The organism is Pseudonocardia hierapolitana, assembly GCF_007994075.1.
In the GTDB taxonomy this organism is placed as follows: Bacteria; Actinomycetota; Actinomycetes; order Mycobacteriales; family Pseudonocardiaceae; genus Pseudonocardia; species Pseudonocardia hierapolitana.
This window is the reverse complement of sequence record NZ_VIWU01000001.1, coordinates 8,797,685-8,855,355: the sequence shown is the minus strand read 5'-3', so window position 1 is coordinate 8,855,355 and position 57,671 is coordinate 8,797,685. Positions and strand designations below refer to the sequence as shown.

General features: G+C 74.1%; 51 protein-coding genes (2 of these 51 running past the window's edge). 39 read left to right on the top strand and 12 right to left on the bottom strand.

Going from position 1 to position 57,671, the window contains the following annotated elements; translation table 11 throughout:
• The 3 genes in view from FHX44_RS41865 to FHX44_RS41855 are tightly spaced (at most 3 nt apart) and all read right to left on the bottom strand, a layout consistent with a single transcriptional unit that may run on beyond the window.
• Positions 1–1,108 carry the beginning of a transglutaminase TgpA family protein gene (locus FHX44_RS41865; RefSeq protein WP_147260816.1) on the bottom strand. 1,286 nt of this gene lie to the left of the window's left edge, so only the first 1,108 of its 2,394 coding nucleotides appear in the window; its start codon is at positions 1,106–1,108; its stop codon lies beyond the left edge, outside the window.
• On the bottom strand, positions 1,105–2,349 hold the full coding sequence (locus FHX44_RS41860; RefSeq protein ID WP_147260815.1) for a DUF58 domain-containing protein: 1,245 nt from the start codon (positions 2,347–2,349) through the stop codon (positions 1,105–1,107). Before FHX44_RS41860 ends, FHX44_RS41865 begins: the two co-directional genes overlap by 4 nt.
• A 3-nt stretch (positions 2,350–2,352) precedes the next feature.
• Positions 2,353–3,327 (bottom strand): AAA family ATPase, encoded by a 975-nt coding sequence (locus FHX44_RS41855; RefSeq protein WP_246171063.1) that lies wholly within the window; start codon positions 3,325–3,327, stop codon positions 2,353–2,355.
• Between the two features lie 458 nt (positions 3,328–3,785).
• Between FHX44_RS41855 and mraZ the strand changes: the two genes are divergently transcribed.
• From mraZ to FHX44_RS41745, 22 genes are all read left to right on the top strand, one after another.
• Complete coding sequence (gene mraZ / locus FHX44_RS41850; protein ID WP_147260813.1) at positions 3,786–4,217, top strand: division/cell wall cluster transcriptional repressor MraZ; 432 nt, start codon at positions 3,786–3,788, stop codon at positions 4,215–4,217.
• A 162-nt stretch (positions 4,218–4,379) separates the two neighbouring features.
• A complete protein-coding gene (rsmH, locus tag FHX44_RS41845) occupies positions 4,380–5,360 on the top strand; it encodes a 16S rRNA (cytosine(1402)-N(4))-methyltransferase RsmH (protein WP_147260812.1) in 981 nt (326 codons plus the stop codon).
• A 34-nt stretch (positions 5,361–5,394) separates the two neighbouring features.
• On the top strand, positions 5,395–6,207 hold the full coding sequence (gene ftsL / locus FHX44_RS41840; protein WP_147260811.1) for a cell division protein FtsL: 813 nt from the start codon (positions 5,395–5,397) through the stop codon (positions 6,205–6,207).
• Between the two features lie 131 nt (positions 6,208–6,338).
• Positions 6,339–8,063, top strand: a complete 1,725-nt coding sequence (locus FHX44_RS41835; protein WP_342793504.1) for a peptidoglycan D,D-transpeptidase FtsI family protein — start codon at positions 6,339–6,341, stop codon at positions 8,061–8,063.
• A 1,703-nt stretch (positions 8,064–9,766) separates the two neighbouring features.
• Positions 9,767–11,233 (top strand): UDP-N-acetylmuramoyl-L-alanyl-D-glutamate--2,6-diaminopimelate ligase, encoded by a 1,467-nt coding sequence (locus tag FHX44_RS41830; protein WP_425469216.1) that lies wholly within the window; start codon positions 9,767–9,769, stop codon positions 11,231–11,233.
• A 52-nt stretch (positions 11,234–11,285) separates the two neighbouring features.
• Positions 11,286–12,695 (top strand): UDP-N-acetylmuramoyl-tripeptide--D-alanyl-D-alanine ligase, encoded by a 1,410-nt coding sequence (locus FHX44_RS41825; protein WP_147260809.1) that lies wholly within the window; start codon positions 11,286–11,288, stop codon positions 12,693–12,695.
• The gene (gene mraY, locus FHX44_RS41820) at positions 12,692–13,762 is read left to right on the top strand and encodes a phospho-N-acetylmuramoyl-pentapeptide-transferase (RefSeq protein WP_147260808.1); all 1,071 of its coding nucleotides are present in this window, start codon (positions 12,692–12,694) and stop codon (positions 13,760–13,762) included. Before FHX44_RS41825 ends, mraY begins: the two co-directional genes overlap by 4 nt.
• A 58-nt stretch (positions 13,763–13,820) precedes the next feature.
• Positions 13,821–15,227 (top strand): UDP-N-acetylmuramoyl-L-alanine--D-glutamate ligase, encoded by a 1,407-nt coding sequence (gene murD / locus FHX44_RS41815; RefSeq protein ID WP_147260807.1) that lies wholly within the window; start codon positions 13,821–13,823, stop codon positions 15,225–15,227.
• On the top strand, positions 15,224–16,783 hold the full coding sequence (gene ftsW / locus FHX44_RS41810) for a putative lipid II flippase FtsW (RefSeq protein ID WP_246170884.1): 1,560 nt from the start codon (positions 15,224–15,226) through the stop codon (positions 16,781–16,783). Before murD ends, ftsW begins: the two co-directional genes overlap by 4 nt.
• A complete protein-coding gene (gene murG / locus FHX44_RS41805; protein ID WP_147260806.1) occupies positions 16,780–17,898 on the top strand; it encodes an undecaprenyldiphospho-muramoylpentapeptide beta-N-acetylglucosaminyltransferase in 1,119 nt (372 codons plus the stop codon). Before ftsW ends, murG begins: the two co-directional genes overlap by 4 nt.
• Positions 17,895–19,328 (top strand): UDP-N-acetylmuramate--L-alanine ligase, encoded by a 1,434-nt coding sequence (gene murC, locus FHX44_RS41800; RefSeq protein ID WP_147260805.1) that lies wholly within the window; start codon positions 17,895–17,897, stop codon positions 19,326–19,328. The genes murG and murC overlap by 4 nt, the downstream gene beginning before the upstream one ends.
• On the top strand, positions 19,328–20,107 hold the full coding sequence (locus FHX44_RS41795; RefSeq protein WP_147260804.1) for a cell division protein FtsQ/DivIB: 780 nt from the start codon (positions 19,328–19,330) through the stop codon (positions 20,105–20,107). The genes murC and FHX44_RS41795 overlap by 1 nt, the downstream gene beginning before the upstream one ends.
• Before the next feature lie 280 nt (positions 20,108–20,387).
• A complete protein-coding gene (gene ftsZ, locus FHX44_RS41790; RefSeq protein WP_147260803.1) occupies positions 20,388–21,902 on the top strand; it encodes a cell division protein FtsZ in 1,515 nt (504 codons plus the stop codon).
• A gap of 2 nt (positions 21,903–21,904) precedes the next feature.
• Positions 21,905–22,612: a peptidoglycan editing factor PgeF gene (gene pgeF / locus FHX44_RS41785; RefSeq protein WP_147261911.1), complete on the top strand. Its 708-nt coding sequence runs from the start codon at positions 21,905–21,907 to the stop codon at positions 22,610–22,612.
• Between the two features lie 41 nt (positions 22,613–22,653).
• A complete protein-coding gene (locus FHX44_RS41780; RefSeq protein WP_147260802.1) occupies positions 22,654–23,388 on the top strand; it encodes a YggS family pyridoxal phosphate-dependent enzyme in 735 nt (244 codons plus the stop codon).
• Positions 23,389–23,441: 53 nt separating this feature from the next.
• Positions 23,442–24,146 (top strand): cell division protein SepF, encoded by a 705-nt coding sequence (locus FHX44_RS41775; protein WP_147261910.1) that lies wholly within the window; start codon positions 23,442–23,444, stop codon positions 24,144–24,146.
• A 29-nt stretch (positions 24,147–24,175) separates the two neighbouring features.
• Positions 24,176–24,466 (top strand): YggT family protein, encoded by a 291-nt coding sequence (locus FHX44_RS41770; protein ID WP_147260801.1) that lies wholly within the window; start codon positions 24,176–24,178, stop codon positions 24,464–24,466.
• Positions 24,467–24,513: 47 nt separating this feature from the next.
• Entirely contained in the window at positions 24,514–25,338 is an 825-nt protein-coding gene (wag31, locus tag FHX44_RS41765) for a DivIVA-like cell division protein Wag31 (RefSeq protein ID WP_147260800.1), read from the top strand.
• Between the two features lie 62 nt (positions 25,339–25,400).
• Positions 25,401–26,525: a hypothetical protein gene (locus FHX44_RS41760; RefSeq protein ID WP_147260799.1), complete on the top strand. Its 1,125-nt coding sequence runs from the start codon at positions 25,401–25,403 to the stop codon at positions 26,523–26,525.
• 270 nt (positions 26,526–26,795) lie between these two features.
• Positions 26,796–29,936 (top strand): isoleucine--tRNA ligase, encoded by a 3,141-nt coding sequence (gene ileS / locus FHX44_RS41755; protein WP_147260798.1) that lies wholly within the window; start codon positions 26,796–26,798, stop codon positions 29,934–29,936.
• A gap of 106 nt (positions 29,937–30,042) precedes the next feature.
• Positions 30,043–30,342 carry a DUF167 domain-containing protein gene (locus tag FHX44_RS41750; RefSeq protein WP_246170883.1) on the top strand — a complete coding sequence of 100 codons (300 nt, stop codon included), beginning with the start codon at positions 30,043–30,045 and terminating at the stop codon, positions 30,340–30,342.
• Positions 30,343–30,384: 42 nt separating this feature from the next.
• Positions 30,385–31,146 carry a class I SAM-dependent methyltransferase gene (locus FHX44_RS41745; RefSeq protein ID WP_147260797.1) on the top strand — a complete coding sequence of 254 codons (762 nt, stop codon included), beginning with the start codon at positions 30,385–30,387 and terminating at the stop codon, positions 31,144–31,146.
• A gap of 16 nt (positions 31,147–31,162) precedes the next feature.
• Here FHX44_RS41745 and FHX44_RS41740 read toward each other — a convergent pair whose 3' ends face one another.
• From FHX44_RS41740 to FHX44_RS41730, 3 genes are read right to left on the bottom strand one after another with little or no spacing between them, the layout of a single operon-like run.
• A complete protein-coding gene (locus tag FHX44_RS41740; RefSeq protein ID WP_147260796.1) occupies positions 31,163–31,939 on the bottom strand; it encodes a DUF4097 family beta strand repeat-containing protein in 777 nt (258 codons plus the stop codon).
• A 3-nt stretch (positions 31,940–31,942) separates the two neighbouring features.
• On the bottom strand, positions 31,943–32,611 hold the full coding sequence (locus tag FHX44_RS41735; RefSeq protein WP_147260795.1) for a response regulator transcription factor: 669 nt from the start codon (positions 32,609–32,611) through the stop codon (positions 31,943–31,945).
• Positions 32,608–33,912, bottom strand: coding sequence for a sensor histidine kinase (locus tag FHX44_RS41730; RefSeq protein ID WP_147260794.1), 1,305 nt, complete (start codon positions 33,910–33,912; stop codon positions 32,608–32,610). Before FHX44_RS41730 ends, FHX44_RS41735 begins: the two co-directional genes overlap by 4 nt.
• A gap of 558 nt (positions 33,913–34,470) precedes the next feature.
• Between FHX44_RS41730 and FHX44_RS41725 the strand changes: the two genes are divergently transcribed.
• From FHX44_RS41725 to FHX44_RS41695, 7 genes are all read left to right on the top strand, one after another.
• Positions 34,471–35,964 carry a potassium/proton antiporter gene (locus FHX44_RS41725; protein ID WP_147260793.1) on the top strand — a complete coding sequence of 498 codons (1,494 nt, stop codon included), beginning with the start codon at positions 34,471–34,473 and terminating at the stop codon, positions 35,962–35,964.
• 8 nt (positions 35,965–35,972) lie between these two features.
• Positions 35,973–36,563: a signal peptidase II gene (gene lspA / locus FHX44_RS41720; protein ID WP_425469176.1), complete on the top strand. Its 591-nt coding sequence runs from the start codon at positions 35,973–35,975 to the stop codon at positions 36,561–36,563.
• Positions 36,564–36,600: 37 nt separating this feature from the next.
• Complete coding sequence (locus tag FHX44_RS41715; RefSeq protein WP_147261908.1) at positions 36,601–37,485, top strand: RluA family pseudouridine synthase; 885 nt, start codon at positions 36,601–36,603, stop codon at positions 37,483–37,485.
• Between the two features lie 90 nt (positions 37,486–37,575).
• Positions 37,576–38,250, top strand: coding sequence for a hypothetical protein (locus FHX44_RS41710; RefSeq protein ID WP_147260791.1), 675 nt, complete (start codon positions 37,576–37,578; stop codon positions 38,248–38,250).
• A 98-nt stretch (positions 38,251–38,348) separates the two neighbouring features.
• Positions 38,349–39,059 (top strand): DUF998 domain-containing protein, encoded by a 711-nt coding sequence (locus FHX44_RS41705; protein WP_170309259.1) that lies wholly within the window; start codon positions 38,349–38,351, stop codon positions 39,057–39,059.
• The gene (locus tag FHX44_RS41700) at positions 39,056–40,078 is read left to right on the top strand and encodes a DMT family protein (RefSeq protein WP_147260789.1); all 1,023 of its coding nucleotides are present in this window, start codon (positions 39,056–39,058) and stop codon (positions 40,076–40,078) included. The genes FHX44_RS41705 and FHX44_RS41700 overlap by 4 nt, the downstream gene beginning before the upstream one ends.
• Positions 40,079–40,115: 37 nt before the next feature.
• On the top strand, positions 40,116–41,294 hold the full coding sequence (locus FHX44_RS41695) for a glycosyltransferase (protein WP_246170882.1): 1,179 nt from the start codon (positions 40,116–40,118) through the stop codon (positions 41,292–41,294).
• Between the two features lie 22 nt (positions 41,295–41,316).
• Here the strand turns inward: FHX44_RS41695 and FHX44_RS41690 are convergent, their stop codons facing one another.
• On the bottom strand, positions 41,317–42,381 hold the full coding sequence (locus FHX44_RS41690) for a glycosyltransferase family 4 protein (RefSeq protein ID WP_147260788.1): 1,065 nt from the start codon (positions 42,379–42,381) through the stop codon (positions 41,317–41,319).
• A complete protein-coding gene (locus FHX44_RS41685; RefSeq protein WP_147260787.1) occupies positions 42,378–43,283 on the bottom strand; it encodes an alpha/beta fold hydrolase in 906 nt (301 codons plus the stop codon). The genes FHX44_RS41690 and FHX44_RS41685 overlap by 4 nt, the downstream gene beginning before the upstream one ends.
• Before the next feature lie 540 nt (positions 43,284–43,823).
• On the opposite strand from FHX44_RS41685, the gene dnaE reads away from it, so the two are divergent.
• Positions 43,824–47,378 carry a DNA polymerase III subunit alpha gene (gene dnaE, locus FHX44_RS41680; protein ID WP_147260786.1) on the top strand — a complete coding sequence of 1,185 codons (3,555 nt, stop codon included), beginning with the start codon at positions 43,824–43,826 and terminating at the stop codon, positions 47,376–47,378.
• Positions 47,379–47,382: 4 nt separating this feature from the next.
• Here dnaE and FHX44_RS41675 read toward each other — a convergent pair whose 3' ends face one another.
• Positions 47,383–47,685, bottom strand: coding sequence for a type II toxin-antitoxin system VapC family toxin (locus FHX44_RS41675; RefSeq protein ID WP_212612901.1), 303 nt, complete (start codon positions 47,683–47,685; stop codon positions 47,383–47,385).
• A gap of 85 nt (positions 47,686–47,770) precedes the next feature.
• Positions 47,771–48,628 carry a PaaX family transcriptional regulator gene (locus FHX44_RS41670; protein WP_147260785.1) on the bottom strand — a complete coding sequence of 286 codons (858 nt, stop codon included), beginning with the start codon at positions 48,626–48,628 and terminating at the stop codon, positions 47,771–47,773.
• A gap of 309 nt (positions 48,629–48,937) precedes the next feature.
• Here FHX44_RS41670 and FHX44_RS41665 point away from each other — a divergent pair, with 309 nt between their 5' ends.
• Both FHX44_RS41665 and FHX44_RS41660 read left to right on the top strand, forming a co-directional pair.
• Positions 48,938–51,094 (top strand): SulP family inorganic anion transporter, encoded by a 2,157-nt coding sequence (locus FHX44_RS41665; protein WP_147260784.1) that lies wholly within the window; start codon positions 48,938–48,940, stop codon positions 51,092–51,094.
• Between the two features lie 22 nt (positions 51,095–51,116).
• Positions 51,117–52,142, top strand: a complete 1,026-nt coding sequence (locus FHX44_RS41660) for a GNAT family N-acetyltransferase (protein WP_147260783.1) — start codon at positions 51,117–51,119, stop codon at positions 52,140–52,142.
• Here the strand turns inward: FHX44_RS41660 and FHX44_RS41655 are convergent.
• Both FHX44_RS41655 and FHX44_RS41650 read right to left on the bottom strand, forming a co-directional pair.
• Complete coding sequence (locus FHX44_RS41655; protein WP_147260782.1) at positions 52,085–52,999, bottom strand: Dyp-type peroxidase; 915 nt, start codon at positions 52,997–52,999, stop codon at positions 52,085–52,087. The genes FHX44_RS41660 and FHX44_RS41655 overlap by 58 nt on opposite strands.
• A complete protein-coding gene (locus tag FHX44_RS41650; RefSeq protein WP_147260781.1) occupies positions 52,996–53,673 on the bottom strand; it encodes an HAD family hydrolase in 678 nt (225 codons plus the stop codon). Before FHX44_RS41650 ends, FHX44_RS41655 begins: the two co-directional genes overlap by 4 nt.
• Before the next feature lie 36 nt (positions 53,674–53,709).
• On the opposite strand from FHX44_RS41650, the gene FHX44_RS41645 reads away from it, so the two are divergent.
• The 7 genes in view from FHX44_RS41645 to FHX44_RS41615 are tightly spaced (at most 41 nt apart) and all read left to right on the top strand, a layout consistent with a single transcriptional unit that may run on beyond the window.
• Positions 53,710–54,858 (top strand): 8-amino-7-oxononanoate synthase, encoded by a 1,149-nt coding sequence (locus tag FHX44_RS41645; protein ID WP_246170881.1) that lies wholly within the window; start codon positions 53,710–53,712, stop codon positions 54,856–54,858.
• Positions 54,855–55,547 carry a dethiobiotin synthase gene (bioD, locus tag FHX44_RS41640; protein WP_212612900.1) on the top strand — a complete coding sequence of 231 codons (693 nt, stop codon included), beginning with the start codon at positions 54,855–54,857 and terminating at the stop codon, positions 55,545–55,547. Before FHX44_RS41645 ends, bioD begins: the two co-directional genes overlap by 4 nt.
• Entirely contained in the window at positions 55,544–56,551 is a 1,008-nt protein-coding gene (gene bioB, locus FHX44_RS41635) for a biotin synthase BioB (RefSeq protein ID WP_246170880.1), read from the top strand. The genes bioD and bioB overlap by 4 nt, the downstream gene beginning before the upstream one ends.
• Entirely contained in the window at positions 56,551–56,730 is a 180-nt protein-coding gene (bsaP, locus tag FHX44_RS43715; RefSeq protein ID WP_147260779.1) for a biotin synthase auxiliary protein BsaP, read from the top strand. The genes bioB and bsaP overlap by 1 nt, the downstream gene beginning before the upstream one ends.
• Positions 56,708–57,274 carry a GNAT family N-acetyltransferase gene (locus tag FHX44_RS41625; protein WP_147260778.1) on the top strand — a complete coding sequence of 189 codons (567 nt, stop codon included), beginning with the start codon at positions 56,708–56,710 and terminating at the stop codon, positions 57,272–57,274. The genes bsaP and FHX44_RS41625 overlap by 23 nt, the downstream gene beginning before the upstream one ends.
• 41 nt (positions 57,275–57,315) lie before the next feature.
• On the top strand, positions 57,316–57,585 hold the full coding sequence (locus tag FHX44_RS41620; protein WP_147260777.1) for a type II toxin-antitoxin system Phd/YefM family antitoxin: 270 nt from the start codon (positions 57,316–57,318) through the stop codon (positions 57,583–57,585).
• A 1-nt stretch (position 57,586) separates the two neighbouring features.
• A protein-coding gene (locus tag FHX44_RS41615; RefSeq protein WP_147260776.1) for a PIN domain-containing protein crosses the window boundary here: on the top strand, positions 57,587–57,671 show its start. It continues 311 nt past the right edge of the window; only the first 85 of its 396 coding nucleotides appear in the window; the start codon lies at positions 57,587–57,589; its stop codon lies off the right edge, out of view.

The following is a 57,671-nucleotide window of genomic DNA, read 5'->3' as shown; positions in this document are numbered from 1 at the left end:
TGTTGGAGATGTCGACGTCGACGAAATCGCCCGGTACGTCCGGCTGCTGCTGCACCGGCCCCGGGAGCGGGATGCCGGGCGCGGGCCGGGTGGCCTCCCACCCCCGGTCCGCGACGTACTGGCGCAGCGTGAGCGCGCGCAGGTACGTGGGGCGCGCGAGGCCACGCACCTCGAACAGCTCGGCGGGAGTGCTCTGTTCGAGCTGTCCGCGCAGCGCCGTGAACGGTGTGAGGCCGATCGAGCCCGCGGCGCCGCCACCACCGCCGCCCGCGAACCGGCCTGCCGTGCCGATGAACGGCGTGATGACGCCGACGCCGAGCGCCACGACGACGGCTCCCGCCACGAGCGCGGTGCCGGCGGTGAGCTGGCTGTGCAGCCCGCCCGCTGCCACCAGCAGCAACCCGAACCCGGCTGCGGCGCCTGCCATCGCCCACCACGGCAGGAGCTGGTCGGCCAGCGCTGCCGGCACCGCGAAGACGGCGAGCAGCGGCACCCCTGCCGCCGCGGGGGCACGCGCGATCACCGCCGCGGCATACACGCCGACGGTGAGCAGCCCGAACGCCGCCGTTGTGAGGAAGAGGATCTCCGGGGTGGCCGCGACCGGCGCCGTGCTGGTGTCGATCTGCTGGCCTGCACCGGCGACGAGCGCGCCGAAGTGGCCGAACGCCGCGGGGCCCGGTAGGAACCCGAGCAGCGCGCCGTCGGCGAAGAAGATCGTGAGGACGACGAGCACGGCCACGCACTGGCCGATCGCGGTGACGACCGGGCCGAAGCGGGCCAGGAGCAGACCCGCGCCGACCACGACCGCGACGGCCACGAGGGCGTAGCCGACCCAGGACCAACCCTGGATGACGGCGGTGACCGGACCGCCGGCGAGCAGCACCGCCGCCCCGGCGGCGAGCGTGGCGACCCACGGCACGCGCCGGGCGGGGGCGGCAGGTGGCGCCGGTGTCGGCGCGGGAGGTGCTGCGGGTTCCGGAGTGGATCTCGCGGGAGCCGCCGCCTCCGGGACGGGCGGGCGTTGGCGGGGCACCTGCGTGGCCGTGGCGCGGGCGCGCGGCGGCGGCCCCGGGTCCCGGGGCGGCGGTGGGGTGGCCGACCGCGTCATCGCTGCCCCGTGAACGCGGGCGCGGCGCCCGCGACCAGCTGGTCCCAGACCTGCGCGGGGGTCGTGTTCGCGGTGGCCACCGCGACGCGCCAGCCCGCGCGCCGCAGTGCGGAGGCGCTCTCGGCCGCGATGCTGCGACCACCTGCCGGATCCCAGGTGGCGGTGTCGCAGAGCACCACGTGGCCCCCGGCGGGGTGACGGGAGCACAGCGCCTCGACCTGGCCGGGGCCGATCGCGCCCAGCACGGCGAGCACCTCGGTGCCCGCGGTGAGCTCCGGCCCGGTGAGGTCGCTGCGGGCGGACGGCCTGAGGCCGGCGAGCGCGTCGAGGAGCTGTTCACGGCCGGACGCCGAACCCTGCGGGGTGAGCTCGACGCCGTCCTCGGTGACGAGGGTGACGGGCTCACCGCGGGCGAACAGGTGCATGCACACGCTGGCCGCCAGGCTGACGGCGAACTCCAGGCTCGAGTCGGCGCCCCGGCCGCGGTGGGCGGCGTCGCGCCGGTCCAGCAGGAGGGTCATCCCGCCGCGCCACGGCCGTTCCTCGAGCCGCACCATCAGCTCGCCGTGCCGGGCGCTGCTGCGCCAATGCACCCGGCGCAGCTCGTCGCCCTGCCGGTAGGCGCGGATCAGTACGTCGGTGGCGCCCTGGCCCTGGTGGTTGAGCGCGGCGCCGGCCGTGCCCTCACCCGCACCCAGCGCGGGCGGCACGCCGCGCAGTGCGACGACGCGGGGGAGTACGACCAGCCGCTGCGGGCCCGCGAGCTCCTGGTCGAACTCGGCGAGGCCGAGCGGGTCGGTGGCGGTGCCGGTGAGCGGGCCGACCCGGTGCACGCCGCGCAGCACCGGCTGCAGCGGATAGGTCAGGGTGGCGGTGCCGCGGCTGGAGAGGCGGTGCACAGTGAACCGCGGCGGGGCGTCGGCCTGCGCGCCCGCGGCGTCGGGCGCCGCGTCGCTCAGCCGCAGCGCCCCGAGCAACGGACCGCCTTCGAGCTGCAACTCGACGTCGACCGGCGAGCCGACCGGCACCCGCGGCGGTTCGAGGACGCGCTCGACCCGGACGGTGCGGCGGGTGCGGGACGCGAGCAGCAGCGCGAGCAGCGGCAGCAGCGCCACGAACACGCCGACGCGCAGCAGGTCGCGCTCGTCCAGGATGACGGCGCACACGGAGGTGGCGCCGCCGCCCGCGAGCAGGCAGCGCCCGCGAGTGGTGAGGCCGGAGAAGCGGCCGCCGGGGCCCACGCCTCACCCGCCCCGCGGGGGCGCCGGTACCGGGTGGCGGCCGAGCAGGCTGCGGACGATGTCGACGGCGGAGCGGCGGGAGGCCAGCGCGTCGGGCGTGAGCAGCAGGCGGTGGGCGATCACCGGCACCGCAACGGCCTGCACGTCGTCGGGCACGACGAAGCCGCGTCCGGCGAGTGCGGCCTGCGCGCGGGCCGCCCGCACGAGCTGCAGGGTGGCCCGGGGGGACGCCCCGAGCCGCACGTCCGGGATGCGGCGGGTGGTGCCGACCAGCTCCACGCAGTACTGGCGCACCTCGGGCCCGACCCGCACCCGGCGGACGGCCTCGACCACCATGCGCACGCGACGTGCGTCGGTGACCGGCCGCAGCATGTCGAGCGGATCGGCCGCGCTGTGCTCGTCGACCATGGCGAGCTCGGCCGCGAGGTCGGGGTAGCCGACGCTGACGCGGGCGGTGAATCGGTCGCGCTGGGCCTCGGGCAGCGGGTAGGTGCCGTCCATCTCCACCGGGTTCTGCGTGGCGACGACCATGAAGGGGCTGGCGAGCGCGTAGGTGGCGCCGTCGACGGTGACCTGGTGCTCGGCCATGCACTCCAGCAGTGCCGACTGCGTCTTGGGTGAGGCGCGGTTGATCTCGTCGGCGATCACGATGTTGGCGAAGACGGGGCCCGGGCGGAACTCGAACTCCGTGGTCTGCCGGTTGAAGACCGATAGTCCGGTGATGTCGCCCGGCAGCAGGTCCGGGGTGAACTGCACGCGGCTGACCGAGCAGTCGATGGAGCGGGCGAGCGCCTTGGCCAGTGATGTCTTGCCGACGCCGGGCACGTCCTCCACGAGCAGGTGGCCCTCGGCGAGCAGCGTGACCAGCGCGATGCGCACCACGTCGGGCTTGCCGACGATGACCCGCTGCACGTTGCCCGCGATGCGGCCGCACAGTTCCGCGACGTCACCGAGCCCGGCACCGGTGTCGCCGTCCAGCCCGGGGCGGCTGCTCGTGGCGGTCACGACTGCTCCTCCGGTGACCTCGCAAGCTCGGCCACGAGACCTCCTCCGTGGTCGTATGCGCGTCCCGTGGGGGCGGGACGCGCGTCCAGTCTGTCAAACAGCTGCTCGTACCTCCCTCGGATGGGGTGCGGCGGAGCGTCCCCACTCTGCCCCACCACGTCCGCCCAGGGGCTCTCCATGCGCCGTACGGGTGGCGCAATGCGGGCAGTAGCAGGGTGGATCCGGTCCCTCGAGCGGCCCGATGCTCACCGTCCGTGTCTGTCAGCCGTCGCGCGAGCGGGTGGTCCCCCACTCCGCCCCACTGCCTCTGACCAGGGATTTTCCGTGCTCTTTCCCAATCGCCGAGCGGTTGTCCGAGTTGACGGTGGGGCGAAGTGGGGTAATGTGGTGATCGCTGGGGCACAACGGGGCCGCAGGTGGAGGTGGGGCCGGTGTTCCTCGGCACCTACACCCCGAAGCTGGACGACAAGGGGCGGCTCACGTTGCCCGCGAAATTCCGCGACGAGCTGCGAGGCGGGCTGATGATCACGAAGGGGCAGGACCACTGCCTGTACGTGTTCACGCGCGACGCCTTCACCGAGCTCGCGCAGAAGGTGGCGTCGGCTCCGCTGACGAGCGAGTCCGCCCGCGTCTTCCAGCGCAACCTCTTCTCCGGCACCGACGAGCAGAACCCCGACGGCCAGGGCCGCATCGCCATCACTCCCGAGCTGCGCCGCTACGCGGGGCTGACGAAGGACTGTGTGGTCATCGGCGCGTTCACCCGCGCCGAGATCTGGGACGCCGAGGCCTGGCAGCGGTACCAGGAACAGCACGAGGACACCTACGCCAAGGCGCAGGAGGAGGTGCTTCCCGGACTGATCTGAGCACGAGGGCGAACGCCGGTGTCACCGGCGGTGCCTCCGCCCGGTAGCCCTGGCGCACCTTCCCCGGTGCCAGGTCTGCCGGGTGGAGGCATCGCCGCAGGATCGCAGGCGGCCGGCGCGGGGGCAACGCGGGGGCGGCGACACGGGGCAGGGAGGTGTGCGGTGGGGCAGCACGACCACGAGGACGGGCCAGCTGGGGCCAGGCACGTCCCCGTGGCCCTGCCCCGGGTCGCCGAACTCCTGCGGCCCGCGCTCGCCGACCGGCCCGCGGTCCTCGTCGACGCCACCCTCGGTCTCGGTGGGCACGCCGCGGCGCTGCTCGCCGATCACCCCCGGCTCACGCTGGTGGGGCTCGATCGCGACCCGGAGGCGCTCGCGATGGCCCGGCGCAGGCTCGCCGCCCACGCCGACCGGATCCACCTCGTGCACGCCGTGTACGACCGCATCGCCGACGTGCTCGGGGAACTGGGGCTTCCCCGGGCCGACGGCGTGCTGTTCGACCTCGGCGTCTCGTCACTGCAGCTCGATGCCGACGAGCGTGGCTTCTCCTACTCCCGCGACGCCGACCTCGACATGCGGATGGACCCCACGACGGGCCCCACCGCGGCCGATGTCCTCAACTCCTACCCGGTGCCGGAACTGGCCAGGGTGCTGCGCGAGTACGGCGAGGAGCGCTTCGCGAGCCGGATCGCCGCCGCCGTCGCGCGGAGGCGGGCGAAGGCGCCGCTGCGGCGCAGCGGCGAGCTCGTCGAGCTGCTCTACGAGGCGGTACCCGCGGCGTCCCGGCGCACGGGGGGCCATCCGGCGAAGCGCACGTTCCAGGCGCTGCGCATCGAGGTCAACGGCGAGCTGGACGCGCTGCGGGCCGCGCTGCCGGCCGCGATCGACGCGCTCGCCGTCGGGGGCCGGATCGTCGTGCTCGCCTACCACTCGCTGGAGGACCGCATGGTGAAGCGGGAGCTCGCGGCACGCGCGTCGTCCCGCTCGCCGGTGGACCTGCCGGTCGAGCTGCCCGGGCACGGGCCCGAACTGCGCCTGCTCACCCGCGGGGCCGAGCAGGCGAGCGCGGACGAGATCAGCGAGAACCCGCGGGCGGCGCCGGTCCGCCTGCGTGCCGCCGAACGCATCCGGGAGGCGGCGTGACGGTCCATCAGGAACAGCCGAAGCGGGTGGTGTCATGAGTGCTCCAGTCACCGAGCGCGGGCGCACCGCCGTCCGTGGTCGCACCGGAGCCGTCCCCGCCCAGCGGGGCTACGCCGGCGGTGCCGTCGGGGGTGCCGTCGCCAGTCCCGCGGCGGTGCCCACCGCCGATCCGGTGGTCGGGCGACGGACGGCCCAGCAGAAGGCGTACGCCCGCCGCGAGGAGCGCGCGGGCGCGCGTGTTGCGCGGACGGCGGCCCCCGTGGGGCGGCCGCAGTTCGTGCTGCTGATCATGGTGCTGCTGGCTGTCGGGCTCGTGGCCACCCTGTGGTTGTCGACGGCAGCGGCCGCCGACTCGTACCGCCTCCAGGACGCCAGCGCCGAGGCGCGCGTGCTCAGCGAGCAGGTCGAGCGGCTCACCCAGGAGGTCGCCGTGCTCGCGTCGGCACCCGAGCTGGCCCGCCGCGCGGGCGAGCTGGGCATGGTGCCGGTGCGCGACCCGGCGCGGCTCGTGGTGGCGGCGAACGGGAGTGTCGACGTCATCGGGCAGCCGCGGGCCGCGGTGCCTCCGCCGCCACCGGCCCCACCCGCGCCACCGGCCCCGAGCGGCCCGGAAGGGGCCGCTCCGGGCAACACGCCGCCGGAGAGCACGCCAACCGGCGAGGCCGCCCAGGACGGCACCGCGCAACTCGCCGCGCCGGACTCGGAGGAGGCCGGGGCGCCTGAGGTGGACGGTGGCGAGTCCGGTCGGGACCCGGCCGGGAACGCGGCGGCGCAGGGCGCGACCGGCGAGGATGCCGCGGCGGGCACCGGGACCCGTGCAGGTGGCGACAGGACGGACGCCGGCTGATGCCGTCGGCCCCGCCCCGGCCCCGGGCCGCCGGAGCGGCGGCCCGTCATGCGCCGTCGCCGAGGTCGGTCGTACCTCGTCGCCCGCCGGACCAGGCGGCGCTGAGCACCCGCAGGCTCCGGATCGGTCGCGTGCTGCTCGTGGCGGTGCTGGCGATCGCGACGCTCAAGCTCGTGGTCGTCCAGACCGTCGAGGCTGGTGAGCTGCGGGCCGCTTCGCAGCGCCAGTCCACCACGAACATCCGGCTGCCGGCCGAGCGCGGCGCGATCCTGGACCGCACCGGCGAACCGATCGCGTTCAGCGTGGACGCCCGCGCCCTCGTCACCAACCCGCGGATGATCGCCCAGACCCGCGGCGCCGACGCCCCCCGCTACGCGGCGGAGATGGCCGCCGCGATCGCGCAGGCCACCGGGCAGGACCAGAACGAGCTCGCGAACCTGCTCACGAGCGACCGCGGCTACGTCGTACTCGCCAAGCTCGTCACCCCCGACGTCGCGCGCACCCTCCGGGAGCGGTTCCCCGAGCTCGCGGAGGAGCGGCGCGAGGACCGCCAGTACCCCGGCGGCACCCTCGCCGCGAACGTCATCGGCGCCGCCACCTGGAACTCCGACGAGCGCAAGCTCACCGGCCGCGTGGGCCTCGAGAGCTCGCAGGACAACCTGCTCGCAGGCTTCGAAGGGCTGCGCGTCGTCGACACCGCCGAGGACTCGAACGCCGTCATCCCGGGCAGCACCCGGTTCGAGCGGGCGGCCGTTCAGGGCTCCGACCTGCAGCTCACCATCGACTCCGACCTGCAGTACACCGTGCAGCAGGCGCTCACGGACTACGTGCAGCGCACGGGGGCGGACGCGACGTCATCGGCCGTGGTGCTCGACGCGCACACCGCCGAGGTACTGGCCATGGCGAACGGCCAGACGTTCGACCCGCGGGACCTCTCCCAGGCGGCGCCGGGCCAGCTGGGCAACACCGCCGTGCAGTACACCTTCGAGCCGGGGTCGGTGAACAAGGTCATCACGATGGCCGCGGCGCTGGAGGACGGCCTCGCCACGCCGAACGACGTGCTGACGGTGCCGGGCAGCATCCGCGTCGCCGACCGCACGATCCGCGACTCGTGGGACCACGGCACGGAGCGGTACACGCTCACCGGCGTGCTGGCCAAGTCGTCGAACGTCGGCACGATCATGACGGCGCAGAAGGTGGGGGAGGCGCGCTTCGCCGACATGCTGGCCCGCTTCGGTCTCGGCCAGCGCACCGGCGTGGGCCTGCCCGGTGAGGAGCCGGGGCAGGTGCCGCCGCGGGAGTCGTGGTCCGGCTCGACGTTCGGGAACCTGCCGATCGGGCAAGGCCTCACGGTCACCACGTTGCAGATGGCCGGGATCCTGCAGACCGTCGCGAACGACGGGGTGCGGGTGCCGCCGCGGATCGTCGCGAGCACGACGGGGCCGGACGGCGTGAAGGTCACCCCGCCTGCGCCAGAGCCCGTGCGGGTCATCTCGCCCCAGACGGCCGCCACCCTGCGGACGATGCTCACCGCGGTCACCCAGGACGCGCGCGGCCAGCGCGGCACCGGCCACCAGGCCGCCGTCCCCGGGTACGTCGTGGCCGGGAAGACCGGCACCGCGCAGCAGGTGGACCCGGCGTGCGGCTGCTACTCCTCGCAGCTGCACTGGATCAACTTCGCGGGGATGCTGCCGGCCGAGAACCCGCGCTACATCATCGCGATCATGCTCGACGCCCCCGACCCGGGTACGAGCGCGGCACCGCTGTTCCACGACATCGCCACCTACCTCGCACAGCGCGAGCGGCTGCCGGTGAGCGACCAGCCGCCGCCGGTGCAGACCTTGCAGGTGCCCTAACAGGAGCGCTCCGGCTCGTTGATCCTGTGCGGCGGGCTTCCCGCCAGCCGGCGTCGTCGTGATCGGCGGGTCGGGTGCGCGGTCGGGCGATCTGACCGCGGTTGCGCGCCGAGCCGCTGATCACGGGCGGGGTGCCTTCCGCGGAACGCCCCCGGTGCCCCTGTGGGGCGCCCGTCTCGTGGGCGCGCCATTCCCGACTCGGGCCGCACCGCCTCAGGCATCCGCCCGGGGCTGCTGTCGTGTCGATCCGGTTCGGCCTCGCTCCCTCGCCTGTGCGGGGTGGCGGGGTTGGGTTCACCACCCGACCTCCCGGGTTGCGCTGGGTGCCGTCCCTGACCTGGCGGCACGCCCGTCGGGGACGAGCCCGTCACTGCCGGGTGCCCACGCGACTGGCTGTGGTCCCGTTCCTCCCGCCGATTTCCAGAAAGATTCGGCTGGATCGGGACGTGAGCTGTACCCGGAGGATGTTGGCCGATGGAGCGGCGCTCGACCTGGGCATCTGTCGCGATGGTCCGCCTCATCGGTTTCTCGTGGCTGCAGTGACGGCCATGGGCGCCTGGACGAGGGGTCGGCCGCTCCGGCAGTGGCGATCAAGGGCAAATGGTCGCTCCCGAAGATCAACTAGCCGCCATCTCGCCTTGATCGCTGAAGGCCCTTCGCTCCGACCAGACAACAGCCTCCCGTGCAGCTGGTGTCCCGTTTCCGCTGATCATGAGGGGTGGCACCGGCCGGGTCCGGGGTGGTCTCCCCGTGACGACCCGGGGGAAGGGTTGGAGGGGAGGGGTCGGGACCACCGCCAGTTGTGTGGGCACCCGGCAGTGACGGACTCGTCGGGAACGGGCGTGCCCCCAGGTCGGGAACGGCCGCCCACGCAACCCGGGAGGTCGGTGGTGAACCCAACCCCGCCACCCCGCACAGGTGAGGGTGTGACGCGGACGGCGGGACCAGGCGAGAGGCCTGGAAGGTGGGCGAGCGCCGGGTGGCCCGGGCCGGGAACGGCGAGCCCACCGGAACCCGGCCCGACCAGACCGACGCGATGGGACCCGATCGAGGGGATGACCGCCCTCACGTCCGGCGGGTGACCGGCCTCACCGGCCCGAGGGCCGTGATCCGAACTGTCGGTTGTCCATGGCTGCTCCCACGACCATGAGCACTCGCTACTGGGGATCATGAGCGCGAAGATCGCGCGTGTCGGTTGGTCATGGCTGTCGCCGCAGCCATGGCCAACCGATACAGCGGATCTTGGGCGCTGCCACTCGAACGGGCCTCGGCGGCAACGCCGAACGTTCCTGATCACGCGATCCGGCCTGTGATGCCAACGTCCCGTCGTCGCGTCCAGCCGGGAGCGGGCGGTGCGGCGTTCCGCGGAACGAACTCGATGGTCATGTCGACGTATGGGGTCGATCCGATCATGGGCGGCGGGCTGGGGCCATACCTGGTTGGGAAACGCTCGTCCAGTGCTCCCAGCCGGGTGACCAACGCGGGCCGAGCGGTCCGCACAAGGCCCCTGGACCTCGGGAGGGTCACGCTCCGTGCGCGGTCGTGCCGACGGCCGCGGGGGGCAGGCCGTCCGGCGCGCGGAGGGGTGACGCGCGGGCGGTGCGCGCAGGGCGCCGTGGGGCGCGCCGGTAGCCTTCCGCGACGTGTCGCCCGCGCACGAAGCTCCCCCCGCTCCGGCCGGCGCACCACCGCGTCCGCGGGTGGTGCGCCCGGTGACGCTCGACGTCCTCGGGGCGGCCATCGGGGTGCCGGCGGGCGGCGCGGCGACCGTCACCGGGGTCACGCTCCGGGCGTCCGACGTGCGCCACGGTGACCTGTTCGCCGCCCTTCCCGGCTCCCGTGCGCACGGGGCCGACTACGCCGCCGTCGCCGTCGCCGGGGGAGCGGTGGCGGTGCTGACCGATCCGGACGGCACCCGGCGGCCCGCGCTCGCCGGCGTCCCGCTGCTCGTGCACCCGCGCCCGCGCGAGGTGCTCGGCGCCGTGGCCGCGCTCGTCCACGGCGACCCGACGGCGCACCTGCGCGTGCTCGGCGTCACCGGCACCAGCGGCAAGACCACCACGGCGCACCTGCTGGAGGCCGGGCTCGCGGCCGCGCGCCGGACGGCCGGGCTGATCGGCACCGTCGGCACGCGGATCGACGGCCGCCGCCTGCCCACCGCGCTCACCACGCCGGAGGCGCCGGACCTGCAGGCGCTGTTCGCGGTGATGGCCGAGGACGGCGTCACCGACGTGGCGATGGAGGTGTCCAGCCACGCGCTCACCATGGGCCGGGTGGCAGGCACCCGCTTCGCGGTCGCGGCCTTCACGAACCTGTCGCAGGACCACCTGGACTTCCACCGCGACATGGAGGACTACTTCGAGGCCAAGGCCACGCTCTTCGACGGGCGGGCCGAGCACGCGGTCGTGTGCGTCGACGACGAATGGGGGCGGCGGCTCGCCGCGAGGACGCCGGGGGCGGTCACCGTGTCCACCACGGGTCCCGCGGCCTGGCGGGCGGTCGACGCGCGCACGGGCCCCGACGGCACGCAGTCGTTCACCGCACTCGCTCCCGACGGCGCGCAGGTGCCGGTGCGGCTGCAGCTGCCCGGCGCGTTCAACGTCGCCAACGCCGCGGTGGCGCTCGCGTGCCTCGACGCGGTGGGCGTGCCCGCCGCGGTGGCGGCCGACGGCTTCGCCGGGGTGGAGGTACCCGGGCGGATGCAACGGATCGAGGAGGGCCAGCAGTTCCTCGCGATCGTCGACTACGCCCACAAGCCGGGCGCCGTGGCCGCGCTGCTCGACGCGCTGCGCCCGCAGGTGACGGGCAGGCTGATCGTCGTGCTCGGCTGCGGCGGCGACCGGGACCGCGGCAAGCGGCCGTTGATGGGTGCCGCTGCCGCGGCGCGCGCGGAGCTGCTGATCGTCACCGACGACAACCCGCGCTCCGAGGACCCGGCCGCGATCCGCGCCGAGATGATGGCCGGCGCGGAGGCCGAGCCGCGGGCGGGTGACCTGATGGAGATCGGCGACCGGAGGGCGGCGATCGCCGCCGCCGTGGCGTACGCGAAGCCGGGGGACGCCGTGGTCGTCGCAGGTAAGGGGCACGAGACGGGCCAGGAGGTCATGGGCGTCAAGCACCCCTTCGACGACGCCGCGGAGCTGGCCGTGGCGCTGCAGGGCACGCGGTGACGGGCCGCATGGACCGGGATGATCGGATACTTCCGATGAGCAGGACGAGAGCATGATCGAGATGCGGCTCGCGGATGTCGCCGCCGCCACCGGTGGACGCCTCCACCGGGCTTCGGGAGACGAGCGGGTGACCGCCGTCGAGTTCGACTCGCGCGCCATCGGGCCGGGTGGCCTGTTCGTCGCCCTGCCGGGCGAGCGGGTCGACGGGCACGCCTACGCGGCGGCGGCGATGGCCGCAGGCGCAGCGGGCGTGCTCGCAGGGCGTGAGGTCGACGCGCCCGCCGTCATCGCCGCGCCGGCGGCGCGGCAGGCAGGCACCTACCTCGACGAGAGCGACCGCGACGGTTCCGGGGCGGCGGTCCTCGGGGCCCTCGCGGCGCTCGCCGGGCACGTGGTCCGCGCGCTGCCGGCCACGACGGTCGTCGGGGTCACCGGCAGCTCCGGGAAGACCTCCACGAAGGACCTGCTCGCGGCGGTGCTCGCCCCGCTCGGGCCCACGGTCGCGCCGCCCGGGTCGTTCAACAACGAGCTCGGCCTGCCCTGGACGGCGCTGCGCGCCGGCACCGGCACCCGCCACCTCGTGCTCGAGTTCTCGGCCCGCGGCGTCGGCCACATCGCGCGGCTCGCTGCGGTGGTCCCGCCCCGGATCGGGGTGGTGCTCAACGTGGGGCGTGCGCACGTCGGCGAGTTCGGCTCGGTGGAGGCGATCGCGCGGGCCAAGGGCGAGCTGGTCGAGGCGCTGCCCGCGGACGGTGCGGCCGTCCTGAACGCCGACGACCCGCTCGTCGCCGCCATGGCGGGACGCGCGGCGGCGCGCCTGGTGACCTTCGGGCGGGCGGATGCCCGGGTCCGCGCGGAGGACGTGCGGCTCGACGGCGGACGGGCCCGCTTCACGCTCGTCACCCCCGCCGGTCCCGCCCCCGTCGCGCTGCGCCTCGTGGGCGAGCACCACGTGGGCAACGCGCTCGCCGCGGCGGCGGTCGCGCTGGAGCTCGGGGGCACGCCCGAGGGCATTGCCGCGGCCCTGAGCGCCGCCGAGCCCGCCTCGAAGTGGCGGATGGAGGTCACCGACCGCGCGGACGGGCTCACGGTCGTCAACGACGCCTACAACTCCAACCCGGAGTCGATGCGCGCCGCGCTGAACGCCCTCGCAGCGCTCGGGGAGGGCACCCGGCGGACGTGGGCCGTGCTCGGCACGATGGCCGAGCAGGGCGACGACACCGCCGCCGCCCACGCCGAGATCGCCGCGCTGGCCCGCCGCCTCGGCATCGACCGGCTCGTCGCCGTCGGCACCGCCGACTACCCGGGCGCCCGCCGGACCACCGACGTGGACGAGGCCGTCGAGCTGCTGCGGACCGAGGCCGGACCCGGGGACGTCGTGCTGGTGAAGGCGTCCCGGGCGGCCGGGCTGGAACGCGTGGCCGAAGGGCTGCTGCGCGCACCGGGACCGGTGCCCCGGTGAGAGGAGTCTTCATCGCCGCGGGCGTCGCGCTCGCGGTCTCGATCCTGCTGACCCCCTACCTCATCCGGTTCTTCGCCCGGCAGGGGTTCGGGCAGGAGATCCGGGCCGAGGGCCCGCAGAGCCACCAGGCCAAGCGGGGCACGCCCACCATGGGCGGGGTCGCGATCCTGCTCGCGATCTGGCTGGGCTACATCGTCTCGCACCTGCTCACCGGCGAGCCGATCACGGCGTCGGCGCTGCTGGTGCTGTTCCTGACCACCGCGCTGGGGATCGTCGGCTTCCTCGACGACTTCATCAAGCTGCGCCGGGCCCGCAACCTGGGCCTGAACAAGACCTCCAAGACCGTGGGCCAGGTGCTCACCGCCACGATCTTCGGCATCCTCGCGCTGCGGTTCGCCAACGCCGACGGGCTCGCCCCGGCCTCGGACAGCCTCTCGTTCGTCCGGGACATCACGGTGCTGTCGTTCGGTGCGATCGGCTTCGTGCTGCTCGCCAACCTCATCATCGCCGGCTGGTCGAACGCGGTGAACTTCACCGACGGGCTCGACGGGCTGGCCGCCGGCACCGGCGCGATCGTGCTGGCCACCTACACGATCATCGGGTTCTGGCAGTTCCGCAACAACTGCGCGATCGCCAGCGCCGCAGGCTGCTACCAGGTGCGGGACCCGCTCGACGTCGCGCTCGTCGCCGCCGCCGCGATGGGCGGCTGCATCGGCTTCCTCTGGTGGAACGCCGCACCCGCCCGGATCTTCATGGGCGACACCGGCTCCCTCGCCATCGGCGGGCTCATCGCCGGCCTGTCGATCGTCACGCGCACGGAGCTCCTGCTCGTGGTGATCGGGGGCGTGTTCGTGGTGGAGGTGCTGTCGGTGGCCGTGCAGATCGCGGTGTTCCGCACCACCCGCCGCCGGGTGTTCCGGATGGCGCCCTTCCACCACCACTTCGAGCTCGCCGGGTGGGCCGAGACCACGGTGATCGTCCGGTTCTGGCTGCTCGCGGCCATGTGCGCGGCCCTGGGGCTCGGCCTCTTCTACCAGGAGTGGCTCACGGCAGCGGGTGGTGGCTGAGCCGGGGGGCGGGAGTGGTTACATCGTCGGCAACCACCAACGGGAGCGTGACCGCAGAATGAGGCTCGACGACCTGTCCGGTGCCCGGGTGCTCGTGGCCGGGGCCGGGGTGTCGGGACTCGCGGCCGCGGCAGCGCTCGTCGAGGTGGGCGCGCGGGTCACCGTCACCGACGCCCGGCCCGCCGCGCTGGCCGACCTCCCGCCCGGCGCGGAGGCCGGCGACGACCCGGACGGCGTTCCCCCGGGCACCGCGCTCGTCGTCACGTCCCCGGGGCGCCGCCCGGACCACCCGCTCGTCGCCGCGGCCGCCGCGGCGGGCGTGCCGCTGGTGGGGGAGCCGGAGCTGGCGTGGTGGCTGGGGCAGGCCCGGGACCGCCCTCCCGGGTGGCTCGCGGTCACCGGCACCAACGGCAAGACCACCACCACCGGCATGCTGGCCGCGATCCTGCGCGCCGCCGGCCGGGATGCCGTGGCCTGCGGCAACATCGGCTATCCGGTGGTCGAGGCGCTGCGCGCGGGTCACGAGGTGCTCGCCGTGGAGCTCTCGAGCTTCCAGCTGCACTGGTCGCCGTCGATCCGCCCGTTCGCCGGGTGTGTGCTCAACGTGGCCCACGACCACCTCGACTGGCACGGCTCGTTCGCCGCATACGCCGCCGCGAAGGCGCGGGCGCTGCGGGCGGAGGTCGCCGTCGCAGGCGTGGACGACCCCGCGGCGGCCGCACTGCTCGCCGTGGCGCCCGCGCCCCGCCGGGTCGGCGTCACGCTCGGCGAGCCGGGGCCCGGCCAGCTCGGGCTCGTCGACGGGATGCTCGTGGACCGCGCCTTCTGCGACGACCCGGCCGGCGGCCCGCTCGTGGAGGCGGCTTCCGTGCACCCGGCGGGCGCACCCGGTGTCGCCGACGCGCTCGCCGCCGCCGCGCTCGCCCGCGCCGCCGGCGTCGGACCGGACGCCGTCCGCGCCGGTCTGGACGACTTCCGCCCGGGCCCGCACCGCGGCGGCGTGATCGCCACCGTCGACGGCGTCCGCTACGTCGACGACTCCAAGGCCACCAATCCGCACGCCGCCGCCGCGTCCCTCGCCGCGCAGGCACCCACCCCGGTCGTCTGGATCGTCGGCGGCCTGCTCAAGGGGGCGTCCGTGGACGACCTCGTCGCGCGGCACGCCCGCGGGCTGCGCGCCGCCGTCGTGATCGGCAGCGACCGCGCCGAGATACTGGCCGCCCTCGCGCGACACGCGCCCGACCTCCCCGTCGCCGAGGTCGTGCCGGGCGACGATTCCCCGATGTCGACCGACGTCATGACGACCGCCGTTCGGCGTGCCGCCGCCCTCGCCCGGCCGGGCGACGTCGTCCTGCTCGCCCCGGCCGCGGCCTCGATGGACCAGTTCGCCGACTACGCGGAACGCGGCCTGCGGTTCGCGGATGCGGCGGCGGGGCTGGACCACGCAGGGTCGGGCACGCCGTGACCGTGCCGTGGCCGCGCGCCGGGGACCGGGCCGCCGGCAGGGAGCGGAGCCGGTCGGTGCGCACGGCGTCGAAGGGGACGGCGGCGAAGAGCGCAGCGGCGAAGGGCACGGGGGCGAAGGGCACGGGGGCGAAGGGCACGGCGACGAAGGGCACGGGGGCGAAGGGCACGGCGACGAAGGGCACGGCGACGAAGGGCACGGGGGCGAAGGGCACGGCGGGGAGAAGTGCCGCGGCGCGGGGTACGGCACGGCCTGCGTCGAAGGGCGTCACGGATGCGTTCCGGGGACGCTTCGGGGTCCGCCCGAACGGGGTGCGCCTCGCGGTCGCCCGCACGGCCGCCGCGCTCGGCCAGTGGCTGCGCCGCCCGCTCACCTCGCTGCACCTCGTGCTCGGGGTGTTCGGCCTGCTCACGCTGTTCGGGCTGGTCATGGTGCTGTCGGCGTCGTCGGTGGAGGCGCTCACGGCGGACGGCTCGTCGTACTCGGTGTTCACCCGGCAGCTGATGTTCTGCGTGCCCGGCCTGCTGATGTTCTGGCTCGGGCTGCGCATCTCGCCGCGCCGGTTGCGCTCGCTCGCCCCCGCCGCGCTCGTCGTCGGTGCGCTTGCGCTGGTGGCGGTGCTGTTCGTCGGTGAGACCCGCAACGGGTCGCGGGCCTGGTTCGCGATCGGGACGTTCTCCGTGCAGCCGTCGGAGGCGGTGAAGGTGGCGCTCACCCTGTGGGGCGCCCACGTGCTCGTCGCCCGCCGGGCCGTCATGCACCGGTGGAAGTACGCGCTCTCGCCGGTCGTGCCGGTCACCGTCGTGCTGCTGACGCTGCTGGTGCTGCAGCCCGACCTGGGCATGACGATCTCGCTGGGCATCGTGCTCGTCGCGCTGCTCTACTTCGGGGGTGCCCCGATGCGGCTGATCCTCGCCCTGAGCAGCGGCGCCGTGGGCGGCGCCATCGTGCTCGCGCTCACGGCCGAGTACCGGATGAGCCGCATCACCGCGTTCCTCTCCCCGGAGAGCGCGGACCTGCAGCAGGCCGGCTTCCAGGCCCGGCAGGCGCTCTACTCCCTCGCCGACGGCGGGCTCTTCGGGCAGGGCCTCGGGCAGGGCCGGGCCAAGTGGAGCTACCTGCCCAACGCCCACAACGACTTCATCTTCGCGATCGTGGCAGAGGAGCTGGGCTTCATCGGGGCGTTCGCGGTGCTGGCCCTGTTCGCCACGCTCGCCTACACCGGCTTCCGGATCGCCGCGCGCAGCGTCGACCCGTGGCTGCGGCTCGTCGTGGCGACGTCCACGACGTGGCTCGTCACCCAGGCCGCCATCAACATCGGGTACGTCGTGGGGCTGCTGCCGGTCACGGGCCTGCAGCTCCCGCTGATCTCCTCGGGAGGCACCTCCCTCGTGGTCACCATGTTCGTCTTCGGGGTGCTCGCCAACGCGGCGCGGCACGAACCCGAGGCCATCGCGGCGCTCAAGCAGCACGGCGATGGCCACATCGCCCGGCTGCTGCAGCTGCCGCCGCCCCAGCCGTACCGGGCGCCGGTCCAGCGGGGGCGGGTGCGATGACCGGGCCGTCGATAGTCGTCGCGGGCGGGGGGAGCGGCGGGCACATCGAGCCCGCGCTCGCCTTCGCCGACGCCGTGCGCGTGCTGCGGCCGGACGCGCGCATCACCGCACTGGGCACGGAGAAGGGCCTCGACACCACGCTCATCCCGGCCCGCGGCTACCCCCTCGAGCTGATCCCGCCGGTGCCGCTGCCGCGCAAGCCGACCGCCGACCTGCTGCGCCTGCCGGGCAAGGTCCGCGGCGCCGTCACGCGGGTCCGTGAGGTGCTCGCCGCGGTCGGTGCCCAGGTGGTGGTGGGGTTCGGCGGTTACGTCGCGCTGCCCGCGTACCTGGGCGCCCGCGGCCGGGTGCCGATCGTCGTGCACGAGGCGAACGCCCGCGCCGGGCTGGCCAACAAGGTGGGCGCCCGGTTCGCCGACATCGTCGCGGTGGCGGTGCCGGGCAGCGGGCTGCCCGGCGAGCGGGTGGTGGGGATGCCGCTGCGGCGGTCCATCACCGCGCTGGACCGCCAGGGTCTGCGTGCGCAGGCCCGGCAGTTTTTCGGCCTCCCGCCGCAGGGGCCGGTGCTGCTCGTGTTCGGCGGCTCGCTCGGCGCCCGCACGCTCAACACCGCCGTGGCGGCCGCGCTGCCCGAGCTGCTGCGGGCCGGTATCGCGGTGCTGCACGCGCACGGCAAGGGCGGCGAGCCGGCCCCGCCCGCGCCGGGCTACCTCGGCGTGCCCTACATCGAGCGGATGGACCTCGCCTACGCCGCGGCCGACGCCGTGCTCTGCCGGGCGGGCGCCACCACCGTCGCGGAGGTCTCGGCCGTGGGACTGCCCGCCGTCTACGTGCCGCTGCCGCACGGCAACGGTGAGCAGTCGCTCAACGCCCGGCCGGTGGTCGCCGCGGGCGGTGGGGTGCTGGTCGACGACGCCGACCTCACGGGGGAGCGGGTGGCCGCCGAGCTCGTGCCGCTCCTGCACGACGCGCGGCGGCTGGCCGAGGCCGGGGCCGCCGCCCGCTCGTCGGGGCACGCCGACGCCGCCGACACGCTCGCCCGCATGGTGCTGGAGCTGGTGGGCGCCACCCCGGAGCCGGCGACGCAGGTGCTGCCGCCGTGGAGGGACCGATGAGCGAACCTGTGAGCGAACCACCTGCGCGGACCGAGCTCGAGAAGCGCGTGCACCTGATCGGGATCGGCGGTGCCGGGATGAGCGGCATCGCGCGGATCCTGCTGGCCAGGGGCGCGGCCGTGTCCGGTTCGGACGCGAAGGACTCCCGCACCGTTCTGGCGCTGCGCGCGCTGGGCGCCGACGTCTCCGTCGGGCACGACGCCGCGCACCTGCCGGAGCCGCCCGCCACCGTGGTGGTGTCGTCCGCGATCCGGGAGGGCAACCCGGAGCTCGCCGCCGCCCGCGAGCGGGGCCTTCCGGTCGTGCACCGCGCCCGGGCGCTCGCCGCGCTCACCGAGGGGCGCCGGCTCGCCGCCGTCACCGGCACGGCCGGCAAGACCTCGACCACGTCGATGCTCACCGTCGCGCTGCAGCACTGCGGGCTCGACCCGTCGTTCGCCATCGGTGGCGACCTCGCCGCGTCCGGGTCGGGCGCCCACGAGGGCAGCGGCGACGTGTTCGTCGTGGAGGCCGACGAGAGCGACGCGTCGTTCCTCGCCTTCTCGCCCACCGTGGCGGTCGTGACGAACGTGGAGGCCGACCACCTCGACCACTACGGCAGCGCGGAGGCCTACGTCGCCGCGTTCGACGAGTTCCTGGGGCGGATCGTGCCCGGCGGGACGCTCGTGACCTGCCTGGACGACCCGGGCGCCGCCGCACTCGCCTCCCGCGCGCAGGAGCGGGGCATCCGGGTGCGCCGCTACGGCCGCGCCGCCGGTGCCGACGCGCGGCTCGTCGACTTCCGCCCCGACGGGACGGGCGCGCGCGTCGTGCTGGCCCACGATGGCCGCGAGCACCTCCTGCGCCTCGCCGTGCCCGGCGAGCACATGGCGCTCAACGCGCTCGCCGCGCTGCTCGCGGGCGTCGAGCTCGGGGCCGAGGCCGATGCGCTGCTCGCCGGGCTCGCCGTGTTCGACGGCGTGCGGCGGCGGTTCGAGTTCCGCGGCCGGGCCGCGGGCGTGGCGGTGTACGACGACTACGCACACCACCCGAGCAAGGTCGCGGCGCAGCTGCGGGCCGCGCGCCAGGTGGTGGACGGCCAGGCCGAGGGCCGGGGCCGCGTGGTGGTGGCGTTCCAGCCGCACCTCTACTCCCGAACCCGCGACTTCGCCGCCGAGTTCGCCGAGGCGCTCGGGCTCGCCGACGAGGTGGTCGTGCTCGACGTGTACGGCGCGCGGGAGGACCCGCAGCCGGGGGTGAGCGGGGCGCTGATCGCCGACGCCGTGCCGCTGCCGGCCGAGCGCGTGCGGTTCGTGCCCCGCTGGGAGGACGTGCCGGCCGTCGTCGCCGGGATCGCCGCGGCGGGCGACCTCGTCATCACGATGGGCGCCGGCGACGTCACCGTGCTGGCACCGGAGATCCTCCTGGAACTGGAGAAGCGGGAGTCGTGATGAACCGCCCGGGCCGTGGGCGGCGCGCGGTGGCGGACCGGCCCCCGCCCCGTGAACCGGAGCGGGCCCATCCCCGCCTGGCGTCGAAGGCGCGCTACCGGCGCCGCCGCCTGGCCGCCCTGCTGATCGGGCTGCTGCTCCTCGTCGGCCTCGGCCTCGGCGGCCGCGTGCTGCTGTACGACGCAGGCCTGTTCGACGTCGAGGCGGTGGAGGTCATCGGCCTCGTCACGGTGCCGGAGGCGGACGTCCTCGACGCGGCCGCCGTGCCGGCCGGAGCCCCGCTCGCGGCCGTCGACACGTGGGGCGTGGCCACGCGGGTGGCCGCGCTGCCCCCGGTGGAGTCGGTGCACGTCGGGAGGTCGTGGCCGCACACGATCACCGTCACGGTCACGGAACGGGTGCCGGTGGCGACCGTCTCCACCGCGCAGGGGCCCGCCCTCGTCGACCGCTCCGGTGTCGTCTACCGGGGCGCGCCCGCACCCGGCCTGCCCCGGCTGACGACCACGCCGCGCTCCGGCGACCCGGCGACCCTCGCCGCGGTGGCCGTGCTCACGTCCCTGCCCGACACCCTGCGCGCGCAGGTCGAGACCGCGGGTGCGAGCGTCGTGGCCCCGGGCGCGCCGGGCCAGGTCACGCTGCGCCTCGTGGAGGGCAGGGAGGTCCGCTGGGGCACCCCGGAGCGGGCCGAGGAGAAGACGATCGCCCTCACCGCGCTGCTCACGCAGCCCGGCACGGTCTACGACGTGACGAGCCCTGACCTCCCCACGATCCGCCGCTGACCACCGCGAGTCGCGGTCTCGGTGCGCGCGATTCGGGGTGTGGACGGGGGCGCGTCGAGCTGATCGGGTGTCGTCGGGTCGCCCGCTATGGTGACGTGCGGCCCCCGCTCGCCCGTTCTCCCGGGCCGGAGGGAAAGATCAGCATTGAAGATCGACCCCTTTGGGGGCTGGCGCGCCAGCGGCGCGCCTGCTGGACCGAGACCGGGACGAGACCTAGCGTTCTCCCCGATGGCCCGGACCCCCGGGGACGGACCCGAGCTTGACTGGAAGGTGCGCTCTTATGACGCCCCCGCACAACTACCTGGCCGTGATAAAGGTCGTCGGCATCGGTGGCGGCGGCGTCAACGCCGTCAACCGCATGATCGAGGTCGGCCTGAAGGGCGTCGAGTTCATCGCGGTGAACACGGACGCACAGGCCCTGCTGATGTCCGACGCCGACGTCAAGCTGGACATCGGCCGGGAGCTCACGCGCGGCCTCGGTGCCGGCGCCAACCCCGAGGTCGGCCGCAAGGCCGCCGAGGACCACCGCGAGGAGATCGAGGAGGTCCTCAAGGGGGCCGACATGGTCTTCGTCACCGCCGGCGAGGGCGGTGGCACCGGCACCGGCGGTGCGCCCGTCGTCGCGTCGATCGCGCGCAAGCTCGGCGCGCTGACGATCGGTGTGGTCACGCGGCCGTTCACGTTCGAGGGCCGCCGTCGCGCCGGGCAGGCCGAGGACGGCATCCAGTCGCTGCGCAACGAGTGCGACACGCTCATCGTCATCCCCAACGACCGGCTGCTGCAGCTCGGCGACGTGGGCGTCTCGCTGATGGACGCGTTCCGCTCGGCCGACGAGGTGCTGCTCTCCGGTGTGCAGGGCATCACGAACCTGATCACCACCCCCGGTCTGATCAACCTCGACTTCGCCGACGTCAAGTCGGTCATGTCCGGCGCGGGCAGCGCGCTGATGGGCATCGGCTCCTCCCGCGGGGAGGGCCGCGCCGTGCAGGCGGCGGGCAAGGCGATCAACTCGCCGCTGCTCGAGGCGTCGATGGACGGCGCTCAGGGCGTGCTGCTCTCGATCGCGGGCGGCTCCGACCTGGGCCTGTTCGAGATCAACGAGGCCGCCTCGCTGGTCCAGGAGGCGGCGCACCCCGAGGCCAACATCATCTTCGGCACCGTGATCGACGACTCGCTCGGCGACGAGGTCCGCGTCACCGTCATCGCAGCCGGCTTCGAGGCGGGCGGGCCCACGCACAAGAAGCTCGAACCCGCCGCGTTCAAGTCCCAGGAGAAGCCCTCGTCCGGCGTGATCGCCGCAGGCGTGAGCGGCACCACGTCGCCCGGGAACGGGAACGGCGGCGCACCCGCCGGAGGGAACGGCTCGGCGCCCACCTCCACACCCGGCGGTGCCCCCACGGCGCCGTCCACCCCGGCGGCACCGGCAGCGAGCGCCGCTCCGAGCGTGGCCCCGAACGGCAACGGTGCGGGCAACGGCAGCGGCAACGGTTCCGCCGCCGCGCAGTCCGCCCCCTACGCCGGGGCACGCGTGCCCGCCGCGCAGCCGGCACCGAGCCAGCCGTCCACGCCGAACCAGGCCGGCACCCTCCCGCCGGCGGCCCCGCCCGCCACCGGCACCTACGCGGCCGTGCAGCGCCAGACCGAGGCGCCGCGCCGGGAGCCCGGGTACGACGCGGTGCCCGAGCCCCAGCGTCCGCACGTGAGCGAGCGCTCCCCGGCGCCCCTCTACACACAGCCGGTGGACGTCACGGACCTCGACGACGACGTGGACGTCCCGCCGTTCATGAAGAGGTGAGCATCCGCGTCCGGCGGGTGGTGAGCACCCGGGCGGGCGGGCGCTCACGCGGCGGCCACGCCTCGTTCAACCTCTCCGCGCTCGTCGGGGACGACCCGGCGGCCGTCGCCGCCAACCGCGCCCGGCTGCGGCGCGAGCTCGGGGTGCCGGTTGTGTTCCTCGAGCAGGTGCACGGCACCCGGGTGGCCACGATCGACACGGTGCCCGCCGCCGACGCTGCCGACGTGCCCGCCACCGATGCCGTCGTCACCGCGCTGCCCGGCGTGGGGATCGCCGTGCTGGCCGCCGATTGCGTGCCGGTGCTGCTCGCCGATCCCGCCGCCGGGGTCGTCGGGGCCGCGCACGCGGGGCGCGCGGGAGCCGCCGCCGGGGTGCTGCCCGCCACCGTGGCCGCCATGGAGGCGCTCGGCGCGCGCCGGGACGCCCTCGAGGTGCTGCTCGGCCCGGCGATCTGCGGCGGGTGCTACGAGGTGCCCGCCGCGATGCGCGCCGAGGTGGACGCGCTCCTCCCCGGCAGCGCCGTACGCACCCGGCGGGGCACGCCGGGACTGGACCTGCGCGCCGGGCTCTACCACCAGCTCACCGAGCTCGGGGTGGCCCGCATCGGTGGTGACCCGCGCTGCACGCGGGAGACCCCTGAGCTGTACAGCCATCGCCGCGACCCGCGCAGCGGCCGCCATGCCGCGATCACCTGGCTGGACCCCCGATGACGCATCCCCCGTAGGGGGCGCGCGTTCCGAGGGAGGGTTCGATGGTGGACGTGGATCGACGTGAGGAGCTCGGGCGGCGGCTCGCCGCGGTGCAGGAGCGGATCGAGGCGGCATGCGCCGCCGCAGGTCGGGATCCGGCCTCGGTGGAGCTGCTCGCGGTGACCAAGACGGTGCCGGCCGAGGACGTCGCGACACTGCTGGACCTCGGGCTCACCGCGTTCGCGGAGAACCGCGTGCAGGAGGCCGAGGCGAAGGTCACCGCCGTGGCCGCGCTGCGCCCGCAGGCGCGTCCGCGCTGGCATCTGGTCGGGAGCCTGCAGCGGAACAAGGCCCGGTCCGTGGTGCGCTGGGCCGATCGGGTGGAGTCGGTGGATTCCATCCGCCTTGCGGACGCTCTGGATGCGGCCGTACAGCGCGAACAGGAGACCGGTGGGCGCACCGATCGGTTACCGATTCTGCTGCAGTACAGCGTCGACGGTGACCCACTGCGAGGAGGGGTGCCCCGAGAGGGCCTCCTCCCTCTCGCCGAACACGTCGCCACGTGCGCCGGGCTGCAGCTCGCCGGGTTGATGGCGGTGGCCCCGCTCGGTGCCGACCCGGATGCCGCGTTCGCGGACGTCGCCGCGGCGGCTTCCGGGCTCCGTGACCGGTTTCCGCAGGCCACGGTCCTCTCGGCCGGGATGAGCGGCGATCTCGAGGCCGCGATCCGGCATGGTTCCGGCGTCGTGCGTGTCGGAACGGCCCTTGTGGGGGAACGACCGTTAACCTCGCGGTGATCGTCGGTCGCGGGGGCGACCGGCCGTCGGGGCAGTCGATGATGGGAGCGCGGATGGGCGCGATGTACCGGCTCAAGGCCTACTTCGGCATGGTGCCCGCCGAGGAGCTCGGCGAGTACGCCGACGAGTCGCTTGCCGATCGCTACCAGGAGGCGCGCCGCGACCGCTCGCTGCGCGACTACACCAACGACCGGTGGGACGACCGCTTCACGTACGAGGACGAGTCCGACCCCGGCCGCCGCGATCGCTACGACGACGAGTGGGACCGCCGTCCCGCGCGTCCCGCCGCCGCCGACCGGGTGCCGTCCCGTGGCCCGGCGAGCATGGGAACCGCGGTTCGCGGCGCGCTCGCCATGGAGCCTGACCTGCAGGAACCGCTCCGGGCCGTGCCGCAGGCGCCGGCATCGGTGCCAGAGCAGCGGGAGCGTCCCGCCACGGGCGCCGCCGCGCTGAGCCGCATCACCACGCTGCAGCCCCGCAGCTACCGGGACGCGCGCACGATCGGCGAGCGGTACCGCAGCGGGGTGCCGGTGATCATGAACCTCACCGAGCTCGAGGCGGCGGAGGCCAAGCGCCTCGTCGACTTCGCGGCGGGCCTCGTGTTCGCGCTGCACGGCGGGTTCGACAAGGTCACCAACCGGGTGTTCCTGCTGACTCCCGCCGACGTCGAGGTGTCGGCGGACGATGCGCGGATGCTCGCCCAGCGGAGCGTCTCGGGAGGGGCCTCCGACGCCGACCGTGGCTTCCGGGGCGAGTGACGGCAGGGCTCGCGGCTAGGATCGGCGACGTGCTCGCCATCCAGTTCGTCCTCTACTACCTGCTGTTCTTCTTCTGGCTCTTGCTCGTGGGCCGGATCGTGGTGGAGCTCGTGCGTAGCTTCGCGCGCCAGTGGGTGCCGGCGGGTCCGAGCGCCGTCGCTCTCGAGCTGATCTTCACAGCAACCGACCCGCCCGTGAAGTTGTTGCGGAGAGTGATCCCCGTCCTCCGGATCGGCGGCGTTGGACTGGACCTGTCGATTATGGTTCTACTGCTGGTGGTGTTCATACTGATGAACGTTGCCCAGCCGACGCCGTTGTGAGCCCCAGTCACACGGTGCCGCCGCCGAGGACTGCATGAGGTGATCCGATGCCGCTGACGCCCGCCGACGTCCACAACGTCGCGTTCAGCAAGCCCCCGATCGGGAAGCGGGGGTACAACGAGGACGAGGTCGACGCGTTCCTGGACCTGGTCGAGGCCGAGCTGGCTCGCCTGATCGAGGAGAACGAGGACCTGCGCGAGCAGGTCTCCCAGCTCGAGCAGCGCCTCGGGAACGCACAGGCCGATCTTGAGGAGGCCCGCTCGCGGCCTGCCGCGATGGGTGCGGTGTCGCCGCCAACGCAGCAGATCCAGCGGCAGGAGCCACCGCAGCGCCCGTCGTTCAACGACGCCGCCGAGGGTGGCGACAGCCACGTGCAGGTCGCGAAGGTCCTGAGCATGGCCCAGGAGATGGCCGAGCGGCTCACCGCCGAGGCCAAGTCCGAGGCCGACGCGATGCTCAGCGACGCCCGCACCAAGTCGGAGCAGCTGCTCTCGGAGGCGCGTAGCAAGTCCGACGCGCTCGTCAACGACGCCCGTGCGCGGGCCGAGACGATGCTCAACGACGCCCGCACGCGGGCCGAGACCCTCGAGCGGCAGTCGCGTGACAAGGCAGCCACGCTGGTCGGTGACGCCGAGCGCAAGCAGGCCGAGATCATCGGCACCATCACGCGAGACAAGTCCGTGCTCGAGAAGAAGATCGACGAGCTGCGTACGTTCGAGCGTGAGTACCGCACCCGGCTCAAGACGTACCTGGAGTCGCAGCTGCGCGACCTCGGGGAACGCGGCTCTGCGGCGCCGTCCGACAGCCGGTCCAGCTCGAACGGCGGATACGCCGCCACCGGCTACGGCCAGCGCGCCGACGCCGGGAGCTGACCTCGACCGACCCGGGTGGTGCGGCCGAAGAGGCGCCGCGCCTCCGCAAGACGGAGTGAGACGTGCTGCTGCTGGTCCTGATCCTCGTTCTGATCGCCTTCGGCCTGCTGGTCGTGGCGCTGCTGTCAGGCAGCGTCCTGTGGGCCTGGGTGTCCGTCGGTGTGAGCGTCGCTGCTGCGGCGGTGTTGCTCATCGACTGGCTGCAGCGGCGGAGCGCGGTACGGGCCGGTGCCGAAGCGGCCGCCGTCCCCGCCGCGGAACCTCCACGCCCGCGCACGCATGACCCGGAGCCGGTCACCGAGGTGCTTCCGGTCATCCCGCGGTCGGCCGACGCCCCGGCTCGCACCGGTGACAAGCCGACCGGTGACCGGTACGACGACACGTCGGACACCACGAAGACCGTCGTGATGCCCGTCGTGCAACCGTCCGCCTCTGCTGAGCGACCGCCCGGCGCTTCCCGCGAGAACACCCCGTCGAGCGGTGATTCGTCACTGAGCGTGACCAAAACGGGTGTCCCGGCTGCCGCCTCCACCCCATCGACGGGCACGGGGGAGGGGCCCGCGGCAGACGACGCGGCGCCCACCACGGCCGCGCCCAGCGCCGTCGGGCATAACGCGTCCGCGCCGCCCACCGAGGTGGTCTCCGACGGCCGCGCCGACGATGACGCCGACCAGAGCCCCACCACGATGGCGCCCACGGCGCGCGGCACGGACGCCGCACCCGAGGGCGGCGGCACCGACGCCGCGCCGCCCGCAGGCGAGGCACCTGCCGCGGAGGAGGGCGCCGCCCCGGCGGCCGAGACCGCCGGCACGGGTCGCGAGGCGGCAGCAGCCACGGACGGGACGGTCGAGCCCGCGGTCGCCGCCGCGGAGCAGAAGGGCACCGACACCGCGGGGTCCGAGGCGAACGGCACGGCCGCCGAGGCCGACGCCGCACCCGCGTCCGACGCGGAGGAGCCGCCGGAGGAGGAGGGCGATGCCGCGGACGCGGCGATCGTCGCCGGGCTGGAGGCCGAGGTGCTCGTCGTGGACGAGCAGCCGCGCTACCACCTGAGCAGCTGTCGCGCCCTGGCCGGCAAGGCCACGATCCCGCTGCCCGTGCGCGAGGCCGTCGAGCTGGGCTTCACCCCGTGCGCCTGGTGCGCCCCCGTCCGCACGCTTGCGGCCCAGGAGCCCGCCACCAGGTAGGAGGAGCGCGCTCCTACCCGGCGGAATACCGGGTGGCGCCCTGGCGCTACCCTTGCTCGTACAGGCATCGATCCGGCCATCACCGGGGAGCCTCCGGAAGAAACGCCCCATCCGGGGCGGAGTAGAACCGGACGGGAGCGGCCCGTCACAGCCGTCGAACGAGAGGCCGTTCCGTCATGGGGCGGCAAGCGGGGTGGTACCGCGGCGCTCGCGCGAGCGTCGTCCCCGTGCCGGCAGCACCACCAGCCACGCACGAGGAGCACCACCGTCATGAGTGACCGTTACCCGTCGGTCCCCGCGCACCCGTCGTTCCCCGCGCTCGAGCGTGAGGTCCTGGACGTCTGGGAGCGCGACGACACGTTCCGCGCCTCGGTCGACGCCCGGCCCGTCGGCGAGAACGGCAGCAACGAGTTCGTCTTCTACGACGGCCCGCCGTTCGCCAACGGCCTGCCCCACTACGGCCACCTGCTCACCGGCTACGTCAAGGACGTCGTGCCGCGCTACCAGACCATGCGCGGCAAGCACGTCGAACGCCGGTTCGGCTGGGACACCCACGGTCTGCCCGCCGAGGTCGAGGCCGAGCGCCAGCTCGGGCTCAAGAGCAAGGCCGAGATCGACGAGATGGGCGTGGCCGCGTTCAACGAGGCGTGCCGCGCGTCGGTGCTGCGCTACACCGGGGAGTGGCGCGAGTACGTCACCCGCCAGGCCCGCTGGGTCGACTTCGACAACGACTACAAGACGCTCGACCTGGACTACATGGAGAGCGTCATGTGGGCCTTCAAGACCCTGTGGGACAAGGGTCTGATCTACCAGGGCTTCCGCGTCCTCTGGTACTGCTGGCACGACGGCACGCCGCTGTCGGCCACCGAGACCAAGATGGACGACGTCTACCTCGACCGGCAGGACCCGGCCGTCACGGTGGGGCTGCGCCTGCACGCGCCCGGGTCGGACCTCGACCGCGCGCTCGCGCTGATCTGGACCACCACGCCGTGGACGCTCCCGTCGAACCTGGCGATGGCGGTGCACCCCGATGTCGAGTACGCGCTCGTGGCCGTCGACGGGGAGCGCTACGTGCTCGCCTCCGCCCGGCTGGCCGCGTACGCGCGCGAGCTCGGCGAGGAGCCGGACGTCATGCGGACGTTCCGCGGTTCCGAGCTGCTCGGGCTGTCGTACACCCCGCCGTTCGACTTCTTCACCGGGTGGGAGAACGCCCACCGCGTGCTGGCCGCCGACTACGTCACCACCGACGACGGCACGGGGCTCGTGCACATCGCGCCCGCCTTCGGTGAGGAGGACAAGGCCGTCACCGACGCGGCGGGCATCGCGGTCGTCGTGCCGGTGGACAGCAAGGGCGAGTTCGACGAGCGCGTGCCCCCGTACGCGGGGATGCAGGTGTTCGACGCGAACCCGCACATCATCGCCGACCTCAAGCACGGCGCCCCGCACGCGAAGGGCGTGCTGCTGCGCCACGAGACCTACGACCACCCGTACCCGCACTGCTGGCGCTGCGGCAACCCGCTGATCCAGCGTGCCGTCGACTCGTGGTTCGTGAAGGTCACCGCGTTCCGGGACCGGATGGTCGAGCTGAACCAGCAGATCACCTGGGTGCCCGGCCACATCAAGGACGGCCAGTTCGGCAAGTGGCTCGAGAACGCCATCGACTGGTCGATCTCGCGCAACCGGTACTGGGGCTCGCCCATCCCGGTGTGGATGAGTGACGACCCCACCTACCCGCGCATCGACGTCTACGGCTCGCTCGACGAGCTGGAGCGCGACTTCGGCGTACGGCCGACGGACCTGCACCGCCCGCACGTCGACGATCTGACCCGGCCCAACCCGGACGACCCGACGGGGAAGTCGACGATGCGGCGGGTGCCCGAGGTGCTCGACTGCTGGTTCGAGTCGGGCTCGATGCCGTTCGCGCAGGTGCACTACCCGTTCGAGAACGCGGAGTGGTTCGAGCACCACTACCCGGGCGACTTCATCGTCGAGTACAACGGGCAGACCCGCGGCTGGTTCTACACGCTGCACGTGCTGGCCACGGCGCTGTTCGACCGCCCGTCGTTCCGCTCGTGCGTGGCGCACGGGATCGTGCTGGGCGACGATGGGCAGAAGATGTCCAAGTCGCGCAAGAACTACCCGGACGTCAACGAGGTGTTCTCCCGGGACGGCTCCGACGCCATGCGCTGGTTCCTCATGGCGAGCCCGATCCTGCGCGGCGGCAACCTGATCGTCACCGAGCAGGGCATCCGCGAGGGCGTCCGCCAGGCGATCCTGCCGCTGTGGAACACCTGGTACTTCCTGTCGCTCTACGCGGGGCGGCGGGGGGTGCGGCGCACCGACTCGCAGCACGTCCTCGACCGGTACATCCTCGCCCGCACCGCGGCGCTCGTCGACGAGCTGACCGCCGCGCTCGACGTGTACGACATCGCCGGCGCGTGCGAGCGGGTGCGGGACCACGCCGAGACGCTGACCAACTGGTACGTCCGGCGCTCTCGCGACCGGTTCTGGGCGGGCGACGACGACGCGATCGACACCCTGCACACCGTGCTGGAGGTGACCTGCCGGGTGGCCGCCCCGCTGCTGCCGCTCACCACGGAGCGGATCTGGCAGGGGCTCACCGGGGAGCGGTCGGTGCACCTGGCGGACTGGCCGTCCTCGGCAGATCTCCCGCACGACGACGCACTGGTCGCCGCGATGGAGCGGGTGCGGCAGGCGGCCTCGGCCGCGCTGTCGCTGCGCAAGGCGCGCGGGCTGCGGGTTCGGCTGCCGCTGGCCCGGCTCACGGTGGCCGCCACCGACGCCGAGTCGCTCGCCCCGTTCGCCGACATCCTGCGCGACGAGGTGAACGTCAAGGACGTGGCGCTGACCACCGACGTCGCCGCCCACGGGCGGTTCGAGGTGGCCGTCAACGCCCGCGCGTGCGGGCCGCGGCTGGGTGGCGACACGCAGAAGGTGATCCGCGCCGTGAAGTCGGGGGAGTGGTCCCGAGGTGACGGCGGCACCGTCACCGCGGCCGGGATCGAGCTGCTCGAGGGCGAGTTCACCGAGAAGCTCGTGGCGGCGGACCCGGACTCGAGCACGGCGCTCCCGGGCTCCACCGGCCTCGTCGTGCTCGACACGGCGATCACCCCGGAGCTCGCCGCCGAGGGCACCGCGCGCGACGTCGTGCGGGTGGTGCAGCAGGCCCGCCGCGACGCCGGTCTCGACGTCGCCGACCGGATCGCCCTCACCCTCGACGGCCCGGCCGCGGTGCTCGACGCCGCGCGCGCGCACGAGGCGTTCGTCGCGGGGGAGGTGCTCGCGACGTCCGTGACCTACGGCGCGGCGCCGGAGCCGACCCTGCGCGGCACGGTGGCCGCCCCGGACGGCACGAGCGCCGACCTGGCCGCCCTGGTCGTCCGCGCCTGAGCGGATCGCGACGGCCGAACGCCCAACTCATGCGTCGAGACGCCGGACTCGCCCTCCCCGGGCCGAGTCCGGCGTTCTGGCCGGGCGAGTCCGGCGGGTGGTCGCGGTGAGTCGGGCGCCCACCGACGGCGTGCGGATCTCCGTCCGCGTCCGTCCCGGCGCGCGCCGCGACGAGGTCGGCGGCAGCTGGGCCGCCGCGCGCGGCCCGGCGCTCGTCGTGGCCGTGCGCGCGCGGGCGGTCGAGGGTGCGGCGAACGCCGCCGTCGTGGCGGCGCTCGCGGCCGCGTTCGGGGTGCGCCGGGGGAACGTGGAGATCGTCGCCGGTGCGCGCGGGCGGGACAAGGTCGTCGCGGTACGTGGCGATCACGCGGAGCTGACCGCCCGGTTGGCCCAACTCATGGCCTGATCGTTCTCCGGGGACGGGCGCGCGGAGGCATACTCGTCACCCATGGGGGGACCGGCGGCCATGCGGTGGGCCGAGCTCCAGGAGGGCCGCGGCATCCCGCCGGAGATCCTCGCGAGGGCGCCCGCCGACCCGTGGCACCACGAGGTCACCTTCTTCACACCCCCGGCCGAGCCCCTCGACACACCGTCCCGCCGGGCGGCGCAGGCGCTGCTGCCCGACGGCGGCACCGTGCTCGACGTCGGCTGCGGGGGCGGTGCCGCGTCGTTCGCGCTCGCCGGCAGGGCAGGCCACCTCACCGGCGCCGACCAGCAGCAGGACATGCTCGACGCGTTCGCCGCCGAGGCCCGCGCCCGTGGCATCCCGCACCGCACGGTTCACGGCCGGTGGCCGGGCGCGGCTCCCGCCGCGGGCACCGCCGACGTGGTGGTGTGCCACCACGTGCTGCACAACGTCGTCGACCTCGTGCCCTTCCTCGAGGCGCTCACGGCGGCGGCCCACCGCGGCGTCGTGGTCGAGATGATGGCGCAGCACCCGATGGCATGGCTCGACCCGCTCTGGGTGCGGTTCCACGACCTGCGCCGGCCGCGGCCCGCCACCGTCGACGACGCGGTCGAGGTGCTGCGCGAGATCGGCGTCGACCCGGTCGTGCAGCGGTGGGAGCGGGAGGTGCCGCCTCGGCAGGACCCGGCGTGGGTCACCAGGAGGCTCTGCCTGCCGGAGGGCGCGGTGCCCGAGGTGGCCGACGCGCTGGAGCGGCTGGACCGGCCCCGGACCGCCGCCACGCTCTCCTGGACGGCGGCCTGACCCTGCGGCTCGTCGGTCAGCGGGTCGGCCGGACCGTCACGTCGCCGCTGTCGCCGTCGACGCGCAGGGTGCGGGTGGAGTCCGGGTCGAGGGGCACGAGCACGCGCTGCCGACCGGTGTCGGTCCTGGCGTCGACGCGGTAGGTCGTGTCGGCCGGCACTGCGAGGTCCACGTCGCCGCTCTCCGTGGTGATCTCGACCGACCGCGGGGGCACCACCAGCTCCAGCCGAACGTCGCCGACGTCGGAGTCGGCCCGCAGCACCTCGGTGCGCAGGGCGTCGCCGGTGATCTCGCCCGCGTGGGAGCTCAGGTCGAGCGGGCCGGTGAGGTCGTCGGCGGTGATGTCGCCCGTGAGCCGGTCGACCGTCAGCGGCCCGGACAGGCGGCTCGCGGTGACATCGCCCTCGGAGCCGTCGATCAGCACCCTGAAGGTGGGTGGCACCTGGACCTCGTGCCGGACGTCGCACCGGACGGCGAGGAACTCACTGCAGCGGGCACCCAGCCGAACGCCCCCGAGCGTGGACTCCTGCACGATCTCGGGCTCGCCCAGCCCGTGCCGGACGACCGTGTGCACGTGGACCCGCCCGTCGGAGCTCGGGCCGATCGTCACGTCGCCGTCGGCGTCGACCACGAGCCTGCCGGTGGCGGAGGCGAACGCGTTCGTGCGCTCGACCGTGCCGGTCACGACCGCGGACAGCAGTGAGAACGCCCCGATGCCGCAGGCCAGCACGACGACGAGCACCGCGGCGGCCACCACGACGGGATGCGCCTTCGGCGGAGCTGTGGCGGTCACCGGTCAGTCCTCCAGGTACTTGAGCACGGCGAGCACGCGCCGGTGGTCGGTGGGCGCAGCGGGGAGCGCGAGCTTGCCGAAGATCCCGCTGATGTGCTTCTCGACCGCACCCTCGCTGACCACGAGCTCCGCGGCGATCCCGGCGTTGGAGCGGCCCTCGGCCATCAGGGCGAGGACGTCCCGCTCCCGGCGGGTGAGCGCGGCGAGCGGCGCGGCCCGCCGGGAGCGCGCGAAGATCTGCGAGACGACCTCGGGGTCGAGGGCGGTGCCCCCGGCCCGCACGCGGTGCAGCGCCTCGACGAACGTCTCGACGTCGGCCACGCGGTCCTTCAGCAGGTAGCCGACCCCGCGCGTGTCGCCGGCGAGCAGCTCGGTGGCGTAGCGCTCCTCGACGTACTGCGACAGCACGAGCACCGCCACCGCAGGCCACCGGGACCGGATCACCAGCGCGGCCCGCAGACCCTCGTCGGAGTGGGTAGGTGGCATCCGCACGTCGGCGACGACGACGTCGGGCTGCTCAGCGGCGACCGACCGCAGGAGCGTCTCGCCGTCGCCGACGGCGTCCACCACCTCGAACCCGGCCTCGGTGAGCAGCCGTGAGAGCCCTTCCCGCAGGAGCACCGAGTCCTCGGCGACGGTGACCCGCGCCGTTGTCGTCGAGCCGGCGGTCAACGGGTGAGCCCGGCCGGTGCGGTCGGGAGCTCGACCGTGAGCACGGTGGGCCCGCCGACGGGGGAGTCGACCCGCAGTTGACCGTCGACCCCGGACACGCGGTCGGCGAGGCCGCGCAGGCCGGTGCCGCGCTCGGGGTCGGCGCCACCCACGCCGTCGTCGGTGATGCTGATCCACAGCGGGCCGCCGCGCTCCCGGTGCACCGTGACCGAGGCCTGCGCGGCACGGGAGTGGCGGGCGACGTTGGTGAGCGCCTCGGCCACCACGAAGTAGCCGATCGCCTCCACGGTGGAGCTGGGCCGCTCGTCGATCTCGACGGTGAGCTGCACCGGCACCGGGCAGCGCACGGCGATCGCGGAGAGCGCCGCGTCGAGGCCACGGTCGGTGAGCACCGGCGGGTGCAGGCCGCGGATGAGGCCGCGCAGCTCGGTGACGGCGTCCTTCGCCTGCTGGTGGGCGTCGTCGAGCAGCTCGCCGACGGCCGCCGGGTCCTGCTTGTACCGCGCCTTGGCCCGGCCCAGCGTCATCCCGAGCGCGACGAGGCGCTGCTGGGTGCCGTCGTGCAGGTCGCGCTCCAGCCTGCGCCGCTCCGCCTCACCGGCGTCGACGACCCGGGCGCGGCTGCGCTCCAGCTCGTCCACCCGGCGGGCGAGCAGCTCGGGCACGGGCCCGAGCAGGATGCGGGCGAGGGCGATGTCCGCGGCCGCGAGCGCGCGCAGCACCGCCGGCGCGGCGAGCAGCAGGACGAGGCCGATCCCGGCGAGCAGAGCCCGCCCACCCCCGGTGTCGACCAAGGGGAACGAGTACGTGGTGGTGCCGTCGGCCGGGACCGCGATGCCGAGCAGCGGCATCGCCAGCAACGCCAGCGCACCGGAGAGAAGCACGTAGGTGATCCCGCTGGTGAGCACCCCGACCGGCGCGGCGAGCAGCTGGTGGAGCGCGCGGCGGCGCACGCCGGGGTCGCGCCACAGGACGCCGCCGTAGCGCAGCGGGTTGCGCTGGAACGCGGGCAGCGGCTGCGTGTCGATCGCCACGCCGAGCAGGACGCGGTAGCGCGTGCGTTCGAGGCGGGCCAGTCCGGCGCTCACCCACGTGGTGACGATCCACACCGGTACCCCGAGCAGCGCGAGCGGGAGCAGCACGACGCTGAGGAACAGCCCCATTCCCACCACGAAGGCGGACGCCATGCCCACCAGGGCGTCGAGCAGCAGGTGGGCGGCCGCGAGCCAGGTGGGCGGCGCCACCAGCGCCCGCAGCGGGTCGCGGTGCGGGAGGCCCTGCACGGGCGACGCGATGACCATACGAGCAGGCTAGGGAGCCGCGGCGGGACGTCACCATCCCGCCAGTCCCCCGCGGCGGGGTGGGGCTAGCCCCATGCCCGGTGGGATGCCCGACTCGCCCCCTCGGACGCCCGACTCGCCGTGCTGGAGCGCTGGACTCGCCGTGCTGGAGCGCTGGACTCGCCGTGTTGGAGCGCTGGACTCGCCGTGTTGGAGCGCTGGACTCGCCGTGTTGGAGCGCTGGACTCGCCGTGTTGAGATGCCGGACTCGCCCGGGCAAGGGGAGCCGTGCGTTCGAGCGCCGCGAGTCTTGCGTTCGAGCGCCGCGAGTCTTGCGTTCGAGCGCCGCGAGTCTTGCGTCCGGGCGCCGCGAGTCTTGCGTTCGGGCGCGGCGAGTCGTGCGTTCGGCGCGGCGAGTCCATCGTTCGAGCACGGTGAGTCTTGCGTTCGGGGCGGCGAGTCGCGCGATCGTGCCGGCTCCCGGCTCGCTCGCACGTCCGGCCCGCCGTCGCCCGGTAGGGCGGGTTGCGGCAGCCCCCGTCACCTGCGCCGATACCGTGTAGCGGGGCGGAGGTGGGCATGGCGAGCCTGGAGATGGTGCTCGGCGTCGCGGCCGCCGTGGTGCTGCTCGGGGTGTTCGCCGTGCGGGTCTCGGTCCGCCTCGGGCTGCCCTCGCTGCTGCTCTACCTCGGGATGGGGATCCTCCTCGGCGAGTCCGTGGTCGGCATCCAGTTCTCCGACGCCCCGCTCACCGAGTCGATGGGGTGGGCCGCGCTGGTGCTGATCCTCGCCGAGGGCGGGCTGACCACGCGCTGGAGGGCCGTGCGGCCGTCGCTCGGCGTGGGCATCGCGCTCTCGACCGTCGGGGTGATCGTGAGCATCGGCGTGGTCGGGGTGGCGCTGCACCTGCTGCTGGGCCTGGACTGGCGCGCCGCGTTCCTGTGGGGCGCGGTGCTGGCCTCCACCGACGCCGCCGCCGTGTTCAGCGTGCTGCGCGGGGTGGGTGTCTCACCGCGGCTGGCCGGGATACTGGAGCTGGAGTCCGGCTCGAACGATGCGCCCGTCGTGATCGCCGTCGTCCTGCTGGCCTCCGACGATCCCATCACCTGGCTCACCCCGCTGCTGGTGGTCTACGAGCTGGGAGCGGGCGGCGTCCTCGGGGGGCTCTTCGGGCTCGGCGGGGCGTGGGCGCTGCGCCGCGCCGCGCTGCCCGCCACCGGCCTGTACCCGCTCGCGACCCTCGCCGTCTGCGTCCTCGCCTACTCGGCGGGGCAGCTCGCGCACGCGTCGGGCCTGCTCGCGGTGTACGTCGCGGCGTTGGTGCTGGGCAACGCCGATCTCCCGCACCGCGGCGACGTCCGCTCGTTCGCCGAGGGGATGGGCTGGCTGGCGCAGATCGGCCTCTTCGTGCTGCTCGGTCTCTTCGCCTCGCCGCCGCGGCTGGTCGACGCGATCGTCCCGGCGCTCGTGGCGGGGGTCGTGCTCATCATCGCCGCCCGCCCGCTGTCGGTGCTGGCGTCCGCGGCGCCGTTCCGGGTGCCGTGGCGGGAGCAGGCGTTCATGTCCTGGGCCGGCCTGCGCGGGGCGGTGCCCATCGTCTTCGCGTTGGTCGCGTTCATCGAGGGGGCGCCGAGCGGGCAGGCGTTGGTGGACGTCGTGTTCGTGCTGGTCGTCGTGCTCACCCTGCTGCAAGGCACGACGCTCCCGTGGGTCGCGCGGCGCCTGGGGGTTTCGCGGGAGGCGGAGCCGCGGGAGCTCTCCGTGGACGCCGCCCCGCTCGACGAGCTCTCCGCCGATCTGCTGCAGGTGCACGTGCCCGTCGGGTCGCAGCTGCGCGGGGTGTACCTGCGCGAGCTGCGGCTGCCGCGGGGCGCCATGGTCAGCCTCGTCGTGCGCGACGGCCAGGGCTTCACGCCCACGGAGGACACCAGGCTGCGCGAGCTCGACCAGCTGCTCGTCGTCACCACGGCCAAGGCGAGGCAGGCCGCGGAGGCCCGGATCCGGGCCGTCGACCAGCGCGGGCGCCTCGCGCGCTGGCACGCCGGACGGGAGGCGACGGACGGTAGGGGATGATGGAGGATGTGAGCGAGCACGCGAGTCAGCGATCAGAGCCGGGTGAAGCGCCGGCGAACCCGACCGGGCCCAAGGTCCGCCTGCTGGCCCTGATCGCCGTGGTGGTGCTCGCCCTCGACGTCGTCACGAAGGTGGCCGCGGTCGCGCAGCTCGAGGACCGCGCGCCGGTGGAGATCCTCGGCGGCCTGGTCTACCTGCAGCTCGTGCGCAACCCCGGCGCCGCCTTCTCCCTCGCCACCGGCTACACGTGGGTGCTCACGATCGTGGCGATCGCCGTGGTCGTGGTGATCGTGCGGGTGGCGCGGCGGTTGAGGTCCACGGGGTGGGCCGTCGCGCTCGGGCTCGTGCTCGGTGGCGCGCTGGGCAACCTCACCGACCGCCTGTTCCGCTCGCCCGGCCCGCTGCACGGGCACGTCGTCGACATCGTGTCGCTCCTCGCTCCGGACGGTCGGGTGTGGCCGGTGTTCAACCTCGCCGACTCCTCGATCGTGTCCGGGGGCGTGCTGCTCGTGCTGCTCGCCCTGCTCGGGAGGGAGCTCGACGGCACGCAGACCGGCCGGAAGCAGACCGCGAAGGGGGTCGAGCCCGCCGGTGAGTGACACCCGCCAGCTCCCGGTGCCCGACGGCCTCGACGGAATGCGCGTCGATGCCGGCCTGTCCAGGCTGCTCGGCCTCTCCCGCACGGCGGTGGCCGCGCTCACCGAGGACGGTCGGGTGGCCGTCGACGGGCGGGCGGCCGGGAAGTCCGACCGGCTGACCGCAGGCTCGTGGCTCGAGGTGCACCTGCCGGACCCCGAGCCCGTCACGGCCATCACCGGGCCCGAAGAGGTGGTGGCCGGGCTCACCGTGCTGCACGCCGACGACGAGATCATCGTCGTCGACAAGCCGGTCGGCGTGGCGGCCCACCCGAGCCCGGGCTGGACCGGCCCCACCGTGCTGGGCGGACTCGCCGCGCTCGGCTACCGCGTCTCCACATCGGGTGCCGCCGAGCGGCAGGGCATCGTGCACCGCCTGGACGTCGGCACCACCGGAGTGATGGTCGTCGCGGCCGCCGAGCACGCGTACACGGTGCTGAAGCGTGCGTTCAAGGAGCGCACGGTCGACAAGCGCTACCACGCGGTGGCCCAGGGCCACCCCGACCCGTCCAGCGGCACGATCGACGCTCCCATCGACCGGCACCCGCGCCACGACTACAAATTCGCCGTGGTGGCGGGCGGCAAGCCCAGCGTCACGCACTACGACACGATCGAGGCGTTCCGCGCGGCGTCCCTGCTGGACGTGCGGCTGGAGACCGGCCGCACCCACCAGATCCGCGTGCACCTCGCGGCCCTGCGCCACCCCTGCGTCGGTGACATCACCTACGGAGCCGACCCGGTGCTCGCGAAGCGCCTCGGGCTGCAGCGGCAGTGGCTGCACGCCCGCTCGCTGGGCTTCGAGCACCCTGGCGACGGGCGTTGGGTCGAGTTCACCAGCCCCTACCCGTCCGACCTGGAGCGGGCCCTCGATCTGCTGCGTGACTAGTGCTGCCCGCACCGGCGGCCCCCGGACGTCCGGTGTCCCCGCGATGTGGACACTGGACGATCGGACGGAACCGGGGGCAGGGGGTCGGGCGTGACCGGGCGGGCCAGGACGGGGGTGCTGCTTGCGTGCGCCGCCGTCGTGCTGTTCTCGGCCTGGTACGCAGGCTCCCGGTTCCCCTCCTCCGCCCCGGCCCCCGCGGCGGGGTCGGTGCGCCTCGGCCCGGAGCCGGGGGAGGAGGTGGCCGCTTACCAGCAGCGGCTGCCCGCCGAGCTGCCCGCGCCGGGGACGACGGTGCTCGCGCTCGTGCAGTTCACCACCGAGCTGCCGGCATCGGCGGCGGCCCAGGCGGTCCCGGGCACGACGCCGGTCACGGCGGTGCTGCGGGTGCCGATGCCCCGCGTGCAGACCGCGCTGCGGTTCGAACCCCTCGGGGAGGGCATGCCGGTGCCGGCCGCCCTCGACGTGGCGCGGCAGCGCGCGCAGCAGCAGGCGGTCGCCGATGCGCAGCGGCAGTCCGGCCGACCGGCGGCCGTGGCGGCGGCGGAGGCCGGGGCGCTGGGCGATCCGTCCGCCCCGTGCGTGCTCGCGCTACTGGTCCGGGCGGAGCGGGCGGCCCTCGACGCCGTGGCCGCTCGACCCGACGTGCGGGCCGTGCACGCGGCGCCTCCCGGGGTCACCGCGCGCGAGCTCGCCATCTCGCCGCTCCTGCCCGCGCAGGTCGAGCGCGCCGACCCGCTGCCCGACGACGCCCCGGTGCCGTCGTGAGGCGTGGTATCCCGGGCCAGGGGGTGGGGGTTTTCCCCCGGATGGACTCGGTGGAGATCCTGATGTCCGTCTCAGAGCTGGGCTGGCACGGTAAGCGCATGACGTCGACCGGGGGGAGCGGGCGCGAGTCCGCGGGAGTGGCGTGGGCGGGGGAGTCGATCGTGACGGCGTCCGTGATCGTCGCGCTGCTCCCACTCGGCTTCCTGCACATGAGCAGCATCGGGTCGATCGATCCGCTCACGGCGGTGATCAGCGACTACGTGTTCCAGCCGGGCGGCTACGCGCTGCTCGGCTCGGCCGCGATCAGCCTGGCGGTGGCCTGCGTCGTGATCGCCACCGGCCTGCGCCGCGCCGAACTGCCCGCCCCGCGCGTTCCCACGCTGCTCTTCGTCAGCGCCGCGGTGGCGCTCGTGCTCGTGGCGCTCTTCCCGACCCACACCCCGGGCACAACTCCCGGGCTGATCTCCACGGTGCACCGGGCCGCGGGTGGGTGGGTGTTCGCGGTGTTGCCGGTCGCTGCGTGGCTGGTGGCGGTGCGGGCCCGCTCGACGCCCGCGTGGCGACCCGCCGCCGTGCCGCTGACGTGGGCGACCGGCATCGCGGGTGCGGTCAGCGCGTTCTTCATGCTGAATCATGTTCCGATCGTTATCGCCGGTTCACCGTTATTTCCCTTCCTCGGCGGGGTGCAGCGTGTTCTCTGTGCAGCGGTGATAGTGGTACTGGTGATGACGGCCCGGGCGACCCGGCTCGCAGCAGAGCACGTCCTCGAGCCGGTGCCGCTGTCCCCGAGGTTGCGGGGTGCCGCATGATCAGGATGATCGGTGAACTCGCCGGACCCGGGATCGCCATCGCGCTCGCCCTGCTCGGGGCGGCGTGTTTCGCCGGGGCCGCCGTGCTGCAGCACAGCGCGGTCAGCGCGGGCTCGCGCCGCGAGGACGACGACCGGCCCGGCAAGGTGCTGTCGCTGCGCGGCCTGCGTGAGATCACCCGCCGCCCCGGCTGGCTCGCCGGTCTCGCCCTCGCCGGCGGGGGATCGGTGCTGCACGCCACGGCGCTCGTGCTGGCTCCGCTGTCGGTGGTGCAGCCCCTCGGCGTGCTGGCCGTCCCGATCGCGGTGCTGCTCACCGCGATGCGCACCGACCGCAGGCCGGCGCCGGGCGTGCTCGTCGGGGTGCTGCTGTCCATCGCGGGCGTCGCCGTGTTCGTCGGCGCCGCGGCCGGCACCGCCGTCAGCTCGCCCCCGCCCGACCAGGCCACCCTGATCGCCAGCCTCGTCGTCGCCGGTGCCGTGCTCGCGCTCGCCGGTCTGGGCCTCGCCCGCTCGGGCTGGGTCCGCTGCATCGCCTGCGCGACGGCGGGGGCGGCGGCGTTCGGCCTGGTGTCGGCGCTCGTGCGGGCCGTGTCGCAGTCGGTCGTCGCGGGCGACGTCGGGCCGCTCGAGCTGCCTGTGCTCGCCGCGGTGGCCGGCGCGGGCGCCGCAGTGCTCGTCGGCGGGTGGCTCGTGCAGCAGGCGTTCGCGTCCGGGCCTCCGGAGGTGGTCATCGCCTGTCTCACCGTCGTCGACCCGATCGTCGCCGTGCTGCTCGGCGCCGTGCTGCTCGGTGAGGGCGTCGCCACGCCTGCCGACACCTGGTTCCTGCTGGCCGGCGCCGCGATCACGGCCACAGCGGGCGTGATCGCGCTCGCCCGCCACCACCCCGACGCTGCGGCCGCCCGCGCCGCCCGCCTCGGTCCGGGGGCCGCGGCATCGCCGCTGCCGGTCCCACCGTCCCAGCCGTCCCCGCCGGACGCGCAGGCGCGCCCGGCCGATTCCGTGCACCGCCGGTGATCCCCAGCACCGGTACCCACCCGAGAGGACACATGCCGTGAAGCCGCTTCGGATCATGATCGGCGCGGAAACCTACCCGCCCGACGTGAACGGCGCCGCACGCTTCGCCGAACGCCTGGCCACCGGGCTCGCCGGACGCGGGCACGAGATCCACGTCGTGGCCCCCTCACCAACCGGGCCCCCGTCGCGCGAGGTCCGCGACGGCGTCACGGTGCACGGGGTGCGCTCGCACCGCTACTACCAGCACGACGGCTTCCAGGTCTGCATGCCGTGGGAGGCCTTCCCCGCCACGTCCGCGCTCATGGACGAGCTCGACCCGGACGTCGTGCACACCAACGCGCACATGGTCGTCGGGCGCGGCATCGTCAGGGCGGCGCACCGCACCGGGCGCCCGCTCGTCGCCACCAACCACCTCATGCCGGAGAACCTCATCGGCTACAGCCCGATCCCGCGGCCGCTGCGGCGCGCGTTCCACGCGTGGGCGTGGCGCGACCTCGGCCGGGTCTTCGGCAAGGCGCAGGTCGTGACGGCCCCGACCCCACGTGCGGTCGAGCTGCTCGTGCGCCACGCGGGTCTCGTCGACGCGATGCCGGTCTCGTGCGGGATCGACGCCGACCGGTACCGGGCCATCCCGCACAACCCGGGCCCCGTCCCCACCGTGCTGTTCGTCGGCCGGCTCGACCAGGAGAAGAGGGTCGACGAGCTGATCAGGGCGTTCGCCGCGCTGCCTGCCGGGATCGCCGGCAGGCTGGAGATCGTCGGTGACGGTGCGCGTCGCGAGGAATGGACCGCGCTCGCCGCCGGGCTCGGCGTGGGCGAGCGGGTGCGCTTCCGCGGCTTCGTCTCCGAGCAGGAGCTGCTCGAGGCGTACGCGGGCGCCGACGTGTTCTGCATGCCCGGCGTCGCCGAGCTCCAGAGCCTCGTCACCCTCGAGGCGATGGCCGCGGGCCTGCCCGTGGTGGCCGCCAACGCGATGGCGCTGCCCCACCTCGTGCGCCCCGGCCGCAACGGCTGGCTCTACACCCCTGGCGACGTGCAGGAGCTCACCACGCGGCTCGCCGCGCTGCTGGGCGACGCCGCCACCCGGCGCCGGATGGGCACCGCGAGCCGCGAGATCGTGGCCGCCCACGGGTCCGAGGCCACCCTCGACCGGTTCGAGGGCATCTACGCCCAGGTGCTCGGCCGCGAGGCCGTGGCGGCGCGCCGGGCGGCCTGAGTCCCTGCCTCGAATCTCTGAGTCAGCGGGCGGCGGCCACCCGTTCCAGGAGGGCCAGCAGGACGCGGGCCGATGCCTCCCAGCTGTAGCGGGCGGCCTGCGCCCGGGCGGCCGCGGAGCGCCGCTCCCACACCTCCGGGTCGTCGAGCTCCTTCACCGCCTCGACGAAGCCGTGCACGTCGTCCGGGTCGACGTAGGTCGCGGCGTCCCCGCCGACCTCGCGGAACACCGGGATGTCGCTGACCACCAGCGGGGTGCCGAGTGCCATCGCCTCCACCAGCGGGATGCCGAAGCCCTCGTCGCGGGAGGCGCAGACGAGCGCCGTGGCGCCGCGCAGCACGTCCCGGTAGGTCTCGTCGCTCGCGCCGTCGTGGAACACGAGCTTCCCGCCCGGCGCGAGCGCGGTGAGCCGGGCGCGCTCGTCCGGGCTGATCCGGCTCATGAGGTGCAGCTCGTGGTGGGGGAGTGCCGGCATCGCACCGGCCAGGGTGCCCACGTTCTTGTAGGGCATGAACGAGCCCATGTAGACCAGCGCGCCCGTGCGCGGGGCGCGCGGCAGGTCGGGGACGGGGTCGGGCGCGTTCGGCACCACCGTCACGGGGCGGCGGGTCAGGTGGTGCTGCGCGATCAGCGCCGCCGTCGTCTCCGAGACGGTGACGACGGCGTCGGCCCGGTTCAGCAGCACCCGCTGCGGCCACCACGCGAGGTGGAAGAGCCGCCACAGCAGGCGGATCGGCAGCGCGAACTCCGGCGGCGGGGTGCGGTTGCGGTAGTAGATGAGGTCGTGCAGCGTCAGGACCAGCGCGTGGTCGCGGCCCCAGCTGCCCATCGTCTGCATCGGGGAGAACACCACGTCCGCCCCGATCCGGCGCACCTGCCGCGCGACGAGCGGCTCCCGGATGCTCGTCGGCGCGCTCACCCGGTGCCACGGCAGATCCGGCAGCGCGGCGAGCTGGTCCTCGTGGCTCACGAGCAGCTCGACGCCGGGGTGCAGCGTCGCGAGCTCGGTGGCGAGGCCCACGGTGTAGCGGCTGATCCCGTCGTGGTGGCCGGTGCGGACGTACCGGCAGTCGATCAGGATCCTCACGGCGCGGGGTGCAGGGCCGTGACGAACGAGGTGATCTCGCGGGCCACCGCGGCGGGCGCCTCGTAGTGGGCGAGGTGCCCGGTGCCGGGCACCACGGCGAGGCGGGCGTCGGGGAACCGCCCGGCCAGCGCGCGCTGCGCGGGGAGCGGGGCGATGTCGTCGCGCTCGGCCGCCACGAGCAGCGTCGGCACACCCACCGCGGGCGCCGACTCCGCGACGTCGTGCCGCACCGACGCGTGGAACGCCTCCAGGAGGGTGCGCCGGTCGGCGAACGTGGAGAAGTACCGGTCGTGCTCCGCGTGGATCCAGCGGCGCAACACCGGGTCGGGGGTGGTGGCCATGGCGACGCTCGCGATGCGGGTCATCAGCCGGTGACGCAGCAGCGCGGTGCCGGCCCGCTCCGGCAGCGCGGCGGCGAACCGGTGGTAGAGCACGGTGAGACCGGTCATCAGCCGCCGCGGCCCGGCGAGCGCCGACGCCGCGATCGGGTTGACGAGCACCAGCCCGCGCACCGGGGCACCCTGCGCGACGGCGGCAGCGGTCACGATCGAGCCGAACGAGTGCCCGGCCAGCACCGCGTCGCCACCCGGCGCGACGGCGGCGAGCAGGTCCCGCGTCCACGCGGCGTAGCCGCCGATGTCGTGCCGGTCGGACGGGAGCGGCACGGACGTCCCGAACCCGGGCACGTCGGGCACGACGACCTGGGCGCCGTCGAGGTGGGCGACGATCGGCTCGAGGCCGTGGTGGTCCCCCCGCAGGCCGTGGACGAACACGATCCGGTGCGGGGCGTCGTCCGGCCCGTAGACCCACAGCCGCGTGCGCCCGCCCCGCAGCTCGAGCGACTCGGCGCGGACGGGAACCCGCGCGACGAGGTCGGTGTAGGGGGAGGTGTCGAGGGCCATCGCAGGGGAGTCTAGTGAGCCTCGCGCACCCGCTTCGCGCTCCCGCGCCCGGTCGACGGCCGGCGTCGGCCGACGACGGGTGCGTGGGCGGAGTCCGGGTGCGGGACGGTCACGACCGCGCATACCCCGGTGCGCCGCGGAGGCTTGATCAGCAGTTCGGCGCACTCCCGGTCGAATCCGGCCGTTTTCGCGCCGAAGCGCTGATCATGGCCGTGGAGCCACCGGAGGCCTTCGAGGCCCGGCCGTCTGCTCGGGGCCGATTGATGCACACCCCTTCGCTCCCGCACCTCGTTCCGGTCCACGCCACCCGCCCATGGGCACGTCGGCCGACTCCGGGCGCACGGGCCGACACGCCGGTCGGTGGGATGAGCAGGGGGTTCGGTCGGGCCGGTACCGGGTTCGCGGAACTGTCGGGGGCCAGAGCTAGATTGAGCCGTCCCAGCACCCTCGTCGCCCGGCGGCTACGCCGTCGGCGGCGGAGGTCAGGTTCTGCGTGTTCGCGCGCCGCCCCGGCGGCGCCAGGAGGGAGCTCCCCACCCCATGGCGGCCAGCAGCACCGACAGCTTCGTCCACCTGCACACCCACACCGAGTTCTCCATGCTCGACGGGGCGGCGCGGCTGGACGACCTGTTCAAAGAGGCCGCGCGGATGGAGATGCCGGCGCTGGCGATGACGGACCACGGCAACGTCTACGGGGCCTACGAGTTCTGGCGCAAGGCCAAGGCCCACGGCGTCAAGCCGATCATCGGGATGGAGGGCTACCTCTCGCCGGGGTCCCGCCACGAGCGCAAGCGCGCCACGCTGGGCGGCCAGCAGATCAGCGACGACAACCCGGGTGAGATGTACACCCACATGACGTTGCTGGCCGAGAACACCGAGGGGATGCACAACCTCTTCCGGCTCTCGTCGCTGGCGTCGCTCGAGGGCTACTACTACAAGCCCCGCATGGACCGCGAGCTCCTCGAAACCTACGGCAAGGGGATCATCGCCACCACCGGCTGCCCGTCCGGTGAGGTGCAGCGCCTCCTGCAGCAGGACCGCTTCGACGACGCCTGCCAGGCCGCGAGCGACTACCGCGACATCTTCGGCAAGGACAACTTCTTCTGCGAGCTGATGGACCACGGCATCGCGATCGAGAAGCAGGTCCAGGAGGCCCTGTTCGATCTCAAGAAGAAGCTCGGCCTTCCCGGCCTGGCCACCAACGACCTGCACTACACCTACGCAGAGGACGCCAGGCCGCACGAGGTGCTTCTGTGCGTGCAGACCGGCAAGACCCTCGCCGACCCCGGCCGCTTCAAGTTCGACGCGCAGGACTTCTACCTCAAGTCGGCCGCCGAGATGCGCGCCCAGTGGGACCCGCAGTTCCCCGAGGCGTGCGACAACACGCTGTGGGTCGCCGAGCGGGTGGACGTCGGGTTCACCGAAGGCCAGGACCTCATGCCGCGCGCCCCCGTCCCCGAGGGGGAGACGGAGGAGAGCTGGCTGGTCAAGGAGGTCGAGCGCGGCCTGCACATGCGGTTCCCCAACGGGATCACCGAGCGGTACCGCAAGCAGGCCGAGTACGAGGTCGGCGTCATCATCCAGATGGGCTTCCCCGGCTACTTCCTCGTGGTGGCCGACCTCATCCAGCACGCCAAGTCCGTCGGCATCCGGTGCGGCCCCGGCCGCGGCTCGGCGGCCGGCTCGCTGGTGGCGTACGTCCTCGGGATCACCGACCTCGACCCGATCGAGCACAAGCTGATCTTCGAGCGGTTCCTCAACCCCGAGCGCATCTCGATGCCCGACATCGACATGGACTTCGACGAACGTCGGCGCGGCGAGATGATCCGCTACACCACGGAGAAGTACGGCGAGGACCGCATCGCGCAGATCATCACGTACTCCACGATCAAGGCGAAGGCCGCGATCAAGGACTCGGCGCGGGTGCTCTACGGCCAGCCCGGCTACGCGGTGGCCGACCGCATCTCCAAGGCGATGCCGCCCGCCGTCATGGGCAAGGACATCCCGCTCTCGGGCATCTTCGACCCGTCCCACAAGCGGTACGCCGAGGCCACCGAGGTCAGGGCGCTCTACGAGGCCGACCCGCAGGTCAAGGAGATCATCGACACCGCGCGCGGGCTGGAGGGCCTCAAGCGGCAGTGGGGCGTGCACGCCGCCGGCGTGATCATGTCGAGCAAGCCGCTGATCGACGTCATCCCGATCCAGCGCCGCGAGGCCGACGGCGCCATCATCACGCAGTTCGACATGGGCGCCTGCGAGACGCTCGGGCTGCTGAAGATGGACTTCCTCGGCCTGCGCAACCTCACGATCATCGACGACGCGCTGGCCAACATCGAGCTCAACGGCAAGCCAAAGCTCGAGATCGAGAGCGTCCCGCTCGACGACCCCAAGACCTACGAGCTGCTCGGCCGGGGCGACACGCTGGGCGTGTTCCAGCTGGACGGCGGGCCGATGCGTGACCTGCTGCGCCGCATGGCCCCCACCGAGTTCGACGACATCTCCGCCGTCGGCGCGCTGTACCGCCCCGGCCCGATGGGCGCCAACGCCCACAACGACTACGCCGACCGCAAGAACGGCCGGCAGGAGGTCACTCCGATCCACCCGGAGCTGGCCGAACCGCTCAAGGACATCCTCGGCGAGACCTACGGCCTGATCGTCTACCAGGAACAGGTCATGGCGATCGCCCAGAAGCTCGCGGGCTACACGCTCGGCAAGGCCGACCTGCTGCGCCGCGCGATGGGCAAGAAGAAGAAGGAGATCCTCGACAAGGAGTACGCCGGCTTCGCCCAGGGCATGAAGGACCACGGCTACTCCGAGGCCGCGGTCAAGACGCTGTGGGACATCCTGCTGCCGTTCTCCGACTACGCGTTCAACCGCGCCCACTCCGCGGCCTACGGCGTGGTCTCGTACTGGACGGCCTACCTCAAGGCCAACTACCCGGCCGAGTACATGGCCGCGGTGCTCACGTCCGTCCGCGACGACAAGGACAAGGCCGCGGTCTACCTGGCCGAGTGCCGCCGCATGGGCATCACCGTGCTGCCGCCGGACGTCAACGACTCGGTGCGCAACTTCGCGCCGGTCGGTGCCGACATCCGGTTCGGCCTGGGCGGCATCCGCAACGTCGGCGAGAACGTCGTCGACGCGATCGTGGCGGCCCGCAAGGAGAAGGGGGCGTTCACCGACTTCTCCGACTTCCTGCGCAAGGTCGACGCGGTGGTCTGCAACAAGAAGGTCATCGAATCCCTGATCAAGGCCGGCGCCTTCGACTCGCTCGGCCACCCGCGCAAGGGCCTGCTGCTCGTGCACGCCGACGCCATCGACGCGGTGATGACCACCAAGAAGGCCGCCTCGATGGGGCAGTTCGACCTGTTCGGGTCGATGGACGGCTCGGGCCCGTCGGAGCTCGACGCCGTGTTCGACGTGAAGGTGCCCGACGACGAGTGGGACAAGAAGCACCGGCTGGCCGTCGAGCGGGAGATGCTGGGTCTCTACGTGTCCGGCCACCCGCTGCAGGGCCTGGAGCAGGTGCTGCTGTCCAAGTCGGACATGTCGATCTCCGCGATCCTCGAGGGCGCCACCGACGGCCGGATCGCCGACGGACACCAGGTCACCATCGGCGGCATCCTCACCGGCGTGAACCGGCGGGTGAACAAGAACGGCGAGCCGTGGGCGTCCGCGCAGCTGGAGGACCTCGCCGGTGGCATCGAGGTGCTGTTCTTCCCGCGCACGTACCAGGTGGTCGGCGTCGACGTGGCCGAGGACGCGATCGTGCTGGTCAAGGCCCGGGTCAACAAGCGCGACGACCGCGTCTCGCTGATCGTGGCCGACCTCGCGGTGCCCGACCTCTCGGCGGGCGCAGGCGGTGCGGGTGCCCCGGTGAAGGTGAGCATCCGCACCGAGCTCGTCACCCCGCAGCGGGTGTCGAAGCTCAAGGAGGTCCTGTCGCACCACCCGGGCACGTCGGAGGTTCACCTCAACCTCGTCTACGGCAGCAAGACCACCACGTGGAAGCTCGACGACGGGCTCAAGGTCACCCACTCGTCGGCGCTGATGGGCGACCTCAAGGCGCTGCTGGGGCCGGGCTGCCTGGGCTGATCGGTCAGGTGTCTCCGGGAGCCACGAGCCGGACACCGGGAAAGTACGTCCGGTAGCGGGTGGCGTCGCGGGTGAGCAGCGTCAGGCCGAGCACTGCGGCATGTGCGCCGATGAAGAAGTCCGGGAGTGCGGACGTCCGCGTGCCGCCGCGCTTGCGGTAGGTCTGGAAGCACCTCGCCGCGAGGAACGCGGCGGGCCACGGCATGTTCGCCCGGATGAAGCGGTCGGGACCGAGCGCAGCGTCCAGGGCCTCGATGGTGGAGAACCGCAGGGAGACCTCGCCGTAGACGATCTGGTTGATCAGCACTGGCCCTTGTTCGAGGGCTTCCCCAAGCCGGTCCGACGACCACTGCGCCCACTTCGGGTCGCGGGTGAAGACGTCGAGTAGCTCGTCAGCCGAGCGTGCCGACCGTCTCCTGCCAGTGCCGCTGGGCCTCCCCGCCCCACCGGGCGTGGAGGGTGTCGAAGAGCGCGGCGGCGCGGGCGCCCGCCCACTCGTCGGGCAGCAGCTCGGCGGGGAGCTTGGGGTCCAGGAACGGGAACCGGCGCCAGGCGTGGACGAGCAGGATCTGGTGGACGAGCACGTCGCTCGACTCCACCGGGGTGGCGTCGGCGAAGGACTCCAGGAACTCCTCGTAGGCCGTCTCCACCTCGGCGAGATCCCATGCCTGCTCCACCACCTGGCGCTCGCTGCCGATGGCGCCGAACGGGCCGACGAACGAGCTGGTGACGGTCGTGAGCCCGAGGTCGGTGATCACGTCGGCCACCTCGTCCTGCTTGCCCGGATCGGGGGTGAGCCAGACGCCGGGGGCGGGTGAGCCGAGCCCGGCCCACGCGAGCCGGGTGCGCAGCCGGTGCCGCAGCTGGCGCCGGGCCTCCGGCACGCTGACGAGCAGCACGAGCCAGCGCCCGTCCCACGGCGGCACGGCGGTGCCGAAGCCGTAGATCCGGGCGGCGCCGTCGGAGAGCAGCCTGCGGCCCTGCTCGGTGAGCGACCAGCGGACGCGCCGGCCCGCGCGGTCGGATCCGAGCAGGCCCTCGGCGGCGGTGCGGGCGAGCGCCTGGCGGGCGGACTTGGGTTCCACGCCGAGGCCGCCGAGGACGTCGATGAGCACCTGCGTCCATACGGGCTGGTCGCGGGGGAGTACGAACTCGCCGAGCACGGTGAGGAGCAGCGAGCGGGCGCTCGTGGCGCCGAGCTCGCGGCGCCGGGAGAGCGCCGGGTGATCGGTGTCGGCGGCGGTGCTCATGGCGGCTGAGGGTAATGGGGCCGATCTGTCCGGGCCCACCTGCGCGTACCTCGGCGAAGGATCACCGGATCGGATGGACCGCAGATACCCACGAAAGGGGCAAAACGGGCGGCTGATGGTCCAAACGGACGAGCCTCCGACCAGTATGGATCACGCGGTTGCAGATGAACATGAATACCGGGTTAAACCGGTTCACGCGGTCTCCGACCGGACGAAACCGGCGGAACGGACAGCGGAAGGAGGTCGTTTCCGGATCACCGTGCCCCGATCGTTGGCACCCTCCCCGACGTCGACCGTTCGGAGCTTCCGATGACCACCTCGCTGCCCCGTCCCGCTCAGCACGCCCCGCCCCGCCGCCGCGACGCGGTGCGGGCCGACGTGCTCGCCTCGCTCGTCGTCTTCCTCGTCGCCGTTCCCCTTTCCCTCGGCATCGCCCTCGCCTCCGGTGCGCCGCTGATGGCGGGGTTGATCGCCGCGGTCGTCGGGGGTGTGGTCGTCGGGCTGCTCGGCGGCTCCCCGCTGCAGGTCAGTGGGCCCGCCGCCGGGCTGACCGTCGTGGTGGCCGAGCTGGTGAGCCGATTCGGCTGGCAGACCACGTGCCTGATCACCGCAGGCGCGGGCCTGCTGCAGATCGCGTTCGGGTGCGCCCGGATCGCCCGGTTCAGCCAGGCCATCCCGCCGGCCGTGCTGCACGGGATGCTCGCAGGCATCGGCATCACGATCGCGCTCGCGCAGCTGCACGTCGTGCTCGGCGGGAGCCCGCCGACGGGCGCCCCGGGTGCGCTGGCCGAGCTCCCGGCCCAGGTGGCGCAGGCCCGGCCGGACGCCGTGCTGATCGGCGCAGCCACGGTCGCGCTGCTCCTGCTGTGGCCGCGGCTGCCGCGCCGGGCGCGCGTGCTCCCGGGCGCGCTCGTCGCCGTCGGCACCGCCACCGCACTCGCCCTGCTGATGCCCGGTGCTCCCCGCGTCGACCTCCCGGGCAACCTGCTCGAGGCGATCGAGCTCCCCACGCTGCTGCCGGATCTGCCGTGGGCGGGCATCGCCGGCGGGATGCTCACGATCGCGCTGATCGCGAGCGTGGAGAGCCTGTTGTCCGCCGTCGCCGTGGACCGGCTGCAGAGCGACGCCGGCCGCTGGGCCCCGCGCGCGAACGCGGACCGCGAACTCATCGGCCAGGGTGCCGCGAACACGATCTCCGGCGTCCTGGGCGGGCTGCCCGTCACCGGGGTCATCGTGCGCAGCGCCACCAACGTCGAGTCCGGGGCGCGCACCCGGGCGTCCACAGTGCTGCACGGGGGGTGGATCGCGGTGTTCGGGATCGCGCTCGTGGGCGTGGTCGAGCTGATCCCGCTCGCCGCGCTCGCCGGGCTGCTCGTGGTGGTCGGGCTGCAGCTGGTGAAGCCCGCGGACCTGCGAGCCGCCCGCTCGCACGGCGAGCTGGTGGTCTACCTCGGCACGGTCGCGGGCGTGCTTCTGCTGAACCTCCTCGAAGGGGTCGCGATCGGCCTCGTGCTGGCCGGCCTCGTGATGCTGCGCCGGGCAGCCCGTGCCCGGGTGCGGATCGTCGAACCGGACGGTGCCGAGCCGTGGCGCGTCATCGTCGAGGGCACGCTCAGCTTCCTGTCGGTGCCCGCGCTCTCGCGCACCCTGGCCACCGTGCCTGCGGGTGCTCCGGTGCGCGTCGAGCTCGTCGTCGACTACCTCGACCACACGGCGTTCGACCACCTGGACGCCTGGACGGCCCGGCGGCGCGCGAGCGGAGCGGAGGTCGTCGTCACCGAGCCGGGAGCTCGCGTGCAGGGCGACCGGCCGCGCCACGGTTACGCCACCTGGTCGCAGTGGCAAATGACACCGGGGCAGGAGGTCGACCACACCCCGCACGCGCCGCTCCTCGCCGGCGTCGCCGCGTACCACTCGGACGCGGCGGAGATGATCCGGCCGACGCTGGAGAAGCTCGCCCACGGACAGGCCCCGAAGGGTCTGCTGCTGTGCTGCGCCGACTCGCGCGTGCAGCCCAACCTGATCACCCGCAGCGGCCCGGGCGACCTGTTCACCGTGCAGAACGTCGGCAACCTGGTGGCCGGGACGTCGATGCGCGCCGCGCTCCACTACGCCACCGAGGTGCTGCGCGTCCCGCTGATCGCGGTGTGCGGCCACTCGGGGTGCGGTGCGATGCGCGGGCTGCTCGACGGGGCGCAGCAGCCCGGCGACCCGCTCGGCGACTGGCTCGCCTCGGGCGCTCCCAGCCTGGAGGCGCTGCGTGCCGGGCATCCCGTCGGGAAGGCCGCGCTCGCCGCGGGCTACGGCGAGGTCGAGGCGCTCGCCATGGTGAACGTGGCGCAGCAGCTGGCGGCCTTGCGAGCCCACGGCGTCGACGCGGCGCTGCTCGGGCTGTTCTTCGACATCCCGACGGCGCGGGTGCTCGTGCTCGACGAGGAGGCGCAGGAATTCCGCCGGCCCGTCTGATGATCGGGCGTACGGTGCGCCGGTGGTGAGCGACCTCCCCGACGACCTGCTGGCCCGGCCGCTGCGAGCCTCCGACGCGGAGCGCTGGGCCGCGCTCCTGCAGGCCGTCGAGGAGGTCGACCGGCGCAACGAGAACCTCGATGCCGAGGACTGCGCCGAGGAGCTCGCCGACCCGGAGCTCGATCTGGAGCGCGACACCCTCCTCGTGCTCGACGGGGACGGACGGGCGGTCGCCTACCAGGTGGTCCGCCTCCGCGCCGGGCCGCCGCCGGAGCCGCGCCTGCACGTCGACGCCGCCGTGCACCCGGCGCACCGGAGGCGGGGGATCGGCACGGCGCTGACGGCCGCGGCGCGCCGGAGGGCCGACGAACTGGGCGCGGCGGTCGTCACACGGCTGGCCGAGTCGGCGTCCGACGCGATCGCGCTCGCCGAGTGTGCCGGGATGCGGCCGGCGCGGTGGTGGTCGGAGCTGCTGCGTGACCTCGCCGTCCCGGTCGAACCGCTCCCGCCGCCTGCCGGGATCACGGTGGTCGGGCTCGGCCCGCCCTACGAGGCGGCGCGCTGGGACGAGCCGCTGCGCCTGGCCCACAACAGCGCGTTCGCCGGCCACTGGGGATCGGCGGCGGTCGGTCCCACCGCCTGGGCGCACCACCGCACGGGCACCCGGGCGTTCCGCCCGGGGAACTCGGCCGTCGCCCTCACCGGCGACGGCTCCATCGCCGGGTACGTGCTGAGCTACGAGTTCCCGGCCGACACGGCGCGCAACGGCGCGCGCGACCTCTACGTCGGGACGGTGGGCACCCTTCCCGCCCACCGCGGGCGCGGGATCGCAGGCGCCCTGCTCGCGCACGTGCTGCAGGGCGCGGCTGCCCAGGGCTACGCCACCGCGTCCCTCACGGTCGACGCCGAGAACCCCACCGGTGCGCTCGGCGTGTACGACCGCGCGGGCTTCCGTCTGCACCGCCGTGAGGTGACCTACGTCCGGCCGGGTCAGTCCTCCTCGGGCGGTGCGAACCGGGCGAGCGCGTCGATCGACGGAACGGTGTAGTAGGCGCCCGTGACGGGCTGGGTGTAGCGGGTCAGCGCGTCGCGCACGCCGTCGCCGACACCCGCCATCCGCCGCAGCATCTCCTCCAGGCGCCACTGGTCGCAGCTGAACCCGACGAACGCGGTGCCGTGGCGGGAGACGCTGCCGAAGGCCACGTTGCGCCGGAAGATCGGCAGCTCCTCACCGTCGACCTCGAGGACGGTGCGCGCCACGTGGCTGTCCGCGGGCTTGGCCTCGTCGTCCAGCTCGATGCTGTCGGGCTTGGTGCGGCCCATGACGTTCTCCTGGGCGTGGACGGGGAGGCTCTCCCAGCCGTCGCCGTCGTGCTCCCACATCTGCACGAGCACCACGCTGCTGCCGGCGCCCGGCTCGCCGGCGGGCACGAGCGCGGCCGCGGGCGCCTCCAGCAGCGACGGGTTCTCCGTGCCGTCGATGAACCCGGTGAGGTCGCGGTCGTGGCGGTACAGCCACCCGGTCGTCTCGCGGCGCAGCCGCGCCACCGGCGCGAGCCCGGCGACGATCGCGCGGCCGTTGTCGAACACGGCCGTCCGGTCGCCGCCCGCCACCCACATCCACGCGTCGTGCTGCGTGGCCGGCATCGCCCAGCCGCCCGCGCCGACGAGCGGCTGCTCGAAGCCGCGGGCCGAGGCGGGCACGTCGCCCGGGTCGGCAACATCGGCCCACAGCTCGGGCCGGAACCCGACGACGAGGTTGACCCCGCCGGTGGTCGAGAGCGGGTCGACCAGCCCGGCGGCCGCCCGCACGAGGTCGACCGGCTCGGCGTCGTGCGCCAGGTCGAACTCGAGGTACCCGTGCTCCGGGGTGCCCAGCGCGAAGATTCCCGGTTGCGCGTTCACGACCGTGCTTTCCCGTTCACCGTCTCGACGGTCGCGGTGAGTCCGCGGAGGTCGGGCAGGACGGCGTCGGCGATCGAGGGGTCGCGCTCGTCGGCCTGGCGGTTGATCCACACCCGCGGCACGTCGAGGGCCTTCGCGGGCTCCATGTCGTGGAAGTAGCTCTGCGCCACGTGGACCCACCTGTCCCGCGTGGCGCCGAAGGACTCCTCGAAGCGGGTGAAGTGGTTGTGGTTCGGCTTGTACGAGCCGACCATCTCGGCCGTGACGACGGTGTCGACCGGGGCGCCGAGCCGGCGTTGCGTCTCGCCGATGATGTCCTGGTCGCAGTTGGTGAGCAGCGCGATCCGCCAGCCCGCCGCACGCAGCTCGGTCAGGCTCGCCGCGACCTCGGGGAAGACCGGCCAGTACGGGATCGTGTCGCCGAGCACGCCCTCGTCGACCTCGCGCAGGTCGAGCTGGGCGTCACGGGCGGTGCGCCGCAGCGCCTCGGCCATCACGTCGCGGTAGCGCATGCCGGGGAACTCGGTCTGCACCGCGGGCTCGTGGCCGTTGTAGACCTCCAGCAGCGTCGTGCCCTGCCCGGGGAACAGCAGGTCGATGCCGTTCGCGATGCCGTGCCGCCAGTCCACGAGGGTGCCGAAACAGTCGAACGTCGCCCAGCGGATCGCAGTCATGCGCTCATCCTCGTACGCGGGTTACCGTCTGCGCTCGTGACGTCCCCCGAACCCGCGCACCCCCTCGCCTGGCTCGAACCGCACGCCGCCCGCCGCCGCGCCGCCGGCCTGCGCCGGGCGCTGCGGCCCAGGACACCGCGCGAGCCGATGCTCGACCTCGCCGGCAACGACTACCTCGGTCTCGCCACCGACCCGCGGGTCGTCGAGGGCGCGGTGCGGGCGGCGCGGACCTGGGGGGCGGGCTCCACCGGGTCCCGGCTGGTCACCGGCACCACCACCCTGCACACCGAGCTGGAGGCCGAGCTCGCCGACTTCTGCGGCGCGGAGTCCGCGCTCGTGTTCTCCTCCGGCTACGCCGCCAACCTCGGTGTGCTCACCGCGCTCGCCGGCCCGGACGCGCTCGTCGTGTCGGACGCGGCCAACCACGCCTCGCTCATCGACGGCTGCCGGCTCTCCCGGGCGCGCGTCGCCGTCGTCCCCCACGACGATCCCGAGGCCGTCGACGCCGCGCTGGCGGCGCGGACCGAGTCCCGGGCGCTGGTGGTCACCGAGAGCGTGAACAGCGTGGACGGCGGCCTCGCACCGCTGTCGCAGCTGCACGCGGTGTGCCGCAGGCGCGGCGCGCTGCTCGTCGTGGACGAGGCGCACGGGCTCGGCGTGGTGGGCGCGGGCGGGCGCGGCCTGCTCGCGGACGCCGGGCTGGCCGGGGCGGACGACGTCGTGGCGACGATGACCCTGTCCAAGGCGCTCGGCGCCCAGGGCGGCGCGGTGCTCGGACCGGCGGCGGTGACGGCGCACCTCGTGGACTCCGCCCGCTCGTTCATCTTCGACACCGGGCTCGCGCCGGCGGCCGTGGGCGCCGCGCGCGCCGCACTGGCCGTGCTCCGCGCCGAGCCGGAGCGGCCGGGCGCCGTGCTGCGGGTGGCCGCCGCGCTCGCGGCCGCCGCCGGGGTGCCCGCGCCGCCGTCCGCGGTGGTGGCGGTCGTGCTCGGCGCACCCGACGTCGCCGTGGCCGCGGCCCGCCGGTGCGCCGAACGGGGCCTGCGCGTCGGGTGCTTCCGGCCGCCGTCGGTGCCGGAAGGCACGAGCAGGCTGCGGCTCACCGCCCGCGCCACCGTGACCGACGCGGAGCTCGCGCACGTCCGCACGGCGCTCGCCGACGTCCTCGCGCTGGTGGACGCGTGATCCTGGTCGTCACCGGCACCGGCACCGATGTCGGCAAGACGATCGTCACCGCGGCCGTCGCGGCAGTCGCAGCCGCTCGGGGACAGCGGGTGGCCGTGCTCAAGCCCGCGCAGACCGGTGTGGCGGACGGCGAGCCGGGGGACGTCGCCACCGTCCAGCGGCTCGTGCCCGGAACCACCGGCCGCGAGCTCGCCCGCTACCCCGACCCGCTCGCTCCCGCCACCGCTGCCCGGTGCGCCGGGCTTGAGCCGGTCACGCCGCAGGCCGCGGCCGACGCGGCCGTCGCGCTCGCCGCGGACCACGACCTGGTGCTCGTCGAGGGGGCGGGAGGGCTGCTGGTGCGGATGACCGACGACGCCACCCTCGCCGACGTCGCCGCGCTCCTCGCGGCCCCGGTGCTGGTGGTCGCCGCTGCCGGGCTGGGGACGCTGAACGCCACGGAGCTCACCGTCGAGGCGCTGCGGCGCCGCGGGCTGACCTGCCCGGGGATCGTGGTCGGGGCCTGGCCGGCCGAGCCGGACCTCGCCGCCCGCTGCAACCTCGGCGACCTGCCCGCCACCAGCGGCGCCCCGCTGCTCGGCGCGCTCCCCGACGGTGCCGGCGCGCTGGACCCCGGGCGATTCGCGGCCGTCGCGCGTCACAGTCTGGCGCCCGAACTGGGTGGCGGATGGCAGACTCCCGACGCGTGACGACGACGCAGTTCGCCATCCTCGACACCGCCCGGTCCCAGGTCCTCGAGAAGGGGGTCGGCCTGGACGAGGCGCAGGTGCTCGACGTCCTGCGGCTGCCCGACGAGGCGCTCGAACCGCTGCTGGAGCTGGCGCACGAGGTGCGGATGCGCTGGTGCGGGCCGGAGGTCGAGGTCGAGGGGATCATCTCGCTGAAGACCGGTGGATGTCCGGAGGACTGCCACTTCTGCTCGCAGTCGGGCCTGTTCGACTCGCCGGTGCGCTCGGCCTGGCTGGACGTGCCGTCGCTCGTGGAGGCGGCGAAGCAGACGGCGAAGACGGGGGCGACGGAGTTCTGCATCGTCGCCGCCGTGCGCGGGCCCAACGAGCGGCTGATGGCGCAGGTCGCCGCCGGCATCGCGGCGATCAAGGACGAGGTGGACATCAACATCGCGTGTTCGCTGGGCATGCTCACCCCGGAGCAGGTCGAGCAGCTGGCCGCGATGGGCGTGCACCGCTACAACCACAACCTCGAGACCGCCCGCTCGCACTTCCCGAACGTGGTCACCACGCACACGTGGGAGGAGCGGTGGGAGACACTTCGGATGGTGCGCGAGGCGGGGATGGAGGTGTGCTGCGGCGGGATCCTCGGGATGGGGGAGACGCTCGAGCAGCGGGCCGAGTTCGCCGGGCAGCTGGCCGCGCTCACGCCGGACGAGGTGCCGCTGAACTTCCTCAACCCGCGCCCGGGCACGCCGTTCGGCGACCTGGAGCCGCTGGATGCGCCGGACGCGCTGCGCGCCGTCGCCGCGTTCCGGTTGGCGCTGCCGCGCACGGTGCTGCGGTTCGCGGGTGGGCGGGAGATCACCCTCGGCGACCTGGGCGCGCGGCAGGGCCTGCTGGGCGGGATCAACGCGGTGATCGTCGGCAACTACCTGACCACGCTCGGGCGCCCGGCGGAGGCCGACATCGATCTGCTGGGCGAGCTCCAGATGCCGATCAAGGCGCTGAACGAGACGATCTGATGTTCTGCGACCAGTGCGGGACGCCGGCGGCGCAGGGCGAGCACGTGCGCTGCGCGGACCGGCGCGCGCTCGAACCGCCGCGGTACTGCCCGGACTGCGCGCGCCGCATGGTCGTCCAGGTCACGCCGACGGGCTGGACGGCACGGTGCAGCCGGCATGATGAGCTCACCAGCCGCTGAGCCCTCGTGGGCGCTGGTCTGGGAGGACGACATCACGCCTTCCGGCCATGCCCGGCTCGCCGACCTGCTGGCACTGGCCTTCCCCCGCTCCACGGCCTTCGTGGGAGCGCGCAGCTGGTCGAGCGGTCGCCCGGAGCTGCGGCTGGTCGCCCGGCGCGACGCCCGCGCGGTGGCGCACCTCGGGATCCTGCGCCGGTTCCTGCGCGTGCCGGAGCGCGACGCATCGGTGCTCGTGGGGGACGTCGGGCTGGTCGCCGTCGCGCCGGGGGAGCAGGGCTCGGGCCTCGGCCGTGAGCTGCTGCGTCGCGGCGACACCGCGCTCCGCGGTCTCGACGTGCCGTTCGGCTACCTCACCTGCGGGGACCACGTCGCGCCGTTCTACGAGCGCTGCGGGTGGGTTCGGGTCTCCGGGGGGACGCGGATGATTCGCGCCGACGGCCGGGTGCAGGTGTACGGCGGGGTGTCGATGGTGCGGGAGGTGCACGCGTCCCTGGCCGCGTGGCCGGACGGGTGCCTGGTGGACCGCAACGGGCTGGAGATCTGAGGCCGTAGCGGTTCCGTAGCACGAAACTGCTACGGTGACCGATGCCAGAGACCATAGCCCAGCGGCAGCTGCGCAACGACAGCGGCGAGATCATGCGGCGCGTGGAAGCGGGGGAGAGCTTCGTCATCACCCGCAACGGCAAGCCTGTCGCCGACCTGGTGCCCCATGCCGACAATGCGCGAAGGCGGCGGTATACGGGTCGGGAGCTGCAGGAGATGGCTCGCCGGCTGCCACCGATCGACGTGGAGCAGTGGCGCCGCGACCGCGAGGCGGACGATCTGATCTTCGGCGACGACCGCCTCGACTACTGACGTGTACGCCCTGATCGACACCTGCGTCCTCATCGACCTGGCGAGCGTCGACTTGGGAGACCACCGGGACTCGGTCCTGGTCGTGA

Coding starts and splice junctions, on each gene's coding strand:
- FHX44_RS41780 (WP_147260802.1), top strand. CDS start 22,654: ATGGTGGACGTGGATCGACGTGAGGAGCTCGGGCGGCGGCTCGCCGCG.
- dnaE (WP_147260786.1), top strand. CDS start 43,824: ATGGCGGCCAGCAGCACCGACAGCTTCGTCCACCTGCACACCCACACC.
- FHX44_RS41670 (WP_147260785.1), bottom strand. CDS start 48,628: ATGAGCACCGCCGCCGACACCGATCACCCGGCGCTCTCCCGGCGCCGC.
- FHX44_RS41730 (WP_147260794.1), bottom strand. CDS start 33,912: ATGGTCATCGCGTCGCCCGTGCAGGGCCTCCCGCACCGCGACCCGCTG.
- FHX44_RS41685 (WP_147260787.1), bottom strand. CDS start 43,283: ATGGCCCTCGACACCTCCCCCTACACCGACCTCGTCGCGCGGGTTCCC.
- ftsL (WP_147260811.1), top strand. CDS start 5,395: ATGAGTGCTCCAGTCACCGAGCGCGGGCGCACCGCCGTCCGTGGTCGC.
- bsaP (WP_147260779.1), top strand. CDS start 56,551: ATGTTCTGCGACCAGTGCGGGACGCCGGCGGCGCAGGGCGAGCACGTG.
- FHX44_RS41715 (WP_147261908.1), top strand. CDS start 36,601: ATGCGCGTCGATGCCGGCCTGTCCAGGCTGCTCGGCCTCTCCCGCACG.
- FHX44_RS41620 (WP_147260777.1), top strand. CDS start 57,316: ATGCCAGAGACCATAGCCCAGCGGCAGCTGCGCAACGACAGCGGCGAG.
- FHX44_RS41665 (WP_147260784.1), top strand. CDS start 48,938: ATGACCACCTCGCTGCCCCGTCCCGCTCAGCACGCCCCGCCCCGCCGC.
- FHX44_RS41775 (WP_147261910.1), top strand. CDS start 23,442: ATGGGCGCGATGTACCGGCTCAAGGCCTACTTCGGCATGGTGCCCGCC.
- FHX44_RS41705 (WP_170309259.1), top strand. CDS start 38,349: ATGACGTCGACCGGGGGGAGCGGGCGCGAGTCCGCGGGAGTGGCGTGG.
- FHX44_RS41745 (WP_147260797.1), top strand. CDS start 30,385: ATGGGGGGACCGGCGGCCATGCGGTGGGCCGAGCTCCAGGAGGGCCGC.
- FHX44_RS41795 (WP_147260804.1), top strand. CDS start 19,328: ATGAACCGCCCGGGCCGTGGGCGGCGCGCGGTGGCGGACCGGCCCCCG.
- FHX44_RS41825 (WP_147260809.1), top strand. CDS start 11,286: ATGATCGAGATGCGGCTCGCGGATGTCGCCGCCGCCACCGGTGGACGC.
- wag31 (WP_147260800.1), top strand. CDS start 24,514: ATGCCGCTGACGCCCGCCGACGTCCACAACGTCGCGTTCAGCAAGCCC.
- murG (WP_147260806.1), top strand. CDS start 16,780: ATGACCGGGCCGTCGATAGTCGTCGCGGGCGGGGGGAGCGGCGGGCAC.
- murD (WP_147260807.1), top strand. CDS start 13,821: ATGAGGCTCGACGACCTGTCCGGTGCCCGGGTGCTCGTGGCCGGGGCC.
- ftsZ (WP_147260803.1), top strand. CDS start 20,388: ATGACGCCCCCGCACAACTACCTGGCCGTGATAAAGGTCGTCGGCATC.
- ileS (WP_147260798.1), top strand. CDS start 26,796: ATGAGTGACCGTTACCCGTCGGTCCCCGCGCACCCGTCGTTCCCCGCG.
- FHX44_RS41625 (WP_147260778.1), top strand. CDS start 56,708: ATGATGAGCTCACCAGCCGCTGAGCCCTCGTGGGCGCTGGTCTGGGAG.
- FHX44_RS41700 (WP_147260789.1), top strand. CDS start 39,056: ATGATCAGGATGATCGGTGAACTCGCCGGACCCGGGATCGCCATCGCG.
- FHX44_RS41725 (WP_147260793.1), top strand. CDS start 34,471: ATGGCGAGCCTGGAGATGGTGCTCGGCGTCGCGGCCGCCGTGGTGCTG.
- murC (WP_147260805.1), top strand. CDS start 17,895: ATGAGCGAACCTGTGAGCGAACCACCTGCGCGGACCGAGCTCGAGAAG.
- FHX44_RS41650 (WP_147260781.1), bottom strand. CDS start 53,673: ATGACTGCGATCCGCTGGGCGACGTTCGACTGTTTCGGCACCCTCGTG.